Source organism: Rhodococcus spongiicola (assembly GCF_004011835.1).
Lineage (GTDB): Bacteria > Actinomycetota > Actinomycetes > Mycobacteriales > Mycobacteriaceae > Prescottella > Prescottella spongiicola.
In genome coordinates this window covers 451,498-509,168 of the sequence record NZ_RKLN01000002.1, presented here as the reverse complement: position 1 = coordinate 509,168, position 57,671 = coordinate 451,498, and the positions used below count along the sequence as shown (strand labels likewise).

General features: G+C 67.4%; 41 protein-coding genes and 1 tRNA gene (2 of these 42 only partly in view). 9 read left to right on the top strand and 33 right to left on the bottom strand.

Annotated features, from left to right (window positions below):
• A protein-coding gene (locus EF834_RS07060; protein ID WP_127946486.1) for a DUF3618 domain-containing protein crosses the window boundary here: on the bottom strand, positions 1-107 show its 5' portion. The gene continues 115 nt to the left of window position 1, outside the view; only the first 107 of its 222 coding nucleotides appear in the window; its start codon is at positions 105-107; its stop codon lies beyond the left edge, outside the window.
• A gap of 161 nt (positions 108-268) precedes the next feature.
• Here EF834_RS07060 and bcp point away from each other — a divergent pair, with 161 nt between their 5' ends.
• On the top strand, positions 269-739 hold the full coding sequence (gene bcp / locus EF834_RS07055) for a thioredoxin-dependent thiol peroxidase (RefSeq protein ID WP_127946485.1): 471 nt from the start codon (positions 269-271) through the stop codon (positions 737-739).
• Between the two features lie 10 nt (positions 740-749).
• Here the strand turns inward: bcp and EF834_RS07050 are convergent, their stop codons facing one another.
• Entirely contained in the window at positions 750-2,129 is a 1,380-nt protein-coding gene (locus tag EF834_RS07050; protein WP_268960969.1) for a dipeptidase, read from the bottom strand.
• 159 nt (positions 2,130-2,288) lie between these two features.
• Between EF834_RS07050 and EF834_RS07045 the strand changes: the two genes are divergently transcribed.
• Positions 2,289-2,942, top strand: coding sequence for a TetR/AcrR family transcriptional regulator (locus tag EF834_RS07045; protein WP_408014482.1), 654 nt, complete (start codon positions 2,289-2,291; stop codon positions 2,940-2,942).
• A gap of 94 nt (positions 2,943-3,036) precedes the next feature.
• Here the strand turns inward: EF834_RS07045 and acpS are convergent, their stop codons facing one another.
• Together acpS and EF834_RS07035 are read right to left on the bottom strand one after the other, a co-directional pair.
• Positions 3,037-3,450 carry a holo-ACP synthase AcpS gene (gene acpS, locus EF834_RS07040; protein ID WP_127946483.1) on the bottom strand — a complete coding sequence of 138 codons (414 nt, stop codon included), beginning with the start codon at positions 3,448-3,450 and terminating at the stop codon, positions 3,037-3,039.
• Positions 3,451-12,750: a type I polyketide synthase gene (locus EF834_RS07035; protein ID WP_127946482.1), complete on the bottom strand. Its 9,300-nt coding sequence runs from the start codon at positions 12,748-12,750 to the stop codon at positions 3,451-3,453.
• Between the two features lie 624 nt (positions 12,751-13,374).
• Between EF834_RS07035 and EF834_RS07030 the strand changes: the two genes are divergently transcribed.
• The gene (locus tag EF834_RS07030) at positions 13,375-13,839 is read left to right on the top strand and encodes an arsenate reductase ArsC (protein WP_127946481.1); all 465 of its coding nucleotides are present in this window, start codon (positions 13,375-13,377) and stop codon (positions 13,837-13,839) included.
• Here EF834_RS07030 and EF834_RS07025 read toward each other — a convergent pair.
• From EF834_RS07025 to phnA, 3 genes are all read right to left on the bottom strand, one after another.
• Positions 13,817-14,440, bottom strand: a complete 624-nt coding sequence (locus EF834_RS07025) for a class I SAM-dependent methyltransferase (RefSeq protein WP_127946480.1) — start codon at positions 14,438-14,440, stop codon at positions 13,817-13,819. The genes EF834_RS07030 and EF834_RS07025 overlap by 23 nt on opposite strands.
• 135 nt (positions 14,441-14,575) lie before the next feature.
• Entirely contained in the window at positions 14,576-15,991 is a 1,416-nt protein-coding gene (locus EF834_RS07020) for an MFS transporter (RefSeq protein WP_127946479.1), read from the bottom strand.
• Between the two features lie 73 nt (positions 15,992-16,064).
• A complete protein-coding gene (phnA, locus tag EF834_RS07015) occupies positions 16,065-17,414 on the bottom strand; it encodes a phosphonoacetate hydrolase (RefSeq protein ID WP_127946478.1) in 1,350 nt (449 codons plus the stop codon).
• Between the two features lie 419 nt (positions 17,415-17,833).
• Here phnA and EF834_RS07010 point away from each other — a divergent pair.
• Positions 17,834-17,918 (top strand) — tRNA-Leu (locus tag EF834_RS07010).
• A gap of 110 nt (positions 17,919-18,028) precedes the next feature.
• Here EF834_RS07010 and EF834_RS07005 read toward each other — a convergent pair.
• The 15 genes from EF834_RS07005 to EF834_RS06935 form a co-directional block, all read right to left on the bottom strand.
• Positions 18,029-19,123, bottom strand: a complete 1,095-nt coding sequence (locus tag EF834_RS07005; RefSeq protein ID WP_127946477.1) for a metal-dependent hydrolase family protein — start codon at positions 19,121-19,123, stop codon at positions 18,029-18,031.
• A 7-nt stretch (positions 19,124-19,130) separates the two neighbouring features.
• Entirely contained in the window at positions 19,131-20,705 is a 1,575-nt protein-coding gene (ffh, locus tag EF834_RS07000; protein WP_127946476.1) for a signal recognition particle protein, read from the bottom strand.
• 148 nt (positions 20,706-20,853) lie between these two features.
• Positions 20,854-23,394: a [protein-PII] uridylyltransferase gene (locus EF834_RS06995; protein WP_127946475.1), complete on the bottom strand. Its 2,541-nt coding sequence runs from the start codon at positions 23,392-23,394 to the stop codon at positions 20,854-20,856.
• On the bottom strand, positions 23,384-23,722 hold the full coding sequence (locus EF834_RS06990; protein ID WP_127946474.1) for a P-II family nitrogen regulator: 339 nt from the start codon (positions 23,720-23,722) through the stop codon (positions 23,384-23,386). The genes EF834_RS06995 and EF834_RS06990 overlap by 11 nt, the downstream gene beginning before the upstream one ends.
• 4 nt (positions 23,723-23,726) lie before the next feature.
• Positions 23,727-25,106, bottom strand: coding sequence for an ammonium transporter (locus EF834_RS06985; protein WP_206615195.1), 1,380 nt, complete (start codon positions 25,104-25,106; stop codon positions 23,727-23,729).
• Between the two features lie 258 nt (positions 25,107-25,364).
• Positions 25,365-26,918 carry a signal recognition particle-docking protein FtsY gene (ftsY, locus tag EF834_RS06980; RefSeq protein ID WP_127946472.1) on the bottom strand — a complete coding sequence of 518 codons (1,554 nt, stop codon included), beginning with the start codon at positions 26,916-26,918 and terminating at the stop codon, positions 25,365-25,367.
• A gap of 31 nt (positions 26,919-26,949) precedes the next feature.
• Positions 26,950-30,558, bottom strand: coding sequence for a chromosome segregation protein SMC (gene smc / locus EF834_RS06975; protein WP_127946471.1), 3,609 nt, complete (start codon positions 30,556-30,558; stop codon positions 26,950-26,952).
• A gap of 22 nt (positions 30,559-30,580) precedes the next feature.
• Positions 30,581-30,883, bottom strand: a complete 303-nt coding sequence (locus EF834_RS06970) for an acylphosphatase (RefSeq protein ID WP_127946470.1) — start codon at positions 30,881-30,883, stop codon at positions 30,581-30,583.
• A gap of 8 nt (positions 30,884-30,891) precedes the next feature.
• Positions 30,892-31,764, bottom strand: coding sequence for a hypothetical protein (locus tag EF834_RS06965; RefSeq protein ID WP_206615194.1), 873 nt, complete (start codon positions 31,762-31,764; stop codon positions 30,892-30,894).
• 143 nt (positions 31,765-31,907) lie between these two features.
• Positions 31,908-32,342 (bottom strand): OsmC family protein, encoded by a 435-nt coding sequence (locus EF834_RS06960; RefSeq protein WP_127946469.1) that lies wholly within the window; start codon positions 32,340-32,342, stop codon positions 31,908-31,910.
• The gene (locus tag EF834_RS06955) at positions 32,335-33,777 is read right to left on the bottom strand and encodes an alanine/glycine:cation symporter family protein (protein ID WP_127946468.1); all 1,443 of its coding nucleotides are present in this window, start codon (positions 33,775-33,777) and stop codon (positions 32,335-32,337) included. The genes EF834_RS06960 and EF834_RS06955 overlap by 8 nt, the downstream gene beginning before the upstream one ends.
• Before the next feature lie 238 nt (positions 33,778-34,015).
• On the bottom strand, positions 34,016-35,455 hold the full coding sequence (locus EF834_RS06950) for an alanine/glycine:cation symporter family protein (protein ID WP_127946467.1): 1,440 nt from the start codon (positions 35,453-35,455) through the stop codon (positions 34,016-34,018).
• A gap of 81 nt (positions 35,456-35,536) precedes the next feature.
• A complete protein-coding gene (locus EF834_RS06945) occupies positions 35,537-36,217 on the bottom strand; it encodes a response regulator (protein ID WP_127946466.1) in 681 nt (226 codons plus the stop codon).
• Entirely contained in the window at positions 36,214-38,745 is a 2,532-nt protein-coding gene (locus EF834_RS06940; RefSeq protein ID WP_235871030.1) for a sensor histidine kinase, read from the bottom strand. Before EF834_RS06940 ends, EF834_RS06945 begins: the two co-directional genes overlap by 4 nt.
• Positions 38,746-39,116: 371 nt before the next feature.
• Positions 39,117-39,854, bottom strand: a complete 738-nt coding sequence (locus EF834_RS06935; RefSeq protein ID WP_127946464.1) for a FadR/GntR family transcriptional regulator — start codon at positions 39,852-39,854, stop codon at positions 39,117-39,119.
• A 151-nt stretch (positions 39,855-40,005) separates the two neighbouring features.
• Between EF834_RS06935 and EF834_RS06930 the strand changes: the two genes are divergently transcribed.
• Together EF834_RS06930 and EF834_RS06925 are read left to right on the top strand one after the other, a co-directional pair.
• Positions 40,006-41,400 (top strand): GntP family permease, encoded by a 1,395-nt coding sequence (locus EF834_RS06930; protein WP_127946463.1) that lies wholly within the window; start codon positions 40,006-40,008, stop codon positions 41,398-41,400.
• A gap of 40 nt (positions 41,401-41,440) precedes the next feature.
• Positions 41,441-42,001 (top strand): gluconokinase, encoded by a 561-nt coding sequence (locus tag EF834_RS06925; protein ID WP_127946462.1) that lies wholly within the window; start codon positions 41,441-41,443, stop codon positions 41,999-42,001.
• On the opposite strand, the gene EF834_RS06920 is transcribed toward EF834_RS06925, so the two are convergent.
• A complete protein-coding gene (locus EF834_RS06920) occupies positions 41,943-43,298 on the bottom strand; it encodes an MFS transporter (protein ID WP_408014481.1) in 1,356 nt (451 codons plus the stop codon). The genes EF834_RS06925 and EF834_RS06920 overlap by 59 nt on opposite strands.
• Positions 43,299-43,516: 218 nt before the next feature.
• On the opposite strand from EF834_RS06920, the gene EF834_RS06915 reads away from it, so the two are divergent.
• Positions 43,517-43,897, top strand: a complete 381-nt coding sequence (locus EF834_RS06915; protein ID WP_127946460.1) for a MarR family winged helix-turn-helix transcriptional regulator — start codon at positions 43,517-43,519, stop codon at positions 43,895-43,897.
• 4 nt (positions 43,898-43,901) lie between these two features.
• Here EF834_RS06915 and mutM read toward each other — a convergent pair whose 3' ends face one another.
• The 10 genes from mutM to EF834_RS06865 form a co-directional block, all read right to left on the bottom strand.
• Positions 43,902-44,762, bottom strand: coding sequence for a bifunctional DNA-formamidopyrimidine glycosylase/DNA-(apurinic or apyrimidinic site) lyase (mutM, locus tag EF834_RS06910; protein ID WP_127946459.1), 861 nt, complete (start codon positions 44,760-44,762; stop codon positions 43,902-43,904).
• 24 nt (positions 44,763-44,786) lie between these two features.
• Entirely contained in the window at positions 44,787-45,569 is a 783-nt protein-coding gene (gene rnc / locus EF834_RS06905; protein WP_127946458.1) for a ribonuclease III, read from the bottom strand.
• Positions 45,570-45,585: 16 nt separating this feature from the next.
• The gene (gene rpmF, locus EF834_RS06900; protein ID WP_127946457.1) at positions 45,586-45,768 is read right to left on the bottom strand and encodes a 50S ribosomal protein L32; all 183 of its coding nucleotides are present in this window, start codon (positions 45,766-45,768) and stop codon (positions 45,586-45,588) included.
• A 2-nt stretch (positions 45,769-45,770) separates the two neighbouring features.
• Positions 45,771-46,337: a YceD family protein gene (locus EF834_RS06895; RefSeq protein ID WP_127946733.1), complete on the bottom strand. Its 567-nt coding sequence runs from the start codon at positions 46,335-46,337 to the stop codon at positions 45,771-45,773.
• A gap of 164 nt (positions 46,338-46,501) precedes the next feature.
• Entirely contained in the window at positions 46,502-47,257 is a 756-nt protein-coding gene (locus EF834_RS06890; protein ID WP_127946456.1) for a DivIVA domain-containing protein, read from the bottom strand.
• Positions 47,258-47,363: 106 nt separating this feature from the next.
• On the bottom strand, positions 47,364-47,858 hold the full coding sequence (gene coaD / locus EF834_RS06885; protein WP_127946455.1) for a pantetheine-phosphate adenylyltransferase: 495 nt from the start codon (positions 47,856-47,858) through the stop codon (positions 47,364-47,366).
• On the bottom strand, positions 47,855-48,421 hold the full coding sequence (gene rsmD, locus EF834_RS06880) for a 16S rRNA (guanine(966)-N(2))-methyltransferase RsmD (RefSeq protein ID WP_127946454.1): 567 nt from the start codon (positions 48,419-48,421) through the stop codon (positions 47,855-47,857). The genes coaD and rsmD overlap by 4 nt, the downstream gene beginning before the upstream one ends.
• A 57-nt stretch (positions 48,422-48,478) precedes the next feature.
• Complete coding sequence (locus EF834_RS06875; RefSeq protein ID WP_127946453.1) at positions 48,479-51,886, bottom strand: pyruvate carboxylase; 3,408 nt, start codon at positions 51,884-51,886, stop codon at positions 48,479-48,481.
• Between the two features lie 174 nt (positions 51,887-52,060).
• On the bottom strand, positions 52,061-54,316 hold the full coding sequence (gene recG / locus EF834_RS06870) for an ATP-dependent DNA helicase RecG (protein ID WP_127946452.1): 2,256 nt from the start codon (positions 54,314-54,316) through the stop codon (positions 52,061-52,063).
• 145 nt (positions 54,317-54,461) lie between these two features.
• Positions 54,462-56,165 (bottom strand): DAK2 domain-containing protein, encoded by a 1,704-nt coding sequence (locus tag EF834_RS06865; RefSeq protein WP_127946732.1) that lies wholly within the window; start codon positions 56,163-56,165, stop codon positions 54,462-54,464.
• Positions 56,166-56,556: 391 nt separating this feature from the next.
• On the opposite strand from EF834_RS06865, the gene rpmB reads away from it, so the two are divergent.
• Positions 56,557-56,748 carry a 50S ribosomal protein L28 gene (gene rpmB / locus EF834_RS06860; RefSeq protein WP_127914308.1) on the top strand — a complete coding sequence of 64 codons (192 nt, stop codon included), beginning with the start codon at positions 56,557-56,559 and terminating at the stop codon, positions 56,746-56,748.
• A 188-nt stretch (positions 56,749-56,936) separates the two neighbouring features.
• On the top strand, positions 56,937-57,671 hold the 5' portion of the coding sequence (locus EF834_RS06855) for an enoyl-CoA hydratase/isomerase family protein (protein WP_127946451.1). It continues 60 nt past the right edge of the window; the window shows 735 of its 795 coding nt (coding positions 1-735); it begins with the start codon at positions 56,937-56,939; the stop codon falls past the right edge of the window.

The window sequence follows — 57,671 nt, the reverse complement described above, 5'->3', positions numbered from 1 at the left end:
ACCAGCCGCTTGGGGTTGGTCCGGACAGCGAGCACGTCGAGTGTTTCCGCGAGCTGATTGCGGGCGTTCTCGATGTCCCGCTCGATGGCCTCGGTGTCCCTGGGCACGTGTCCTCCAACTGTCGAAATCGGTGCGCTGTGATGCTGCTGTGCCGGTCACGCTACCGGCACCGGCCGTCACAACCGTAAAACAGTGGGGCGAGCGCGGCGGATTGTGTCCATCAAGATGGTGTACGAGCCGTCGGACGTCTTGGGTAGCCTCATTCGCTGTGACCGACAACAGGCTTGCACCCGGAGACCTCGCCCCCGCCTTCACGTTGCCCGACGCCGACGGCAACGACGTGTCGCTCGCCGACTACCGGGGCCGCAAAGTGATCGTGTACTTCTACCCCGCCGCGAGCACGCCCGGGTGTACCAAGCAGGCGTGCGACTTCCGCGACAGCCTCTCCGAACTGAACGAGGCCGGTCTCGACGTCGTCGGCATCTCCCCTGACAAGCCCGCCAAGCTTGAAAAGTTCCGCGACAGCGAGGGCCTGAACTTTCCTCTGCTGTCGGATCCGGAGAAGGCAACGCTCACCGCGTGGGGCGCATTCGGCGAGAAGAAGATGTACGGCAAAGTCGTCCAGGGCGTGATCCGGTCGACCTTCCTCGTCGGCGAGGACGGCAAGATCGAGGTAGCGCAGTACAACGTGCGTGCCACCGGGCACGTCGCGAAGTTGCGCCGCGATCTGTCGGTCTGACCCTGTTCGATCACCCGACTCGATCACCGAGCTCCTGTAGAAACAGGGCCTCGGCCACGGCCAGATTCTCGATCTCCGACGGGTCGACGCTCTCGTTCGGGGCGTGGATCAGCGCCCGTGGCTCCTCGACCCCCATGAGCACGATCTCGGCGTCGGGAAACTGCTCGGCCAGCACGTTGCACAACGGGATGGTTCCGCCCTGGCCCGCAACCACGACATCGGTACCGAACGCAGCCGTCAACGCCACCGTCAGCGCGGCGTACCCGATTCCCGACGTCCGGGCCTGGAACGGCTCACCGAAGGCCTCCCGCTCGACCGTCACGTGAGCGCCCCACGGCGCCGCCTTCTCGAGGTGTGTCACCAGCGCGTCCTGCGCCCGCACCGGATCCATCCCCGGCGGGACCCGCAGGTTGAGTCGGGCCGACGCCCGCGGCTGGATCGCGGCAGCGGAACCCACGACCGGCGGCGCATCGATGCCGAGGATCGTCAATGCCGGGCGAGCCCACACCGCGTCGGCGACAGAACCCGATCCAGTGAGCCGGACACCGTCGAGCACCCCGGCATCCCTACGGAATTGCTCCTCCGGGTACTCGGCCCCGTCCCAGACCTGGGCGGTGTCGAGGCCGCCGACGACGGTATTGCCGCCGTGATCCCGTAGCGTCGAGAGCATCTGCACGAGCGCCGCGAGTGCATCCGGCGCCGAACCCCCATACATGCCCGAATGTAGCTCGCCCGCTAAGGTTTCCACGTTGACCACGACGTTCACGATGCCCCGCAAACTGGTCGTGAGCGTCGGTGCGCCCACCGCGACGTTGCCGGTGTCCGCGATCACCACCACGTCGGCCGCGAACAGTTCGGGGCGTTCGCGGACCAACTGCTCGAGTCCGCCGGTCCCCATCTCCTCGGAACCCTCCGACACGATCCGCACACCGACCGGCAACGGCTCGTCTGCCGCCGTGAGAGCACGCAATGCCAGCAGGTGCATCACGAGATTGCCCTTGCAGTCGGCGGCGCCACGCCCGTACCAGCGTCCGTCCCGCTCGGTCAACTCGAACGGCGGCGAATCCCACAATGCCTCGTCGCCCGCGGGTTGCACGTCGTAGTGGCTGTAGAGCAGCACGGTCGGCGCACCGTCGGGGCCGGGCTGATGCCCGACAACGGCCGTCGATCCGTCGGATGTCTCGACCAGATCGACATCGGCGATGCCGACGGCCCGGAACGCGTCGGCAACCCAGTTCGCGGCTCCCGTGCACTGCTCGGGTGGGGACTGTCGGGGATCGGCGATGGACCGGAAGGCGACCAGCGTCGCAAGCTCGTCCCGCGCGGTCGGCATGAGCTGCTCGATCCGGGAGCGAATCCGATCCGACTGTTCCACCACGGCCACCTCCACAATCGCCACGACTGGTCTCGTCCGAGCCTACGAGTCGGCGGCGGTGCAGATGTGAGCGATACCGCGGGACACACGAACGCGGGCCTCGTCGAATCCGGCCCACGAGACCGATAACCTGTTCTCGTGGAGCCCACAGCCAGCCGCCGTCCACGCCGCAGGGTGGACCCCGCGCTGGAGGTCGAGAGCGACCCCCAGGAGCTGATGCCCCGGCGACGTCCGACGCAGGAACGGAGCCGCCGCAAGTTCGACGCCCTTCTGACTGCATCCCGTGACCTGCTGGTCGACGTCGGCTTCGAGTCGTTCACGTGCGAAGAGGTGGCCGCACGCGCCGATGTCCCGATCGGCACCCTGTACCAGTTCTTCGCCAACAAGTACGTCATCGTCTGCGAGCTGAACCGACAGGATCTGGTCGGCGTACAGCAGGAACTCGAAGCGTTCAAGGGCGAGGTGCCCTCGATCGACTGGCTACGTTTCCTCAACAAGTTCGTCGACCACATGGCCGGCCTGTGGACGTCGGACCCGTCCCGCCGCGAGGTGTGGCTGGCGATGCAGTCGACTCCGTCGACACGCGCCACCGGCGTGATCCACGAGAAGGAGTTCGCCGAGCAGGTCGCCCGCATGCTCGCGCCCCTTACCCCGCACACGGCGCGTGAGCGCCGCACGATGATGGCCGAAGTGCTCGTCCACGTTGTGTACTCGATGCTCAACTTCTCGGTACAGGACGGCCAGAGCCACGCCGACGCGGTTGCCGAACTCAAACGACTCATGGCCGCGTATCTGCTGGTCGCGGAGAAGGAATCTCGCTCCAGCTAGCACGGAGCCCGTCGCCGTCACACGATTCGGACATGCGGCGAGGCCGGTCGAAGGATTGTGTCCATCGACCGGCCTCGCGTCCTTGGGTACCCGATCAGCCGATGGGCTCGATCGGGCCAGGTTCTTCGACGACGACCATCGCGCCCGCCACATCCCCGTCGTGGGTCAGGGACAGGTGGATCTTCGCCCCGGGGAGGAACTCGGCGGCCTCACCGTGCAGCTTGATGCTGGGCCGGCCCCAGGCATCGTTGACGACCTCGACCAGCACATAGGCGTTGTCCCCGACCGCGGGCGGGCGGGCGAATCGCGACGCAGCCCACGCCTTGATCACCGCCTCCTTCGCGGCCCACCGGACCGCATAGTGCCGGGCCGGATCGGTACTGCGGGACTCGCAGTACCGACGCTCGGCCGGACGGAAGCTCGACTTCATCGCGGTACCCGGACGCTTCAGCTGCTCACCGAACTCCGAGATCGTGACGACGTCGAACCCGATACCCAGGATCGCCATCTACCGGCACCCCGGCTTACCGGTGCTGTACACGTGATCGGCGCCCAGACGAGCCTCCTCGGAGAGGAGCACGCCGGCTTCGAGTTCGCGAGCCGCCTCGCTCGGCACGGCGTCACCGCCGAAGCGGCGGTCCGCAGGACGCTCGTACAGGCTGTCTCCGCCGCACATCGCCGCGGCGAGGCGCCGCTGCCCGTCGATCGTGCGTTGCCGCGCCCGCGCCCGGTACTCGTCGCGCTGATCCGTCGGGATCGACTCGACGAAGGCCTGCGGGTGCACCACCGCGATCAGGCCCGATACGTGACCGAAGCCGAGGCTGGTCAGCACGCCGGCCTTGAGCGGGAACCGGTCCCCGAGTCGCAGCGGGGTACGCGGCCACACGAGATGCTGGTACTCGGCCATCTTGTCGTCGACGCAGTCGAGGCTGCGGTTCGGCGGGACGACGCCCTGACCCAGGACCTGGCACAGGCCGATCAGCTGGAATGCCGCGGCGCCGCCCTTGGCGTGACCTGTGAGCGTCTTCTGGGAGATCACGAACAGCGGGGCGCCTTCGCTGCGGCCCAGGGCCGCTGCCAGCCGCTCGTGCAGTTCGGCCTCGTTCGGATCGTTCGCCGCGGTCGAAGTGTCGTGCTTGGAGATCACCGAGATGTCGTCAGCGGTGACTCCGAGCGCGCCTAGCGACGACGCGAGTTGCGAACTCTGGCCTCCGCGACCGGCGCCGAGGGCGCCGATGCCGGGGGCCGGGATCGAGGTGTGCACGCCGTCGGCGAACGAGCCCGCCCACGCGACCACACCGAGCACCGGCAGGCCCATCTCGAGAGCCAGGTCACCGCGCGCCAACAGGACCGTGCCACCACCGGCCGACTCGACGAAGCCACCACGGCGACGGTCGTTGGCCCGGGAGAAGCGCTTCGGATCGATTCCGCGGGCTGCCATCTCGTCCGAGTTGGCAGTCGCCGACATGTCACCGAAGCCGACGATGCCCTCGATGCCCAGGTCGTCGAAACCACCTGAGACGACCAGCTTGGCCTTGCCGAGCTTGATCTTGTCGACAGCCTCCTCGACCGAGACAGCGGCCGTGGCACACGCCGCGACCGGGTGCACCATCGCGCCGTAGCCTCCGACGTACGACTGGACGACGTGCGCCGCGATGACGTTCGGCAGTGCCTCCTGCAGGATGTCGTTCGCGCGGGACTCGCCGAGCAGCGTGTTGATGTACAGCGACCGCATCGAGCTCATGCCGCCCATGCCGGTGCCCTGTGTGTTCGCGACGAAGGCCGGGTGCACCCAACGCAGCAGTTCGGACGGGGTGAAACCACCGGAGAGGAACGCATCGACCGTGGTGACGATGTTCCACAGGCCAACCCGGTCCACGGATCCCGCCATGTCGGCGGGGATGCCCCACTTGGTGACGTCGAACCCGGTCGGGATCTGCCCGCCGACAGTGCGGGTGAGCTTCAGCTTGCGGGGCACGCGGATCTCGGTGCCGGCCTTACGGGTGACGGTCCAGTCGCCGCTGTCCGGGTCGGCCGCGGCGGCCGTATTCTCCGGGTCGGCGTCGACGAAGGCGCGCGCCTCGGCCTCGGAGCCGGCGACGAACGACAGGTCCTTGTCGATGAACACCGACGTCAGCAGCGGCGCAGCGTTGTCGACCATCGCACCGTCGTCGCCGTAGGTGCGGATGCCGCAGCGGTCGACGACGACATCGTGGTAGCGGTCGGCGATCTCCTCCTCCGGTACCAACTCGCCGGAGGTGACGTCGTACCAGCCGGGCTCGGGATCGTTCTCCCACGCCACCAGTCCCGTGGCCCACGCGAGCTCGAGCACCCCGGCGGCTGACAGCTCCTCGTCGACCTCCATCTCGAATCGCGTCCGCGCCGAGCCGTACGGCCCGAGTTCACCGGCGCCGACGATGACGACCAGGTCAGCCGGATCGACGTCGAGCTCGCGCCACGAGGGCGTGGCCGGCTCGTCGAGGATCCGCGGCGGAGCAGGAAGGGCGGCAATGGATTTCGCGTCCACGCCGGCACGGTCCTTCGCCTCACTGTCGTTCTCGGCCGCCTCCGCGACCTCCTTCGCCAGGGCCGCCAGGTCCAGGTCGGCGTCGGCGAGCCCACCGGTGAGATCGACTAGTCGGGGTGCGTTCGCGGCGGCACGCCTGACGTCGGACGTACACGAGCGCAGCAGCTCGGTGGCCATCTCGTCGGTCGACCACGTGCGTACGCCCTTGGCCTCGACGGTCTCGACCATCGGGTCGTTCCCGCCCATCAGTCCGGTGCCCCGCACCCAACCGATCAGCGCGTGCACCAACGTGACCCGCTCGGCCCACGTGCGCTCGGCCGACCACCGGCCGACGATCGCGTCGAGCGCGGCCTTGGACTCGCCGTACGCACCGTCACCGCCGAACAGACCCCTGTTCGGGGAACCGGGCAGCACGACGTGGAGGTGGGTGTCGACGTCCCGGTCGTGGCCGATCTGCGACAGGCCGCCGATCAGGCGCTCCACCGACCACAGCAGCACCCGCATCTCCATCTCGGCGCGTGAACCCGCGTCGGATAGATCGCCGACCACCCTCGGTGCGGCGAACGGGAGCAGCATCGTCGGGGTCATCGGCTCCTTGACGAGCTTGCTGGCGCCGCCCGCGGTCTCGGTCTGGGCACCGCCGATCCACTCGACCAGCGCGTCGACGTCGGTGTAGGACGCCATGTTCGCGGGCACCACCCACAGGGCCGCACCGGCCCGGGCGCTACGGCTGTACAGCGTGCGGTAGAAACCGAGGCGTTCGCTGTCGAGATGTGAGGTGGTCACGACCACCGTCGCGCCGCCGCCGAGCAGCTTGGCGGCGACGGACGCGGCGATCGAACCCTTGCTGGCGCCCGTGACGACGGCGATCTCAGCGCTGTACTGCCCGGTCTCCTCGACCGGAGCGATCGCGACCTGTGCGATGCGGCCGTAGACCTCACCCAGCGTCGTGCGTCCGGACTTGCGGGCACGCTGCTGCCAACACTTGGCGTGCGCAGCCACCGCGGCGCCGGCGGCGTCGAAATGCTCAACGGTCAGGTCGATCTCGCCGGTCCAGGCACGCGCCAGGTCCTCTCGGGCGGTGGCCCAGCGGTCGTCTATCAGAACCGCCTTCGCCGCGTCGAACACCGGCGCGACGAGACGTGGCCAGTCGGAGCCGAGCTCCGCCGACACCAGGTCGACGAGCGCGGTGTCTTCTGCCGCGACGGCGGCCGCGGGCTCGCTGAAACCGAGCTGCTCGAGGACCAGACGCGCGGCCGAGGCCAGCACGCCATTCCGTCCGGTGATGTGCTCGGTGAATTCTCCGAGTGCCGCCGCGTCGACGGTTCCTCCCCCGCCGCCGGAGGCAGCCGGCATGGAAACCACGACACCGCGACGATTCGCGACGGACTGGACGGCGGCGTCGACGAGCGCGTCGACGGCGGCACCGTCCGCGAGCGCGCCCTCGTGCAGACCGCCCATCTCGCCGCCTCGGACGCTGGAGCCGTCACGCGTTCCGAGCACGACCTCCGCGGTTACGTGGTGGACCCAGCCGTCACCGAGTTCCCACACCTTCTTGACCCGATCCGCGATCGCCGCGGGCCGCCGGCCCGACGGCCCGAGCACCCTGCGCAGATGGTCTCCTATCGAGTCGGTCAGAACCGGGCCGAACGGCTTGTAGGTGCGGGCCAGACGGTCGACGGTGACGGAGAGCGAGCCCATGTCGGCGTCGGCGGCACCGTCGATGGCGCCGAGTGACAGCTCGGAACCGAGGTCGACGAGCAACTGGTTGCGGCGCGAGGACACGCCGTCGCAGAGGGCCTCGATGGTGTCGGCGGGACCGATCTGGTCCGGACGCAGCTTGGTCCACAGCGCGATGAGCACCTTGGTCGCGTCAGCGGCCTTGAACGCGATGTCGTCCGGGCGCGGTCCGCCGGCCGGCGTGGCCGGGGCCGCCGCGGGAGCGGGCGTCGCAGGAGCGGCCGCGGCCGGGACTTCGGGTTCGTCGGCCGGCTCGTCCTCTGCCGGAGCCGGATCGACATCGGTGCTGTAGACGATCGACGCCTCGCGCTCGATGTTGAGCACCTCGACCTTGGCGTTCGTGTGCTCGGGCAGCTTGATCGTCTGCGATGCCAGGTTCGCCACCGTCGGGGTCGCACCCAGGCCGATCTCGACGAAACGCTCGACGCCCAAACCACCGTCGGCCAGGTCGGTGAACAGCAGGTCCTGCGTCTCGATCCAGCGGACCGGGCTCGCGAACTGCCACGCGAGGAGCTCGATGAGCAGCACGCGGGTCAGCTGGACCGGGCGCTCGGCCCAGCTATCGAAGTCGGCGAGCACCGCTCGCAGCGGCTCCGACGGCACCAGGTCGACGATCTCCTCGACGAAGTCGCGGCCCAGGTTGAACAGCTTCGGCACCAGGTTCGGGATGTAGCGGCCGATCAGCAGCGACGGCTCGATCTCGTGCGGCAGCAGTTCGGCAAGCTTGGCTCGGAAGTCGTCGACGCCGTCGCGCAGCACCGTCGAGTGGAACGGCACGTCGATGCCGGGCACCATGACGAACGCGCGCTTGCCACCGAAAGCTTCACGGCGGACCTCGATCTCGCGCTCGAGCGCTTCGAGGCCCTTGACCGTTCCGGCGATCGCGTACTGCGAACCTTTGAGGTTCAAGTTCACGATCTGCAAAAACTCGCCGGCACGAGCCCCGACCTCACTCATGAACGCCTGCAGCTGGTCGTCGGTGACACCGATCTGCGACGGGCGAATCGCGGCCATGCGGTAGTCGCTACGACCAGAGGCGTCCCGGGGTACCAGCTCGTGCATTGCCGAGCCACGCTGGAACACCACCTCGAGCAACGCCTCGAGCGGTAGCACTCCGGCGACGGCGGCGAGCGCGTTGTACTCGCCGACCGAGTGACCGGCCAGGTAGGAATCCTCGACGTAGGCGCCGGCTTCGCGGAGCTCGGCAACCTGCGCGACACCGAGGGTCGCCATCGCGACCTGGGTGAACTGCGTCAGGTGGAGCACGCCGTCCGGGTGACGATGCTCGACGCCACGCGCCTTGACCGCCGTCGGGTTGTCGCGGACGACGGTGAGGATCGAGAAGCCGAGGGCCGCACGGGTGTGCTTGTCGGCCCGCTCCCAGACCTCGCGGGCGGCCTTGCTGCGGGCGCGGGCGTCGAGGCCCATGCCCGAACGCTGAATCCCCTGGCCCGGAAAGGCGTACACGGTCTTCGGGGCGGCGACACGGCCGGTCGCGACCATCACCAGGTCGCCGTCGACACGGCAGCCGACCTCGACGATCTCGTCACCGCGATCGGTGGCGACACGATCGACGCGAACGTCGATCTCGGCGCCGGGGCGGACCATGCCGAGGAAGCGCGCGGTCCACGCGGTCAGGCGGCGGGCCGGCACCCCCGCGTCGGGGTCGGTGGCGGCGACGGCTTGCTGGGCCGCGGCCGAGAGCCACATGCCGTGGACGATCGGGCCGTCGAGGCCGGCGAGCAGTGCCGCAGCGTCGGAGGTGTGGATCGGGTTGTGGTCACCGGAGACACGCGCGAACGCGGCCATGTTGCGCGGCGCGACCATGCTGAGGTCGCGGCGCCGGCGACGCGGGGTCTCCGCGACGTCCGCGCTGAGCGATCCACCGGCGCGAGCCGGGTCGGCCAGCTCACCCTTGCCGGTGCGGCCGCGGATCGCGAAGCGCTCCACCAGCTTTGCAACGGCCGGGGCCTCGAGCCCCTCCCCGAGCATTGCGCCGACCTCGACGCGGACCTCGACGACACGGCCGATGTCCGTATCGACGACGTCACCCGCTTCGGCCCGGACCACGAGAATGCTGGTCTCCGTGGGCAGTTCGCCGACCAGCTGCACTGCATGGTCGAGGTGGACCAGATCGAGCATGCCCTCGATGACGTGCACGCCCGACTCGGTGGTCGCGGCGCCGAGCACCGCGAACACCGCCGGCCAACATGCGCCGACGACGACGTCGGGTACGGCCTCGCCGCTGGTGCTCAGGGTCTGGGGCAGGCCGACGCCGGTGACACCGGCATGGTCGGCGGTCAGGTCCGGGGTCCACGCCAGGTTGATGTGCGCGACACCGTTCTTGACCTGGGGCAGCTCCTGGCCGGCGGCCACACCGAGCAGAGCGGCCATCGACTCCTCGGCATCGGCGGCGGTGATCACGGGCGCGCCGCCGTCGAGGACGGTGGCGGGCACGGTGATCCGGATCTCGACGGTCTTGTCCAGCGCGAGCGGCACAGTCAGGTCGACGTGCTCGTCGTCGGTGACGACGAGGCGGGCTCCGGTCTTGTCGTGGCTCGCGACGCTGTCGGACTCGATGGTCCACTCGGCAACCTCACCGAGACGGCGGACCGGGTTCCGCGTCAGACGATCCGCCCACAGCACGTCGGGCGCGGTCAGGACGGCGTCGAGAAGGCCGGTGCCGAAGCCGCCGTGGCGACGCCCGGCGACCGGGGTCGGGGTGGCGCCGACGGCGACCAGTTCGTCGGCCGTGGCGTTCTCGAAGCGGTCGAGCAGTTCACCGACAGGCTCGTCGACCCGGCTGATACCGGCGACCGAGACGGTGCCGGGGATGATGCAGACCTGGTCGGCGCTGTAACGCGGATCGTGTGCCTGCCACAGCGAATCCGAACGCCACCAACGGCGTACGTCACCGTCGATGACGGGCACGAAGTTGACCGGCTTGCCGGGAGTCTTGCACAGCGAGACGAAGAACGGCACGTCGGCCGGGTGCAGGAGGGTGGTGGCGTAGTCGGGGTACGCGGCCTCGAGCGCGCACAGCGCCGCGAACGGCCGCTCGAGAGTGGCCGAGTCCGCGAACAACGTCCGGATCGGACCGCGGTCGTTGCGGTGCAGGCGCGCCTCGGCACGCTGGAGCATCTCACCGAAGCGGTCCCGCCACGAGACGTCCAGCCACACCGACCGGGTCGCGTCGGCGATCGCGTCCTGGACGTCGCCGCCGCAGTCGAACGCCTGCGGGGAATCGACGCCGACTGCAAGTTCGAGATAGCGGCGCAACCACTGCTGATAGGTCATGGACGTGACATCGCCGAAATACGGCTTGGCGGTCACGTCGAGCGCGGCGATGATCTCGTCGCGGCGGGCAGCGACGGCCTCGGCGTCACCGGCGACCTCGTCGAGCAGACGACCTGTGCGCGACGCCGTGTTGTCGATCTCGTGAATGTCGGCGCCGAGCTGGCTGCGGCTGGACGCCATGCCGCCCTGAGCAGTTCCCGCACCGACCCAGTCCGGGGTGCCGGGGGTGTCCATCAGCATCTGCTTGACCTCGGGCGAGGTGGTGGCCTCGAGTGTCGCCATCGCGGCGGTGCCGACGAGGATGCCGTCGAGCGGCATCTCGGGGAAGCCGTATGCGTTGGACCAGCGTCCGGTCAGGTAGTCGGCGGCCCGCTCCGGAGTGCCGATACCGCCGCCGACGCACAGCACGAGGTTGTCGCGACTGCGCAGCTCGGCGTAGGTGTCGAGCAGCAGGTCGTCGAGGTCTTCCCACGAGTGGTGCCCGCCGGCGCGACCGCCTTCGATGTGGACGATGATCGCGAAGTCCGGCACCTCGTTGGCGATGCGGATCACCGAGCGGATCTGCGCGACGGTGCCCGGCTTGAACGCGACGTAGCTGAAGCCTGCCTCGGTCAGCTCGTCGATGAGCGAGACCGCGTCCTCGAGTTCCGGGATACCCGCGGAGACGACGACGCCGTCGAACGGTGCACCAGCCGCGCGGGCGCGGGGAACCAGGCGCTTGCCACCGACCTGCAGCTTCCACAAGTAGGGGTCCAGGAACAGCGAATTGAACTGGACGGCACGACCCGGCTCGAGCAGACCCTTCAGCTCTTGGACGTGGGAGGCGAAGATCTGCTCGGTGACCTGGCCGCCGCCGGCGAGTTCGGCCCAGTGGCCGGCGTTGGCAGCGGCCGCGACGATGGCGGGGTCAACGGTCGTGGGGGTCATGCCGGCGAGCAGGATCGGCGAGCGGCCGGTCAGGCGGGTGAAGGCGGTTTCTACCGCAACGCGGCCGTCGGGCAGCTCGATGGCCTTGGGCGCGAACTCGGCCCAGGCACGCGACACCTCGGGAGCGGCGCCCGGGGTGAGCAGATTGCGGTGGCCGCCACGGGTGGCGGCGGCGACGATACCCACGCCCTGACCACGCAGCGTCGCGGAGGTCATTCGGGTGAGCAGGTCACCAGGGCCGAGATCCAGGATCCACGCGGCGCCGGACTCGATCGCGCCCTCCACGGCGTCGACCCAGTCGATGGGATCGACGAGGGCGCCCTGTGCGAGCGCACGTACCTGATCGGCATCCAGGCCACAGCGGGATGCCCAGCCACCGACGATGTCGACGGCCTCTCGCAGCGCCGGATGGTGGAATCCGACCTCGACCGACAGCGGCTCGAAGACCGGTGAGAACGCAGAGCCACCACGGGACTTGGCCTCCCGCGCGTGGGTCTCCTCCTCGGCGATCTGCTCACAGCCCTTCTGCACGCGAGCGAGCTGCGCGGGCGGACCGGACAGCACGACGCGACGACGCCCGTTGCGGATTGCCATGACGACGGCACGTTCCTCACCGACGCCTTCGGCCAACTCGGCGACGATCGCACCGAGACGTTCCGGGTCGACGTTGGAAACGGCGAGCATCGGTGAACGGTCGGCGGCCGCGATGACCCCACGGCGGCGACCGACGAGACTGGCGGCGGCACCGATGAGCTGAGCGGCCGCGAGCAGTGCACCGTCCGCGGCACCACCGCCGTGAACGGCCGCCGCGGCGATGAGCCCCTGCGAGTGACCGATAGTGGCCACAGGCTCGGTGGCGGCCGGCGAGAGCCCCTGCTGCTGCAGTGCACGCAGCGCGGCGAGTTGGGTGAGGAACACGCCCGGCAGCGACACCGCCGCGGAGGTGAGCGCGGCCGCGGACGGGCCTGCGAGCGCGGCATCGTCCTCGGCAAGCTCCTGCTCGAGGATCCACGCGATCGGGTCGAAGCCGACGGGACGCACGACGAGCAGATCTTGCGCAACCGGTTCGAGGATGGCGGCAGCCTCGTTGACGAGTTCGGTCAGCGCAGGCTCGAGACCGCTGTCCCGGGTGAGTTCCGCGAGCGCACTGAGCCAGGGAGCACCCTGCCCACCGAATGCGAGCGCGTACGGCTCGCCCGCGCGCAACCGGTCTACGAGCGGCCGCTGCGCGGCCGGCCGCACCGCGGAACGTTCCGCGCCGATCCGGCTGTGATCCTTCGAGGTTCGTCCGTTTCCTGCAGTGTCGTCGATCGTCACCGAAGTTGTGTCCTCTCCTGGTTTCCGAACGCTGGATGGGTCATGGTCGGTCGCCCCGGGGCTGAGTCAGACGAGAGATTCCGCGATTCCCGGAGACATCTCCGGACGACATCCGGGACATCTCGGGACGCCCGCGGCACCTCTCGAGCACGCCTCAAAGCAGCGAACCCGGGCACCCCGAGGTTGGCACAGAATCATGAGGGGTTCCTCACGTTTTTGCCGTGGCCCCCTTCCTACCAGCGAGTATCGAGTGACATTGGACACACATTCGTCCGAAAGTGACCCGTCAGTAGACCGGGTCTCCGCGGGTCAGCGTGCATGCTTGGACGTCCACAAACCTGAGGAAATCCTCATGTTGATTGTTATAACTTCGTGATCATCTTGACTACCGGACCCCGGCGTGCGTCACCACGAACGAAGACGCCGGCACGCACTCGACCGACGTCGCTCTGGGCCATCGAGCCAGCCTGATCATCGGGGCTTCGTGTCTCGGGGCTTCGTGTCGCTGCCGCGCAATGGTGGTCATCTGTCGGGCTACTCGCGAACACGGGGCGGCGGCTGGTTCCGGTGTAGCCTCCGGTCAGGCACTCACAGACGTCTTCGCTCGTGAAGGAGTCCGAACCGATGTCTACACCACCGAGCGTGATGTTCGTCTGCGTCCACAACGCCGGCCGCTCCCAGATGGCAGCCGGGTTCCTGACTCACCTGGCCGGTGATCGAATCAGGGTCCACTCGGCCGGCAGTGCACCGGTCGGCCAGGTCAACCCGGCCGCGGTCGAGGCGATGGCCGAGTTGGGCATCGACATCTCCGATCAGACCCCGAAGATCATCACCGTCGACGCTGTGCGCGCGTCGGACGTAGTCATCACGATGGGCTGTGGCGACACCTGCCCTGTTCTACCCGGAAAGTCCTACCTCGAGTGGGTACTCGAGGACCCCGCCGGCCAGGGCATCGAAGCCGTCCGGCCGATCCGCGATGAGATCAAAGCCAGGGTCGAAGCTCTCATCACCGAACTGACCTCACAGCTCTCTACACGCAATGCCTCGACACAGTCGCGCTCGTCGATCACTTCTCGACCGGTGCGGTGACCCCAAGAGATAGGGCGCCCAGGAACTTCGGGGTGCCCTCCTCGTAGAAGGTGTCGAGGTCTTGGATCTCGAAGCCCGCATTCCGCACGAGGGCGGGGATCTCGCGGGTGAGGTGGCAGCCGCCGGCTACGGCCTTCTGGATCGGCTCGAGCCGGTACTGCCAGCGCCGGACCTTCTCGTGCGGGGCGAGCCCGTGCTCGACGAAGTGGAGGGTGCCGCCGGGTTTGAGGACGCGCCGTACCTCGCGCAGCGCGGCGTCGACGTCGGGAATGGTGCACATCGTCCACGTGGACAGCGCTGTGTCGAAGGTGTTGTCCTCGAAGGGAAGTGACTCCCCGTCGAGTCCGGCTCGTTCGACGGGAACCGTGGAGGCTGCTAGGCGCTTGGCCGCCAGTTTCCAGCCGAGGTCGGCTGGTTCGACGGCACTGATCGACTCGATGGTGGATGGGTAGAACGGGACGTTCAGACCCGACCCGAAGCCGATTTCGACAACGCGGCCGCGCAGGTCGGCGCACACTCGTCTACGGAACGGTTTGGTCAGGGACATCCCACACGCCATGTTCACTAGGCGCGGGACGATCCGATCGTCGTAGAACCCCATCACAAATTCCCCCCACAGTGGTCTTGGTCTCACGTCCAGCATCCCACACTTCACAGGGGCGGCACCCCGCCGTTTCACGAGCAACCCCGGCAGTGATGCCGATTCGACGAGAGTAGGGAAATGTGGACTCGTTCCTCAGACGCCGGATTGCGGACGATGGCGGATCGTCAGCGTTACCGCCGCGCTCAGGACACAGCACCCGGCGACGATGGGGAAGATGTAAGCCGTCTGGCCGGTCACGTCCATGACGTACCCGATGATCGGTGAGACCGCGCCGGCGAAGAGATACGCGAAGAAGTTCACTACTCCGATCGCCGTACCGGCGATCTCCATGCCGGAGATGTCGACAGTGAGGGCCCAGAAGGAGGACTGAGGGCCGTACACGAAGAAACCGGTCAGGAAGAGCACCATCATCCCCGCCGTGAGACCGAGCGGAGCGGCGTACATAGTGATCGCCGCGATGGCCCCTATGCCGGTGAACACGACGATGGGCAGGTCACGACGAGAACCGAACAATCGGTCCGATATTTCGCCGTTGACCAGGGCTCCCACCGCCATGCCTGTGGGCAGCGCAACGGAGGTCCAGATCGGGTTGACCGAGCCGCCGCCTCGGCCTCCAACGGTTGTCGTGAGGAAGTACACGGGCACCCAGGTCAGCAGGCCGTAGCGGGCAGCATTCAGGAATCCGATGGCAATCCCCGTCGACCAGATCCGGGGGTTGGACAGGACGCGGATGTACCGGGACAGCGACGACTCCGACAGCGACGACTGCTCGGGGGGTTCGCCCTCGGGTCTATCGGTCTTGCCTTCCGTGGCTGTGTCTCTCGTGACCCTGCCTGTCGCGCTCCTGCTTCTCGTGACCCTGCCTCTCGTCACCGCGTCGTGCTCGACGGCCAACTCCTCGACGAAGTGCTCGGGCGGGACGATCTTCGCACTCGCTGGAGATTCCCGGGCCACCAGGAAGAAGACGATTCCGCCGACGAACATGAGCAGAACGGGAACGCGGAAGATCCACTCCCAGTCCAAATGGAGTACGTCGACGACGACTGTGGACGTGAGGTAGGCCACCACCGAGGCCACGCCGCCGGCGAACGTATAGAAACCGAAGCTTCGGCCACGCTCGCTCGGCGGCCACCAGTTCGAGATGACCCGTCCGCCTGCAGTCCACCCCATCGCCTGGGCATATCCGTTGGCGGCCCATGCCGCGCCCAGGGTGAACGGACCGACTGCGAAACTGGTCGCCCAGTTCAAGATCGTGGACAGCACCGATCCCGCGGTCATCACCCGCCGGCCACCGATCTTGTCGACGATGTTTCCGTTGATCATCTGACCGATCGCGTAAGTCCACAGCAACAGTCCGCTGATAGCCCCCAGCACTTCCTTGCTCAGTCCCAGCTCTGCCTCGATTCCGGGAATGGCGAACCCGAAGGTTTGTCGACCGGTGTAGAAGAAGGCGTAGCAGAACATGGTCGCGAGCAACATGCGCCACTGCAGGCCACGGAACTTGGTGTCGGTTACCGGGTGGGCGATACCGGAGTCGTTGACGGTCATATGCGGTCACCGGACGCTGTCAGCAGTGCGAGCAGCATGCTGTGTCGCGAGGGGAACTGTCGCGAGCGGGAATTCACACAGGGGTGGTGTGGGTGTTCTGCCGACGGCTCAGCGCGGTCGTCGCGACCCAGAACGCGTCGTAGTTGTGGATGCGAGCCGTTCCGTCACCGAGGTGGGTGTCAACCGGTTCCGGCTGCTCGAGCTTCCGGTTGATCACGAACGGGATCTTCAGTTCGCCGAGTGCTCCGTGAGAGCGCAGCGGCGCGTCGAGCTGCGTCAGATCGTGCCACTCTGCGAATCTTCCGACTGCGGTGTTCTTCTCGGCCAACACGACGAGGTCGCCGATCCGATCTGCGGGTAGCTCGTAGCGGTCGGCCGCCTCCTGTCGCTCGTGCACGGCCTCGATGCCGTCGATGCCCGCCAGTCCCCTGGAGACGGCATCGACGTCGGCCCCCGCCGGCAGGTACACACTCGCGAACGAGCCGAGCGCGCCGTGATGGACGGTGTACGGATCGGTAATCGGCAGGATGACCCGGACGCCGTCGGGTGATGCGCCGAGCCCGGCAAGAATGCGCTTGACCTCGTCTTCGACGAAGATGACCCGCGGAGTGCCATCCGTCAGCGACTTCGCGCTCATGCCGTGATCTGCGGTAACCACGACGATGGCTCCGAGCGCATCGAGTTCGCTCGCGTACCGGTCGATCATCTCGTAGAAGGCGTTCGCGACCTCGGTGCCGGGCGCGTGCTTGTGCTGGATGAAGTCGGTCAGGGTCAAGTACATCAGGTCCGGCTTGCGGGTCTCGAGGATCTTGACACCGGCGGCGAGTGCGAATTCGCTCAGATCGGCCGAGTACACCGCAGGTAGTGGCCTATCTACCCAGGCCAGGACGTCCCCGATGCCATTGGCCTCGACCGTCGCCTCATCGGCCTTCTCGGCAGAGAAGCAGATGCCGCGCCGAGACGGAACCGTCATCCCGGGAGTGCCGTCGAGGTTCGGTCCCTCTTCGACGAGTCCGGCACCGAGCAGGCGACGGAGTTTGTCCTTGGCGGTGACGACGGCGACGTCGAGACCCGCCTCGTTGGCGGCCGCGAATATGCTCGGGATTCGCAGAAACTTCTTGTCGTTCATCAACACCTCCTCGCCGGTCGCAGTGTCGAAGATGTAGTTGCCGCTGATCCCGTGGTACTTGGGCGGCCGTCCGGTAGCGATGGAGACGTTGTTGGGATTGGTAAGGGCGGGCATTGCGCAGTGGGCGGGTATGTACGTACCGCCATCCACCAGCGTCGCCTCGAGCCACGGCATCCGCCCCGCCTCGATCGCTTCCTGGTGGTACTCCGGTTCACTGCCGTCGATGCATATGACGACCACCGGCAGGTCAGATACCTCGTACTCGCGGCCGTTGACACTGAACGATCTGGACATATGGACCTCCTCGGACCAAATGCGACAGGCGGCCGGCGCGCCACTGCACCTCGAGGACGTATCCGGTCGTTTGCCACTGTGAACCCACATCCCAGCTAGCGCAAGAGGTACTTTTCCGAAACTAGTGGAATCACCTATGGCTGCCTTGCATCGTGTCCAGCCGCAATTCGCCGCTGGGCTAGCCGCTGCGACAGAGGATCCGCGAGGTGATTCCCCACGCCAAACCGGAATCCGTTGAGAACAAACGTTTCTCACCGAAGATGCTGCCATCGAGGGCGTGCGAGTCCCCGCGGTTGTCCGAAGCCGTCACACGATGTCGATCCGTAGGACTCGCCCGCCTCTCCCCTTCGCTCCACCGGCCGCTCCCGCGGTCCCGGCAATCAAGACCGGCCAGCAGTGGCGTAGGCTGTTGAGCGCTCGCGCGAGTGGCGGAATTGGCAGACGCGCTGGATTTAGGTTCCAGTGTCTAAGGACGTGGGGGTTCAAGTCCCCCCTCGCGCACCATTACAGCCTCACAGCACACAGCTTCTGCGGGCGTCACACACGTGATGTGCGTGGAACGGAGGTGTGAACCCGGCAGAAGGTGTGTGCTGTCGACGCCGGGCGGCTCGGTGTCAGGCGAACGACCCTCGCGTCGTGACTACCTCGCCGCCGACCATCACGAGCGACGGCTCCTCGAGGACTGTCGGACCGGTCCTCGGATCATGCTCGTAGACAATCAGATCCGCTGGCGAACCAGCCTCGAGGCCGCCGCCGCCGAGCCAATCCTGCGCGTTCCAGCACGCCGCTCCGAGCGCTTCCGTGGGCGTCATGCCCAACTTGCCGAGTGCGGCGACCTCGTCGGCGATCCGGCCATGACGAACATGCCCGCCCGCATCGGTGCCCGCATAGATCGGGATCCCCGCGTCGTGGGCGGCCCCGATGGTGTCGTTCAGCCGTGCGTACAGGTCCCGCATGTGCGCGGCGTAGATCGGGAATCGTATAGCGCTGTCAGCGATCTCGGGGAAGTTGTCGATGTTGATCAGCGTCGGCACAAGCGCCGTGCCGCGTTCAGCCATCATCGCGATCGTGGTGTCGGTCAGGCCAGTGCCGTGTTCGATGCAGTCGATTCCGGCGTTGATCAGGCCCGGCAGCGCATCCTCACCGAACACGTGCGCGGTGACGCGAGCACCCTCACGGCGCGCGGCCTCGACCGCTTCGATGAGGATCCCGTCGCTCCACAACGGTGCGAGATCGCCGACTTCGCGGTCGATCCAGTCCCCCACCAACTTTACCCAGCCGTCGCCGGCGCGCGCCTGACGTACCACCTCGTCCGGCAACTGCGACTCGTCCTCGAGGTCGACCGCAAGTTCGCGGGCGTACCGCTTGGGTCTGGAGATGTGCCGTCCGGCCCGGATGATCCGTGGTAGGCCCTCGATGTCGTCGAGAGAGCGGGTATCGACGGGCGATCCGGCATCGCGCACCAGGAGCACACCCCGGTCCCGCTCGGTGCGAGCCTGCGCGAGCGCGCCCTCGAGATCTTCGGCGCCACCGCCGTGACGGATCCCGATGTGGCAGTGGGCGTCGACGAGGCCGGGCAGGATCCAGCCATCGGTGCACAATGTCTGCACCCCGTGCACCGGCTCGTCGGAGAACTTCCCGTTCCGGATCCACAACTCGACCGGCTGCTCTTCGGGCAGCCCAGTACCCCGCAGGTGAAACGAGTTCACGCGCGGGTTACTTCTTGGGGAGCTTGAGCTGCGACAGGTCGAAGTCCTCGAGCCCCGGGGGCAGCTGGTCGAGACCCTTCGGCATCTTCGAGAGGTCCGGGAAACCGGCCGGCATCCCGCCGGGCATCCCCGCGGGCAGACCGCCTGGGAATCCGCCCTTGACCTTCGGCGGGGTCGGCCCCTTGCCGCCCTTCTTGCCTTTCTTGCCCTTCTTGCCGCGCATCTGCTTGCGGGCGCCGGGCATCCCCATCCGCCCGGCCATCGCGGCCATCATCTTGCGGGCCTCGAAGAAGCGGTCGACGAGCTGGTTGACGTCCGAGACCTTGACACCCGAACCGTTCGCGATGCGCAGGCGGCGCGAGCCGTTGATGATCTTCGGGTTCGCGCGCTCCTCAGGTGTCATACCGCGGATGATCGCCTGGATGCGGTCGAGATGCTTCTCGTCGACGTTCGTGAGCGCGTCCTTCATCTGACCGGCGCCCGGAAGCATGCCGAGCAAGTTGCCGATCGGACCCATGCGGCGCACAGCCATCATCTGCTCGAGGAAATCCTCGAGGGTCAACTCCCCCGAACCGATCTTCGTCGCCGTAGCTTCCGCCTGCTTGGCGTCGAACACCTGCTCGGCCTGCTCGATGAGCGTGAGCACGTCGCCCATGCCGAGGATGCGGCTGGACATACGGTCCGGGTGGAAGACGTCGAAGTCCTCGAGCTTCTCACCGGTCGACGCGAACAGGATCGGCTCGCCGGTGACCTCGCGGACGCTGAGCGCCGCGCCACCGCGGGCATCGCCGTCGAGCTTGGTGAGCACGACGCCGGTGAAACCCACGCCGGCGCGGAACGCCTCCGCGGTGCTGACGGCATCCTGACCGATCATCGCGTCGAGCACGAAGAGCGTCTCGTCGGGCTGGACGGCGTCCCGGATGCCCGCGGCCTGGGCCATCAGGTCGGCGTCGATACCGAGGCGGCCGGCGGTATCGACGACGACGACGTCGTACTGCTTGGCACGCGCCTCCTCGACGCCGGCACGCGCCACCTCGATGGGGTCGGCGGCCGAGATGCCCAGCGGGTTCTCGCCGCCACCGACCGAGGTGCCGGGGTGCGGCGCAAACACGGCCGCACCCGCGCGCTCACCGACGATCTGCAGCTGGTTGACGGCGCCGGGACGCTGGAGGTCACACGCCACGAGGAGCGGGGTGTGCCCCTGGTCCTTGAGCCACTTGGCGAGCTTGCCGGCGAGGGTGGTTTTACCGGAACCCTGCAGACCGGCCAGCATGATCACCGTCGGCGGGGTCTTCGCGAACTGCAGGCGCCGCGTCTCGCCACCGAGGATGCCGATGAGCTCCTCGTTGACGATCTTGACGACCTGCTGCGCGGGGTTGAGTGCCCCCGAGACCTCCGCGCCCTTCGCGCGTTCCTTGATCTTCGCGATGAAGGTACGAACGACGGGGAGCGCGACGTCGGCCTCGAGGAGCGCGAGACGGATCTCGCGGCAGGTGGCATCGATGTCGGCTCCGGAGAGTCGACCCTTGCCACGCAGATCCTTGAGGGCTCCGGTCAACCGGTCGGAAAGGGATTCGAACACCGAATGCGCTCCTGAGCTCTATGCGAAGGCCGTGGATATTTCTTCGACCAGGGTAACCGTTCGATTCGGTGCGGCCGCGGGGCAACCCGGGCCGGCGCGGTGGGCCGTGTTGTTCATGGCCCACCGCCTCCTTCACCTGGGCTCTGCGTCATGCAGGCTCTGCGTCGCGCTTCTTCGGCTCCGGGGCAGGCACGACGGCCAGGATCGCCCGCGAGAGTTGTTCCCGGCGGGCAGGAGTGTCGCCGTCGGCCAACCGGATGCAGAATGCGTCCACCACCGAGGAACCGAGCGTGCTCACCTTCGCCCAGCGTACGTCCGCGCCGTGCCGTTCGAAGACCCGGGACAGTCGGCTCAGCAGGCCCAGCCGGTCCTCTACGCGCAGTTCCACGATCACCTCGCCCGGTTCGGCGGCCCCGCCCTCGGTGGGGTCGAGCCAGATGACCCGCGGCGGAGCCTGCGCGTACTGGACGGGCACGCCCGCAACGGCGCTGTCATCGAGCGCCTGCTGCTCACGCGCATCCCGCTCCTTCGAGTCGAGCTGGCCGAGGACGTCGATCTCCCCGGCAATCGCCCGGATTAGTTCCTGACGCAGCAGCCCGGCCTGCGGCGGCGAACCGAACCGCGGGGACACGACGAACGAGTTGATCGCCGAGTCTTCGTAGTGACCCACCGAAGCAGACAGCACCCGCAGCGAGTTGAGGGCCAGTACCCCCGCCTCGTGCGACAGCAGTCCGGGCGTGTCGGGTGCGACGATCGTCACCACGTAGGTGTGAGCCGAGGTTCCCGGGTGAAGGGTTACGTGAATCCCACCGGCCTCCGCCACCGTCACGAGCGCCGGGTCGATCGGTTCCGGCACTGGCAGCGGCTCCCCCGCCATCTGGAGCCTGCACTTGCGCACCAGTTCCCCGATGAGCGATGACTTCCAGTCGCCCCACACCCCGGGGCCCGTGGCGAGCGAGTCCGCCTCGGAAAGAGCCTGCAGCAGTTCGAGCAGTGCGGGATCGCCGCCGAGCGCTTCGACGACCATTTCGACGGTCGCCTGATCGTCGAGGTCGCGGCGGGTCGCAGTGTGCACCAGCAACAGGTGGTGCCGCACCATGCCGGTCAGCAATTCGATGTCGGATGGCCACAAGCCCAGACGAGCCCCGATCTGCGCGGCCAGCTCGGCTCCGACGACGCTGTGATCGCCGTCGCGACCCTTGCCGATGTCGTGCAGGAGAGCACCGAGCATCAGCAGGTCCGGTCGCGCAACGCTGGTCGTGAGCGCGCCCGCCTGTGCAACGGTCTCGACGAGGTGGCGGTCGACGGTCCAGGTGTGGACGGCGTCGCGTGGCGGCAGGTCCCGTACCGCCCCCCATTCGGGCAGCAGTCGACCCCACAACCCGGTCCGGTCGAGGGCCTCGATCGTCGGAATCGCACGCTGCCCGGAGCCGAGCAACACCAGGAGGTCACCGAGCGCGCTCTTCGGCCAGGGCTCGCGAAGCTCGGGTGCGCTGTCCGCCAACCGCCCCAGCGTCGACGCGGAGATCGGCAGCCCCGTCGACGCTGACGCGGCCGCTACCCGCACCACCAACCCCGGGTCTCGTTTTGGCTGCGCATCACGCGCAAGGACGAGTTCACCCGACTGCTCGACGACCCCCTCGTCGATCGGCCGGCGGATCGGCACCCGCCGCAGTACCGACAGCCCTCGCCGCGGCAACGCATTACTCGCGGTGCGCAGACCGACGTCGACCGAGTACCCGATCGTGCGAGCGCTGTCACTCAGTGTGCGAGCCAGGTCGAACCGGTCACCGATGCGCAGCGCGGCCCCGATCTCGTCGGCATCCTGTGCCCGCAGCTGGTCGCGCGAGCGACGGGCCACCCGGTGCAATTCGGTGCGGACGTCGAGCAGGCGCCTGTGTGCCAGCGCCAGCCCGCCGCCGGGGGTGTCCGGTCCCAGGCCGGGCATCCCGTCGGTGAGCTGAGCGATGGACAGGGCGTTGAGGAGTTGGACATCGCGCAGACCGCCGCGCCCGTTCTTGAGGTCGGGTTCGGCGCGATGCGCGATCTGCCCGCTGCGCGCCCAGCGCGCCTCAGCTTGCTCGACGAGTTCGTCGAAGCGGGAAGGGATCCCGGTGCGCCACTGCCGACGAACGCCGCCGATGAGCAGGTCGCTCAGCTCGGCGTCGCCGACGATGTGCCGAGCCTCGAGCATGCCGAGGGCGGCGGTGAGGTCGGAGGCCGCGACCTGCAGGGCCTGCGGCACCGTCCGCACGCTGTGGTCGAGTTTGATGTTTGCGTCCCACAACGGGTACCACAGCTGATCGGCCACTTTCGCGACCTTCGCCGGCTCGACGTCGTCGTGCAGCAGGATCAGATCCAGATCCGAGTACGGCAGCATCTCGCTTCGGGCGAGCCCGCCGACGGCGACGATGGCGAATCCGGAATCGGGTTCGATACCGAGCTCGTTGCCTTTCCTGGTGAGCCAGAACTCGTACAGATCGACCAGCGCCTGCCGCAGCGAGGCAGCGTCGAGGCGATGGTGCCGGGTGCCTCCCGCGAGCAGCCGTTCGCGGGCCCGCGCGAGATCCCGGGCGTCGGCGGGGTGGTACGCGTCGGGGCCTTGAGAGCCGGACGGCCCCGACCCGGCCGCCATACCGGCAGCTGGATCGGGGCCGTCGAAGCCGGACCCGTGAGGGTCAGATCGCATCCGCTCCCCGCTCCCCGGTGCGAACCCGGATAACGGACTCGACCGGCGTGACCCAGACCTTTCCGTCACCGATCTTTCCGGTGCGGGAGGCCTCGATGATCACCTCGACGACCTTGTCGACCACGGAGTCGTCCACGACGACCTCGACGCGCACCTTGGGCACGAAGTCGACCGAGTACTCAGCGCCGCGGTAGACCTCGGTGTGGCCCTTTTGCCGCCCGTAACCCTGGACCTCGCTGACCGTCATCCCGAGGACACCGGCCTGTTCGAGCCCGGTCTTGACGTCCTCGAGCGTGAACGGCTTGACGATTGCGGTGATCAGCTTCATAACCTCATGCCTCCCTGGTGGCTACAGTGGCGGGCGCAGGCGTGCGGCCCTGGACCGGGCTGCCAGAGTGCGCGACGAAGTCGTAAGCGGTCTCGGCGTGCTCGGTCTCGTCCACGCCGCGATCCTCGTCCTCAGCGGGCACCCGCAATCCGATCGTGGCCTTCACGATAAGCGCGATGATGGCCGTAGCAACAAGCGAGTACACAAGTACGGCAGCCGCGCCGGCAGCCTGACGCCACAGCTGGTCGAATCCGCCGCCGTAGAACAGTCCGTTGATACCCGTCGGTGCGGCGTCGGTGGCGACCAGACCGACCAGCATGGTGCCCACGATGCCACCGACGAGGTGGACGCCGACGACGTCCAGCGAGTCGTCGTAGCCGAAGCGGTACTTGAGGCCGACAGCGAGGGCGCACAGCACACCGGAAGCGACACCGATGAAAATGGCGCCGAAGACGTCCACCGAGGCGGCGGCCGGGGTGATGGCGACCAGACCGGCGACGATGCCCGACGCGCCACCGAGGGTGGTGGCGTGACCGTCACGAATCTTCTCCACCAGCAGCCAGGCCAGCAGCGCGGCAGCGGTCGCGACGACGGTGGTGAGGAACGCGGCACCCGTGGCTCCGTTGGAGCCGACTGCCGAACCGGCGTTGAACCCGAACCAGCCGAACCACAGCAGCGCAGCACCGAGCATCACGAACGGCAGGTTGTGCGGACGGAACGGCGTCTTGGGCCAGCCGCGGCGGTTACCAATGATCAGCACGAGCACGAGACCCGCGATACCGGCGTTGATGTGCACAGCGGTGCCACCGGCGAAGTCGATCGCCTCGAGCTTGTTGGCGATCCAACCACCGGTCTCGGCCGTGGAACCGTCGAACGAGAACACCCAGTGCGCGACCGGGAAGTAGACGACCGTCGCCCACAGGCCCGCGAAGAGCAGCCAGGCGCCGTACTTCATGCGGTCAGCAACCGCGCCCGAGATCAGGGCGACGGTGATGATCGCGAACATTCCCTGGAAAGCGACGAACACGAGCGCCGGAATAGTACCGACGACCGGGACCGCCCCATCCGTCTCGCCCCAGTAGTCGCCCCCGAACAGGCCCCCCAGCCCGAAGAACTCGGTCGGATCCCCGATCAGCCCGCCGCCCAGGTCGTTACCGAAGGCGATGGAGTAGCCGAACAGCGCCCAGAGCACGCCGACGACGCCTATTGCGCCGACGCTCATCATGATCATGTTCAGCACGCTCTTCGCGCGGACCATGCCGCCGTAGAAGAACGCAAGGCCCGGCGTCATCAAGAGCACCAGCGCAGCTGCCATAAGCATCCACGCGGTATCCCCAGTGTCCGGGGCTCCGAGAGTGGGAAAGTCCACGGTGAGCCTCCTCATCAGAGTTTGAATGTCTGGGGACAAAGAGTGCTCAGGTGGTGTTTCGTCCGTGGTTTCGCCGAGTTTCGGATAGGTGAACGGATGGGCCGATCGTGTTGCGCGCAGGTTTCGCGGTTTCCCACTCGGCGTCAAACGACGATTTCTGACACGATCACACGTAGACACGGCCCCTTTTCAGTAGACTGCCGCGCCCTGGCCGTAACACGACCGCTGCCCGGCCCCGCAACGCGGAACCGGGCAGCAGCGTGCGAAGAACTCTCAGCCGAGCAACGCGTCCACGAACGCCTCCGGCTCGAAGGGTGCGAGATCGTCGGCGCCCTCACCGAGACCGACGAGCTTGACCGGCACGCCGAGTTCGTGCTGGACCTGGAAGACGATCCCGCCCTTGGCGGTGCCGTCCAGCTTTGTGAGCACCACGCCGGTGATGTCGACGACCTCCGCGAACACGCGGGCCTGCATGAGACCGTTCTGCCCAACGGTGGCGTCGAGCACCAGCAGCACGTCGTCGACGGCGGCCTTCTTCTCGACCACACGTTTGACCTTGCCGAGCTCGTCCATCAGGCCGGTCTTGGTGTGCAGACGGCCGGCGGTGTCGATGACCACCGCGTCGATGCCGTCCTCGATGCCCTTGGCGACCGAGTCGAACGCGATTGCCGCGGGGTCGCCGCCTTCCTTGCCGCGCACCACCTCGGCACCGACGCGTTCGGCCCACGTTTGCAGTTGGTCGGCCGCGGCAGCGCGGAACGTGTCGGCCGCGCCGAGCAGGACACGGCGCCCGTCCGCGACGAGGACGCGGGCGAGCTTGCCGGTGGTGGTGGTCTTGCCGGTGCCGTTGACCCCGACGATCAGCAGCACGGCAGGATGATCGGGATGCGGTAGCGCGTGGATCGAGCGATCCATGTCCGGACGCAGCTCGTCTATCAGGACCTCACGCAGCAAGGCACGCGCCTCGGCCTCGGTTCGCACGCCGCGCGCTGCCATCTCCTCGCGCAGGCGCTCGACGATCTTGGTGGTGGTTGCGGCGCCGATGTCCGCGATCAGCAGGGTGTCCTCGACCTCTTCCCACGAATCCTCGTCGAGGTCGCCGCCGCCGAGAAGACCGAGCAGGCTCTTGCCGACCGCGTTCTGCGAGCGCGACAGGCGGCCCCGCAGCCGGTCGAGGCGGCCGGCGGTGGGCGCGATCTCCTCGATTGCGGGAGCAGGCGCCTCCGGTTCAGCGGGAGCAGCGGCCTCGGGCGCGACGACCGGCTCCGCCTCTACAACTGGCTCGGCCTCTACAACTGGCTCGGCCTCTACAACTGGCTCAGGAGCGACGGGCTCGGGAGCCGCAGGTGCCTCGGGCTCCGCGACTGGCTCAGGTTCTGCAGCAGGCTTCGGCTCGGCGACCGGCTCAGTGACCGGCGCGGTCGGCTTCACTTCAGGCGCGGGCGGTGCCGTCGGCCCCGGCTCGGCCGCGGGGGGCGCCGTCGGCCCGGACTCGGGGGCGGGGGGCGCGATCGGCTCCGGCTCCGCGGTAGGAGGCTCAGCAGTAGGTGCAGCCGGCGGAACCGGCGGCGCGGCAGGGGATGTGGGGGGCGGCGTGGGCGCGGCCGGGGGAACCTCGGGCGGGGCGGTGGCTGACGGCCCCCGACTGAAGTTGAATCCTCCACCGGCTTGATAACCGCCCGAACGGTCCTTGGGCTCGGTCAGTTCGGGCTTCTCGGGAGCGGCGAGGCTGATCCGTCGGCGCCGCGCCAACGTAATCCCGACGACGAGCGCAACGACCAGGACGGCCAGCACGGCCGCTATTGCTATCCAGGCTCCGGTACTCACCCCAACATCCTGTCAGGCTCCGGGAGCCCGGTCAGCCCGACATCGTCAGGTCCTGACCGCGCAAACGTTGCGAGATGACGGTGGTGATGCCGTCGCCGCGCATGCTGACGCCGTACAGCGCGTCGGCGACCTCCATCGTCGGCTTCTGGTGCGTGATCACGATGAGCTGTGACTTCTCCCGCAGCTGCTCGAACAGGCCGATCAGTCGCCGCAGGTTGGTGTCGTCGAGGGCGGCCTCGACCTCGTCCATGACGTAGAACGGCGATGGCCGGGCCCGGAAGATCGCGACCAGCATCGCGACCGCGGTGAGCGACTTCTCGCCACCGGACAGCAGCGACAGGCGCTTGACCTTCTTGCCGGGTGGTCGGGCCTCGACGTCGATGCCGGTGGTGAGCATGTCCGACGGGTCGGTGAGGACGAGCCGACCCTCACCGCCGGGGAACAGCGTCGCGAACACCTCGACGAATTCGCGCTCGACGTCGGCGTAGGCCTCGGTGAACAGCTGCAGGATCCGCGCGTCGACGTCCGCCACCACGCCGAGCAGATCCTGTCGGGCGTTCTTTACGTCCTCGAGTTGAGTGGAAAGGAAGTTGTAGCGCTCCTCGAGCGCGGCGAATTCCTCCAGCGCGAGCGGGTTGACCTTGCCGAGCGTCGCCAGGTCCTTCTCGGCCCGCTTGGCCCGTCGCTCCTGCGTTTCGCGGTCGTACGGCTGCGGAGCGGGGGCCACCACCTGCTCACCGCGGTCTCGGGCCTGCTCGTACTCGGCGATCTCCAGCTCGGACGGCGGCAGCGGGACGTCGGGGCCGTACTCGGCGATCAGATCGTCGGGTGCCATGGCGAACTGGTCGAGGATCATCTCCTCGAGCTGTTCGATGCGCAGCGCGGCCTGGGCACGCGCCACCTCGTCACGGTGGACCGCGTCGGTGAGCACCGACATCTGAGCGGTGAGCTCGCGGACGTGCTCCTTGAGGGCCTCGGCCTGCTCGGCGTGCGCCGAACGCAGCTGGGTCAGCTCGTCGCGATGCGCCACGGCCGCCGCAACCACACCGTCGAGCCGCGCCGCTACCCGCGCACCGGCCTCGGCGACAGCGGCAGCGACGGCCGCGGCGGCCTGCCGGGCCCGCAGGGCTCGCTCCGCCCGCGCACGCGCCTCTCGTTCGGCCTGCGCCGCCCTCCGGAGCGAATCAGCCTTTCCGCGAACTGATTCGGCACGCTCTTCCGCCGTCCGCACCGCGAGCCGAGCCTCGACCTCGACGGCTCGCACCTCCGCGAGAGCCGCGGCGGCGAGTTCCCGGTCGTTGTCGGTGCCGTCGGCGCCGACTGAATCCGGCATGTCGGCGCCGGACTGTTCGTCCTCTGCCAGACGCAGCCGCTCCTCGAGCTCCGCGAGCGATTCGAGGGTCTCCGCCCGTCCGGTCTCGGCCTTCGTGCGCTGAGTGAGGAGACGCTCGGATTCTTCCCGTGCGATACGCACCACGTGACCCAATCGGCCCAGCTGCTCGTAGACCGCGGACATGTTCGCATCGGACTCGTGGAGCGCGGCGAGGGTCTGCTCGGCCACCTCCGCCCGGTCTTTCTGCTCGGCGAGTGCTCCGGCAAGGGCTGCCGACAGCTCCTCCGCATGGCGTTCTGCTGCCTCGAGCCCCGTTACCGACGTGTCGATCGCGGCCTGCACCTCGAGCGTGCTCGGCTGGCGGTCGGATCCACCGACGATCCACCCGGGGCCGATGAGGTCGCCGTCGCGCGTCACAGCACGAACCGAGGGCACCTGCCGGACCAGCGCCAGACCGTCTGCGAGCGAGTCGACCACCGCGACCCCGTCCAGCAGTGCGATCGTCCCGCCGCGTACGCCGTCGGGGCAGTCGACGAAGTCGACGAGCCACCGGGCGCCACTCGGAAGATCCGATCGCGTTGCCGGCATGGACTTTTCGATCCCGAACAGGATCGAGGCCCGTCCCTCGTCGGCGTCCTTGAGTGCCTGGACGGCCGCCGTGGCTGCCGCGGCGGACTCGGCGGCGATCGCATCGGCGGCCGGCCCCAGCACGGCCGAGACCGCCGCTTCGAAACCGGGCTGGACACGCAGCAGTTCGGCTACCGGCCCGGCAAGGCCACGACCGCCGTGATGTTCGAGCAGCCAGGCGCCGCCGTCCCTGCGTTCGAGCCCGATCGACAACGCGTCGATGCGGGCCTTCAGCGATGCGACCTGTTGGCCGGCCTCACGCTCGGCGAGCTGCAGTTCCTCGACACGCGTCGTGACGAGACTCAGTGTGGCAACGGCTCGTTCGTGTTGCCCGTCGAGCCCGACCTCGCCCGCATCGAGATCGTCGACCGTGGCCTCGACGGCCTCGAACTCCGCCTGCGCCGCGTCGCCACGCTGCCGGGCCTCCTCGATCGCGACGTCGAGGCGCGCGACCTCGGCGTCCACCGACTCGGCGCGGGTCCGCAGGGTGTCGATCTGGCCGGCGAGGCGGGCCAGTCCCTCGCGCCGGTCCGCGACCGCGCGCACCGCCGCCAGGTGTGCACGCTCGGCCTCTGCGGCGGCCTCCTCCCGATCGGCGAGCTGCTCCCGGGCGGCCTCGAGCGTCGCGCGGGCCAGTTCGACGGCCTCGACCAGCTCGGCCTCCTCCTGCGCGATCCGCTCAGCCTGGGCCTCCATCTCGTCCGGGTCCTGCCCGCGTCCGGTCTCCGGCTCGGTCTCGAGGTGCCGCGCACGTTCCTGGGCGATGCGGATGGTCGCGCTCACTCGTTCGGCGAGCGCCGACAGCTGAAACCACGTCTGGCTCGCCGCCTCGGCCTGGGGGGCGAGCCGAGTCAAGGCCTGCTCGTGCCCGCCGAGTTCGGCGGTCGCGGCGTCGAGAGCGGTCTGGACCGCCTCCTGCTGCTGGCGGGCGAGCTTCTCGTCGTGCGTCTGGTTCTCGAGTTCGGCGCGCCGGGTCACGAGGTCGTCGGCGGCCAGCCGCAGCCGCGCGTCGCGCAGGTCGGCCTGCACGGTCTGGGCGCGGCGCGCGACCTCGGCCTGTCTGCCGAGGGGCTTGAGCTGCCGGCGCAGTTCCGCGGTGAGGTCGGTGAGCCGGGCAAGGTTGGCCTGCATCGAGTCGAGCTTGCGAACCGCCTTTTCCTTGCGCCTGCGGTGCTTGAGCACCCCGGCGGCTTCCTCGATGAATGCGCGGCGCTCCTCGGGTCGCGATTCGAGAATCGCCGCCAGCTGGCCCTGCCCCACGATCACGTGCATCTCGCGGCCGATACCGGAGTCGCTGAGCAGTTCCTGCACGTCCATCAGCCGGCAGGAGTTCCCGTTGATCTCGTACTCGCCGGCGCCGTCGCGGAACATCCGCCGGGTGATGGAGACCTCCGAGTAGTCGATCGGCAGGGCGCCGTCGGAGTTGTCGATCGTGAGTGTCACCTCCGCGCGGCCCAGCGCAGCCCGACCCGCGGTGCCCGCGAAGATCACGTCCTGCATCTTGCCGCCGCGCAGCGCCTTTGCACCCTGCTCCCCCATCACCCAGGTGAGCGCGTCGACGACGTTCGACTTGCCGGAGCCGTTCGGCCCGACGACACAGGTGATCCCGGGCTCGAAGCGCAGAGTCGTTGCGGACGCAAAGGACTTGAAGCCTTTCAACGTCAGACTCTTCAGGTGCATGACGGTGGACTCTACCGGCGGTTCAGCGTTCGACGAACCCGGAGAGACCCCCGCGCGCCGCGTCGAAATGCTCGACGACGAGAGTCACACTTCCGGGGGTCCGCCCGGATCGCAGCAGAGCCAGAAGCCGTTCGAGGGCATGGCGCGGGCCCTCCGCGATCACGAGAACCCGGCCGTCGGTGTGGTTGGTCGCGTGGCCGATCAGTCCCAGTTCGAGCGCGCGCGAGCGCGTCCACCACCGGAAGCCGACGCCTTGGACGTAGCCGTGGACCCAGGCCGTGAGCCGTTCGGTTGCGCCAGAGTCGTGTATGGCTTCGTCGTGCATGGCTTCCATTATCGGACGGGCGGGGTCAGCTGACGGACGGTGCCGTCGAAGCCCGTTGCGTACAGCGACGCTTCGTCCCACCCGGGACCGGCCCCGAACTTCACTGCGGAGGTCAGCGTCAGACCGGACGCGATCTCACAGCTGGTGCCCGTCACGGTGTCCACGCGCAGTATCTTCCCGGGGAGGTTGTAGGCCACGTAGACAGCGCCGTCGGGACCGACTGTCAGGTCGTCGGCGACGTTGAGCGGCCCGATCCCTGGCAGCGGGATCGTCCGGACCGGACCGTGCAGGTCGGTCGCCGAGAGGATCTTCAACTCGCTCAGCGGATCGAACGAGGTGGTCAGAAACACACGGTCGCCGTCGGTGGCGATGCCGTTGACGGTGCCGAGATCGGCGCGCACGAGTTCCTGTGAGCCAGGGCGCTCGGCCGGTATCCGAGTGAGGCCCGGTGCTCCGAGATTGCGGGTGGTGAGCAGATCACCGTTGCCGAGCCTGGTCAGGCCGTTGGGCATCACCAGATCGGACGCGAGGGTGCGTCGGTCGCCGGTGTCGAGGTTCACCGCGTCGACGGTGCCGTTGGCGATACCGAGCAAGCCCGAGAGCGCAGAGTTTCCTGTGGTGAAGTAGGCGTGCTCATCGGTGAGGACGAGGCCGCCCGGTCCGTTCACACTCTCGGCGAGGGTGCCGCGGGCGCCGGACGCGTCGAGGGTGTGGACCGCGCCGGGGCCCACGAACCCCGACTCCGACAGCAGCATCGAGCCCTGGCCATCGAACGCGAGGTTCTCGAGCATCCCGTAGCCGTCCGCGACCGTAACCGCGCTCCACTGAGGACACGGGTTCGCGCCGACGGACAGCTCGGCGGCCGCCGGGGCGCCGGACACCAGCCCGATCGCCGCCCGAACGCGAGCGCACCCGCAGCTCCTGCACTCCGCCGCATCCGCACGGGGATCCCCCTTCCGCTACGGTCTGTGACCTCGAATTTCGTTCTTGCCCAAAGAATCTAGCAAGAAGGAGACAGGGAAGCCTAGTCCGTTTCGATCTTCAGGGTGATGTTCGTGCCGGCCTTCAGAGTGCGCCCGACGGTGCACACCTTGTCGATCGAACGCTCGACCAACGCGACCAGCCGTCCCTGTGCCTCGGCATCGAGTTCACTGAGGTCGAGTTCGAGGACCTCCTCGAGGTGGGGGTACAGCTCGTTCTCGCGGTCCGCGGCGCCAGAGACGCGAATGGTCGCGTCGTAGTCGTCACCGAGACGCCGGGACAGCGGGAAATCCGAACTCATGCCCGAGCACGCGGCCAGAGCGATCTTGAGTAGTTCGCCGGGCGTGAAGACGCCCTCGACCGATTCCGATCCGATGCGCACCTCGGCGCCGCGTGAGCTGCGACCGGTGTAGAGACGAGTGCCGGTGCGCTCGACCCACAGTTCGGTGGGCGCGGGTGCAGGAGTCTGTTCAGCCATGTTCGGACATCCTGCCATGCGCGGCGCCCGTCTCCTCCCACAGCTGCACTCCGCGGATCTCCGGCAGATCGGCGCGATGGAATACCGGATCGATGCCCTGCGCACGCTGACGCGAGTAGTGCGCGAACAACGCGAAGGCGACACCCGACAGCGGCATCAACGCCAGGAGGTTGACCGTTGCCATCACTCCCATGGTGAGGTCGGCCAGCTCCCACACGATCGGAAGCGAGCCGACGGCGCCGCCGAACACGCACGCCACGACGAGCAGCCGGTAGCCCCGCAGGGCACCCGGGGAAGCTGTGAGGAACTCGACGTTGACCTCGCCGTAGTAGTAGTTGCCGATAACCGAGGTGAAGGCCAGAAAGAAGATGGCAATCGCGAGGAAATGCACGGTCCAGCCGCCGAGTTCGACTGCCAGTGCGTTCTGGGTGAGCGAGGCACCGGCCGGGGTGCCGTACTCGGGGTCGGACAGCAAGATGATGATCGCCGTGATCGAACAGATCACCAGGGTGTCGAAGTAGACGCCCAGGCTCTGGACCAAACCCTGCTTGACCGGATGCGAAACAGCAGCAGTGGCACCAGCATTCGGCGCAGAACCCATGCCCGCCTCGTTGGAGAACAAGCCCCGGCGGACCCCGTACACCAACGCCGCACCGAATCCACCGCTGACCACCTCGCGGATACCGAACGCGTCCTCGACGATCAACTGCAACACGCCCGGCACCTCACCGATGTTGAGCACCACGACCAGCAACCCGAGCACGATGTATGCGGTCGCAACCAGAGGTACGAGGATCTCCGCGACCACCGATATTCGCCGTATTCCGCCGAAGATCACGGCGGCGACCAGCACCGCAACCACCAGCCCGATGGCGGCGGCCGGACCACTCCCGTCGAACCCGATCGACTCCGAAGCCGCGTCCACGATCGCATTGGCCTGAACCGCGTTGAAGGCGAACCCGTAGGTGAGGGTGATGACGACCGCGAAGATCGCGCCCATCCAGCGTCGCCGCAGCCCGTGCAGCATGTAGTACGCGGGACCACCCCGGAATCCGTCACGGTCACGCACCTTGTACAGCTGGGCGAGGGTGGACTCGATGAAGGCGCTCGCCGCACCGACCACCGCCATCGCCCACATCCAGAACACCGCACCCGGCCCGCCCACGCTGATCGCGATGCCGACGCCGACGATGTTGCCGGTGCCGACGCGGGCGGCAGCCGAGACGGAGAACGCTCGGAATGCGGAGATGCCCTTGGTGCCGTCGGGGAGCGTTTCGGCGCGTTCGACGATCGAGCGCAGCATGTCGGGAATCATTCGAAACTGCACGAACCGCGACCACACCGTGAAGTACACGCCCAGGCCCACGAGCAGCACTATTACGGCGTACCAGTAGATATCGTTGATTTTCGTGACAGCATCGATGGACGCGTCCATTGCTCGATCATGGACCCTTACGAACGTGATGTGCAACACATCTATATGTGCAATATATGTACTCAGACATCTCGGCAGTCGCCTGACTCGCCCCGGTCCTGGTACGCCGGCCGTGATGACGTCCTCGACCGATTCCGATCCGATGCGCACCTCGGCGCCGCGTGAGCTGCGACCGGTGTAGAGGCGGGTTCCGGTGCGCTCGACCCACAGTTCGGTGGGAGCGGGTGTGGGAGTCTGTTCAGTGTTCAATCACCCTGCCGTGCGCGGCGCCCGTCTCCTCCCACACCTGAACTCCGCGGATCTCCGGCAGCTCATCGCGATGGAACACCGGATCGATTCCCTGCGCTCGCTGACGCGAGTAGTGCGCGAACAACGCGAGCGCGACACCCGACAGTGGCATCAACGCCAGCAGGTTGACCGTTGTCATCACACCCATGGTCAGGTCGGCCAGCTCCCACACGATCGGAAGCGAGCCGATGGCGCCGCCGAACACGCACGCCACGACGAGCAGCCGGTAGCCACGCAGGACACCCGGGGAACCTGTGAGGAACTCGACGTTCGCCTCGCCGTAGTAGTAGTTGCCGATGATCGAGGTGAAGGCCAGGAAGAAGATCGCGATCGCGAGGAAGTGCACGGTCCACGCTCCGAGCTCGGCGGCCAGTGCGTTCTGGGTGAGCGAGGCGCCGGTCGGGGTGCCGTACTCGGGGTCCGACAACAAGATGATGAACGCCGTGATCGAGCAGACCAGGAGAGTGTCGAAGTACACGCCCAGGCTCTGCACCAACCCTTGCTTGACGGGATGCGAAACAGCGGCAGTGGCGCCGGCATTCGGCGCAGAACCCATGCCCGCCTCGTTGGAGAACAAGCCCCGGCGGACCCCGTACATGAATGCCGCAGCGAATCCACCGCTGACCACCTCGCGGATACCGAACGCGTCCTCGACGATCAGCTGGAACATCCGCGGCACCTCGCCGATGTTGAGTGCCACGACCAGCAACCCGAGCACGATGTATGCGGTCGCGACCAGAGGCACGAGGATCTGCGAGACCGCCGAGATCCGCCGAAAGCCGCCGAAGATCACTACGGCGACCAGCACCGCAACCACCAACCCGATGGCGGCGGCCGGGCCACTTCCGTCGAACCCGATCGACTCCGAAGCCGCATCGACGATCGCGTTGGCCTGTACCGCGTTCCAGCTGAACCCGTAGGTGAGGGTGATGACGACTGCGAAGATCACCCCCATCCAGCGTCGCCGCAATCCGTGCAGCATGTAGTACGCAGGGCCACCACGGAATCCGTCACGGTCACGCACCTTGTACAGCTGGGCGAGGGTGGACTCCACGAAAGCGGTCGCCGCACCGACCACGGCCATCGCCCACATCCAGAACACCGCACCCGGCCCACCCACGCTGATCGCGAGACCGACCCCGATGATGTTGCCGGTACCGACGCGGGCGGCAGCCGAGACGGAGAAAGCTCGGAATGCGGAGATCCCCCTGGTGCCGTCGGGGAGCGTCCCGGCACGTTCGACGATCGAGCGCAGCATGTCGGGAATCAATCGAATCTGCACGAACCGCGACCACACCGTGAAGTACACGCCCAGGCCCACGAGCAGCACGATCACGCCGTACCAGTAAATCTCGTTGATTCTCGTGACAGCATCGAGAGATGCGTCCATTCGTCGATCATGGACCTTAACGAACATGATGTGCAACACATCTGCATGTGCAAGATGTAGACGCCGACACGGAAGTTGGGTTCACTCCCGGAAGCGATAGCCCATCCCGGTCTCGGTCAGCAGGTGCTGCGGCTTAGACGGGTCCTTCTCGAGTTTGCGGCGTAGCTGCGCGAGATAGACCCGCAGGTAGTGCGTCTCCGTGGCGTAGGCGGGACCCCACACCTCACGCAGGAGTTCCCGCTGCCCCACGAGCTTGCCGTTGTGGCGCACGAGCATCTCGAGCATCCCCCACTCGGTGGGTGTCAAGTGCACCTCCGCGCCGTCGCGGGTTACCTTCTTGGCGGCCAAGTCGACGGTGAAGGAATCTGTGACCACAACCGGCTCGCTCGTCTCGGCTGCCGCCGCACCCCGTCGTACAGCGGCACGCAGCCGAGCAAGGAACTCGTCCATCCCGAACGGCTTGGTCACATAGTCATCGGCGCCGCCGTCCAGGGCCTTGACCTTGTCAGACGAGTCGGTGCGCGCCGACAGCACGATCACCGGCCCCGTGTACCAGCCTCGCAGTCCCGCCAGGACCTCGATGCCGTCCATGTCCGGCAGCCCGAGGTCGAGCACCACCACCTCGGGGTGCTTGTCGGCCGCCGCCCGCAGCGCGGCCGCGCCAGTCAAAGCCGTCGTTACCTCGTAGCCGCGAACGCTCAGGTTGATCCGCAGGGCACGCAGAATCTGCGGCTCGTCGTCGACCACCAACACATGGGTCATCTGGCTCCCTCGGCGCCTCCGATCGGGCAGGCAGCCAGTTCGACCGCCATCGTCAAACCGCCACCCGGGGTGTCCATCGCGCTGACGGTTCCCCCCATCGCCTCGACCAATCCCTTCACCACCGACAGACCCAACCCGACCCCGATCGTGTTGTCCCGGTCGCCGAGGCGCTGAAAGGCGTCGAATACCTGGTCATGGGTGCCGCGCGCGAGCCCTGGTCCGGTGTCGGCGACCGTGATCGTCATCCGGTCTCCGACCCGCGCCGCGCCGATCCGCACAGGTTCGTCGGGTGCGTAGCGCAGTGCGTTGTCGAGGAGATTGGCAATCACCCGTTCGAGCAGTCCGGCGTCGGCCATCACCACCGCGTCTCCCACCTCGACTTTCACACGGTCACGCCCCCGCCGTCCCGAGCCTGGTCTTCCGACGCCCGCACCGACGAGGGCCCGGTGGACCACCTCTTCGAGATACACCCGCCGCAGCGTCGGCTTGACCACGCCCGCCGCGAGCCGCGAAGAGTCGAGAAGGTTGCCGACCAGGGCGGTCAGTTGATCGGTCGATTCCTCGACGGTGGCCAACAGTTCAGCGGTGTCCTGGGGCGAGAACTCGATGTCGGCGCTGCGCAGGCTCGATACGGCCACCTTCACGGCGGCCAGCGGGGTGCGCAGGTCGTGGCTGACAGCCGAGAGGAGCGAGCGGCGCAACCGGTCGGCCTCCGCAAGCGCCGACGCCTTTCCGGCCTCCTCGGCGAGCTGCTTCTGTCGAATCAGTCCAACCGCCTGATTGGCTACTGCGCCCAGAACCTTGCGATCCCGCGCACCAAGTTCGGCACCCGCGAGGAGCAACGCGTACTCGCCGGCACCCGCCTCGCACACCGTTCCGGCCTCGTCTACCGAGGTGGGCGGCGACACGCCCGCCGAACTGACCACGCCCTCGCCACGCCGGACGACGCTGACCCCCGTCTGCGAATACGTCTCCCGCACCTTCTCGAGCAACGCCGGCAGATCCGCTCCTCTCAGCACAGACCCAGCGAACAGGGCCAGAAGTTCGGCCTCCTGCGATGCGTGCCGAGCCTCGCGCGCCCGTTTCGCGGCCGCGTCCACCAGCACCCCGACCGCGACCGCGACGACCAGCAGAACCATCGTGGTGACGAAGTTCTCCGGATCGGCGATGGTGAAGCTGTAGAGCGGGTCGGTGAAGAAGAAGTTGAGCAGCAGCCCCGAAACGAGCGCGGACAGGATCGCCGGACCCACACCGCCGAACAGCGCGACCGCGAGCACGACAACGAAAAACAACGCATTCTGGGCGCCGAGACCGGTCACACGGTCGACGAGCGCCATCAGCCCGGCCGCAAGAGCGGGCACGACGACGGCCGCCAGCCACGAGAGGATCCGGTGCCCGCGCCCCGGCATCGAAACACGCTGCCGAGGCGCGGCCTCTTCGTGCGTGACGATGTGAACGTCGATCGTCCCGGACTGCCGGACGATCGCCGCACCGATCCCCTCGTCGAGGATCCGCGCCCACCGCGAGCGCCGGGAGGTGCCGATCACCAATTGCGTGGCGTTGACCTCGCGGGCGAACTCGAGCAGCGTCGTCGGGACGTCATCGCCGACGACACTGTGCACACTCCCTCCGATGCCGGCGGCGAGCTTGCGCACCCTGCCCATGTCGGCGGCGTGCACGCCCTCGCGACCGTCGCCCCGCACGACGTGGACCACCATGAGGTCGGCGCTGGACTTGCTCGCTACGCGGCCGGCCCGCCGGACCAGGGTCTCCGACTCGGGGCCACCGGTCACTGCCACGACGACACGCTCACGGGCCTCCCAGGTGTCCGTAATCTTGTTCTCCGCACGGTACTTCGCAAGTGCGGCGTCCGCCTGGTCCGCCACCCACAGCAACGCGAGTTCGCGCAACGCCGTGAGGTTTCCGTGCTGAAAATAGTTCCCGAGCGCCGTGTCGACCTGATCGGCGGCGTACACGTTTCCGTGGGAGAGTCTGCGCCGCAACGCTTCCGGCGTCATATCAACCAGCTCGACCTGAGCGGCCTCGCGGACCACCTTGTCGGGCACGGTCTCTCGCTGCTCTACCCCAGTGATTTGCTCGACCACATCGCCGAGACTCTCCAGGTGCTGCACGTTGAGTGTGGACAGGACGTCGATGCCGGCGTCGAGCAACTCACAGACGTCCTGCCAACGCTTCTCGTTGTGGCTACCGGGGGTGTTGGTGTGCGCGAGATCGTCGACCAGCACTACCGCCGGTCGCCGCGCGATTACCCCTTCGACGTCGAGTTCGGGCATCGAGGTGCCCCGGTACGGGACCGTCCTCGGCTCGAGGACTTCGAGTCCTGACAATTGCTCGGCGGTGCGGGCACGGCCGTGGGTCTCCACCAATGCCGCGACCACGTCAGCGCCCCGTCCGATGCGCCGGTGCGCCTCCCCGAGCATCGCGTAGGTCTTGCCCACGCCGGGGGCCGCACCGAGGTAGATCCGTAACTCGCCGCGGCGCGGGGCGCGGGTCGGTTCGGGACTCACACACTCATCATTCACCCGGCGCCGCCGTGCCGCACCCAGGTGCGGTCAACCCCGGCGGTCCGAGAGAACGGTCACCGCACCCGCCTCGAGTGCAGGCTACGCAGCACCAACGCGCAGATTGTGAACACGCCGATGATCAACACGACGAAGGCCAAGTCAGCCATTGTGTTCTTCTTTCGGGTTCGTCGTCAGTTCAGGCGTACGGTGCCCGCACGTCAGCACCAAATATGGCGTCGGTTGTCGGACGCCCACCTGCAATACTGCACCCGTTTCGAGCGCGTGGACACCCTCCTGACAGTCTGCTGACACCCGAGTAGGTCGACATTGACGCGATCTTTACGCTTGCACCCCGGCCGCAAGAACGAGAGTACTCACAGGGCTTTTTGGGCCTCTTTCAATTCCTTCACGGCCATAGCAGATTCGACGACGATCGACCGCATGGCCTCCTCCGCATTCTCGGCATCGCCCGCCTGAATGGACGCCGCCACGACACCGTGTAGGTGGATGGCCTCGGACTCGGCGATGTGCGGCATCAGCGAGTGCCTGGTCCGACCCTCGAGCACCTCCACGACTATCTCCGACATCGCACGCAGTAGAGGGTTTCCCGAGGCGGCGAGCAACGTGCGATGGAAGTTCGCGTCATGCGCCAGGAATGCCTCGGTGTCGGCGGCGCGAGCCGTCGACGACATCCCGATCACCGACGCAGTCAGCACCCCACACTGCTCCGCAGATGCTCGGCCTGCCGCCAGCCGGGCCGCCAGCGGTTCGATTGCCGACCTCAATTCGCTCAGACACGCCAGTTGCTCGAACCGTTGTGGTCCGGCCAGCTTCCACCGAATCACGTTCGGGTCCAGTGAATTCCAGTAGTCTTCTGCGAGCACGGTGATCCCGACCCTTCGGCGGACCGCGAGCAGTCCCAGTGATTCGAGGACGCGTACCACCTCCCTCACCACTGTTCGCGAGACCCCGTACTGCGCGACGATTTCGTCGGCCAAGATACGGGTACCCGGCGGGACGACACCCGCGACGATCTCGCCACCCAGTCGGTTGAGCAGCGATGCATGTAACTGGCGGTTCACGGGGTCCTTGAGAAGCTCGGCGTTGGCCATGCGCCCGATGGTGCCATGCCGACCCCAGGCAGTCCTACAGTAATAAGACCTACGTAATACGACTGATACGTGAATTCGTAGTATTTGTGGTAGACAGTGACCTGAGCCACATGCAGTGGCCTTCCAGGGCCCACGAACCCGGAGCACCGACATGAGCACCGTCGACGTCCTCGCGGCAAGCGACACCGCAGGAGAAGATGTGCGGCTGATCACGGCCGCGGTCGTCGGCGTCGCCGTCATCGTCGTCCTGATCACGTGGCTCAAGCTGCACCCCTTCCTCGCTCTGTCCATCGGTGCGGTAGGTGTCGGCGTCGGCGCGGGCCTGGGCGCAACGGATTCTGTGGCCTCCTTCGTCGAAGGCTTCGGTTCGACGATGGGCAGTGTCGGCCTCCTCATCGGCTTCGGTGCGATGTTCGGAAAGCTGCTCGCCGACTCCGGCGGCGCCGACCGGGTCGTCGACACGCTGGTCAACCGGTCCGGGCCCCGCACCCTGCCGTGGACGATGGCGCTCGTCGGCGCGGTGATCGGCCTGCCGATGTTCTTCGAGATCGGTCTCGTGCTGCTGATGCCCGTCATCATTCTCGTCGCGCGGCGATCAGGGCAGTCACTCATCCGCATCGCCATCCCCACCCTGGCCGGACTCTCCGCCATGCACGGGCTCGTCCCCCCGCATCCCGGGCCGCTCGTCGCGGTGTCGGCGCTCGACGCCGACCTGGGGCTGACCCTCGCTCTCGGCATCGTGGTGGCGATCCCGACGGTGGTCATCGCCGGACCGCTGTTCGGCAAGCTCGCGGCGCGATGGGTCGACGTCCCCGTGCCCGACCTCTTCACGACCCCGGAGGATCTGGAAGGCGCCGAGGCCGCAGCCCAGCGTCAGCGCCCCGGGTTCACGGCCACGCTCTGTGCGATCCTGCTGCCCGTCGTCCTCATGCTCGGAAGAGCCCTCTCCGACGTCGTTGCGCCCGACTCGGAATCCCCCTACAAGGCGTTGCTCGACTTTCTCGGCACCCCCGTCGTAGCCCTCGGCCTGGCCGTGCTCGTCGGCATGGTGCTGCTCGGTCGCGGCGGCGGCATGGACCGCAAGGACATCGCCGGTTCCCTGGAGAGTTCGCTGCCGCCGATCGCGGGAATCGTGATGATCGTCGGTGCCGGCGGCGGCTTCAAGCAAGTCCTGGTCGACACCGGGATCGGCGACGTGATCGCCAACGCCATCCAGGACAGCATGCTCCCGGTGCTGTTCCTCGCCTGGCTCGTCGCGGTCCTCATCCGGGTTGCCACCGGTTCGGCCACCGTTGCCACGGTCACCGCGTCCGGCATTCTCGCACCGGTCGCGGCGGGCCTTTCGACGACGCACGTTTCGCTGATGGTCCTTGCGATCGGGGCGGGCTCCCTGTTCCTCTCCCACGTCAACGACGCCGGATTCTGGCTCGTCAAGGAATACCTGGGTGTCACCGTGGTGCAGAACCTCAAGACCTGGACCGTGATGGAATGCGTCATCTCGGTGACCGGTCTGGCCGGAGTGCTCGCGCTGAGCGCCTTCATCTGAGGAGGGGACCGATGATCGAGCCGAAGTTGGTGGGCTGCACATGAGTACGCGCGAATGCACTCCGGAGACGGCACCTCCCGTCGTGGTGCTGATGGGAGTGTCGGGATCAGGCAAGTCGACGATCGCGGGAATCATTGCCGGGACGCTGGGCTGGGAGCTCCAGGAAGGCGACGCCCTGCACCCCCCAGCGAATCTCGCGAAGATGGCGTCCGGGCAGCCGCTCACGGACGAGGACCGCTGGCCCTGGCTGGAACGGGTCGCGCAGTGGGTTCAGGAGCACACGGACAAGGGGCTGCCGGGGATCATCACCTGCTCGGCCCTCAGGCGCAGCTACCGAGACCTGCTCCGCGGCGACCACGTCGTCTTCGTTCATCTCGTCGGCACGCGTGAACAGATCGCAGAACGACTCACGACCCGACTGGACCACTTCATGCCGGCGTCGCTGCTCGATACCCAGATAGCGGCGCTCGAACCGCCCGATCCCGACGAGGACGCCATAGTCGTCGGGATCGGGGACCCGCCCAGCCAACTCGCGGCGGAAATCATCGCCCAGCTCGAGCCTCGGCTGAGATCGCACGGCGGACGAGCGGAGACAGGGTGAGCAGTAGTCCGGCCAGCGCGACCCCCGTAACGAGCACGAGCCCGGACTGGAACTGCTGGATTCCCGCACCGCCGACACTGCTCGCCGCGTGCGAGCCTCCCGTGACAAGAGCGGTGGTCAGTGCCAGCACCACAGCGGCACCGACCTGAGCGGATGTCTGCACCAGTCCGGAAGCCAGGCCTTGCTCGTGGTCCGCGACCCCGGCCGTCGCCTGGGCCATGATCGAGGTGAAGCCGAAGGCGAATCCGACTCCGAGCAGCAAGACGCTCGGCAGGATCGACACGACGTAGCTCGGTTGGTCGCTGCCCATGAGCAGGAACCACACATACCCGAGGCTCAGCGACGTCAGAGCCGTGATGATCATTCGTGCCGTCCCGAACATGTCGACCAGACGACCGATGAACGGCGAACCGAACGCGACGATGAGACCGGCGGGAAGCAGGCCGAGCGCCATCTCGAGCGGCGACCAGCCCAGAACCGACTGCAGGAAGATCGTCATCATGAACTGGAAGCTGAGATAGCTACCGAACAGCGCGATGATGCTGACGTTCGCGCGGACGATCGCACCGATCCGCAGGATGCTCAGTCGCACAAGGGGATGCGTCACACGGTTCTCAATGACGAAGAACAGCGCAAGCAATGCGGCCGCCGCAACGAACGACCCCAGCGTGAGCGGGTCCGCCCACCCGCGCTCGGGTGCCGATACCACTGCGTAGACGGTCAGCAGCATGCCGGCAACCAAGGTTGCGGCTCCGAGAACGTCGTGGCCGCCGGTGTCCGCAGGCCGATCCCGCGGAATGAGCGCGATACCCGCCACGAGGGCGAGTGCGGCGAACGGGACCGGCATCAGGAACGTCCACCGCCATCCGGCACTCGTGAGTAGTCCGCCGAGGATGAGTCCGGACGAGTACCCGCTCGCGCCGAACACCGAGAAGATCGACAGGGCTCGATTGCGGGCGGGCCCCTCGCGGAAGGTGGTGGTGAGAATCGACATCGCCGTCGGTGCTGTGAAGGCGGCGGCGAGCCCCTTCACGAACCGGGTGGCGATGAGAAGGGTTCCGTTGTCGACGAGTCCACCGACCAGAGACGCGATCGCGAAGATCGCCAGCGCGATCAAGAACACCCGGCGGCGGCCGAGGAGATCGGCGGTGCGTCCCCCGAGCAGCAACAGACCGCCGAAGCCCAGAACGTATCCGTTGATGACCCACTGCAGCGAAGTGGTGGTCAGGCCGAGTTCGATACCGATCGACGGCAGGGCCACTCCGACCATCGATACGTCGAGACCGTCGAGGAACATCACGAGACACAAGACGGCGAGGATGCCCCAAAGTCGGGGGGTCCAGGCCTGGTCGGTCGCCGGAGCCGAAGTGCCCGACGAGGTGGCGAGCTCCGGGGACGTGTTGTTGAGAGTCACGGCGGTTAACTTAGTTGCATACGCAATCACTGTGCAAGCACTTATTGCATCTGCATTTAATTCGCTTGCATCAGTTTCGTATGCTGATTACCATGCGGGGCATGAGCTCGGACGCTGACCTGCGTAGCACGTGGCGGTCGCTCGCGAGCAAGTACAACGAGATCGCCTGTCAACTGGACCGTGAGATGCAAAATGCCCACGGTCTCAGCATGAGTGACTTCGAGACCCTCGACCGGCTCATGGACGCCACCTGCGACCACCCGCGGATGAACGAACTCGCCGCGGAGATGTACCTCAGCCCGAGCGCACTGTCGCGCAGCGTCGCGCGGCTCGAGAAGGCTGGGCTCGTCGTCCGCGCCCTCTGTAAAGCAGACCGACGCGGCGTCTTCGTCGAAGTCACCGCCGCCGGACGGAAGGTCCACGCCGACGCCAAGAAGATTCAGGCCGACGTTCTCGCGGAACGACTCACGGACGCAACGTGATCCGTCAGCCGGATCGAGGCCTGGGCTGACATTTGGGGCAACTGTACGACGAACGGTTCATGAACTTCTCGCGCCGGATCGGCGCCCCGCAGCGTCGGCACGGCAGGTTCTCCTGGCCGTACACGGCCAAGGAACGGTCGAAGTAGCCGGACTGTCCGTTGACGTTGACGTACAAGGCATCGAACGATGTTCCGCCCTGTGCGAGTGCCTCCTGCATGACCTCCCCGGCGGCGTCGAGCAGTCGACGCAGCCGCTGCCCGCTCAGCTTGCCTGCGAGCCGGTTGCCGTGAATCTCGGAGCGCCACAACGCTTCGTCCGCGTAGATGTTGCCAACGCCCGATACCAGGGTTTGGTCCAGGAGGGCGCGCTTGATCTCGGTCTGTTTGCGGCGCAACGCTTTCACGAGTGCGTTGGCATCGAAGAGCGGATCGAGAGGATCACGAGCGATGTGCGCGACCGCATCGGGGACCACACTGCCGTCGACGGTGACGAGATCCGCGAGCGCCCACCCTCCGAACGTGCGCTGGTCGACGAAGCGCAGATCAATTCCCGAGTCGAGCCGGGCCCGGATGCGTAGGTGCTTCTCGTCAGCGACCGTGGGGTCCTGGACGAGCATCTGGCCGCTCATCCCTAGGTGGACGACGAGCGCGATCTCACTGGGCTCGAGGACGAGCCAGAGGTACTTGCCGCGGCGCTCGGCCGACGTGATGGTCTGGTCCTCGAGCCGCCGGACCAGGTCGACCGATCCGGGCAAGTGCCGGCGGACAGCCCTGGGATGCAGGATCTCGACCGAGTCGATCTTGCGGCCTACGACGTGCGCGCCGAGACCGCGCCGGACGACCTCGACCTCGGGAAGTTCGGGCACGGTTCGTCTCGCTCTGTCGTCGAACTACTGCTCGACAGCGCGCTCGTCGACCTCGGGTGGGGCATAAGACGATCGGGTGGCAGACTCCGACAACGCGCTCCACGCAGTGCTGGCGGCCTTCTGTTCGGCCTCCTTCTTGGAGCGGCCCACGCCCACACCCAGCGCCCCTCCACCGACGAGGACGGTCGCAGTGAACTCCTTGTCGTGGTCCGGGCCCGTTGCACTGATCTCGTATACCGGAACCCCGATGCCGCGCTCAGCGGTGAGTTCCTGGAGGCTGGTCTTCCAGTCGAGACCGGCACCGAGCTTCGGGGCACGAGCGAGCAGATCGGCGAACAACTCGAGCACCACCGCGCGCGCTGTGTCGATGCCGTGCTGCAGATGCACGGCCCCGAGCAGCGACTCCATGCCGTCGGCGAGGATGCTCGGCTTGTCGCGCCCTCCGGTCATCTCCTCGCCCCTGCCCAACAGCAGGTGTGCACCGAGCCCGCCTGGGCCCAGACCGCGGGCGACCTCGGCGAGCGCGTGCATGTTCACGATGCTGGCCCGGATCTTCGCAAGCTCGCCCTCGGACTTCTCAGGGTGCGAGAGGTACAAGCGTTCGGTGATGGTGAGGCCGAGGACCGAGTCCCCGAGGAATTCGAGCCGTTCGTTGGTCGGCAATCCACCATGCTCGTATGCGTAGGAGCGGTGCGTGAGCGCGAGCGTCAGGAGCGACTCGTCGAGAGGCGCACCGAGAGCGGCGAGGAGCGATCCATGATCCTCCTCGCCGCCGACAGGTGCCGTATTGCTTTTTTTGCTGGTCACAGCGCTACAGAGCAGACTAGACCGCAGCGGTTACCTGACGGCCCTTGTAGGTGCCGCACGACGGGCACGCGGTGTGAGGCAGCGTCTTCTCTCCGCAGCCACGGTTCGGGCAGGTGATGAGGGTGGGCGCAGTGGTCTTCCACTGGCTCCGCCGCGACCTCGTGTTCGACCGCGACATTCTGCGCTTGGGGACGGCCACGTCTACTTCTCCTCGTTGTTCTTGCTGGCATCAGCAGTTGCGTTGCTGGCATCGGACCCTGCGCCGAATTTGGCTGCGAGCCCAGCCCAGCGAGGGTCCATTGTCTCATGAGCATGCCCGGATTCGGCAATCGCCAGGCGAACGCCACATTCGGGGCACAATCCCTCGCAGTCGTCGCTGCAAAGGGGCTGGAGCGGAAGCTCCAGCCCGACCGCATCGACTATCACCGGCTCGAGGTCGATCTCGTCGTCCACGATCCGGTAGACCTCGCCCTCCTCGGTGGTCTCCTCGGTCGCACTGTCCGGGTACGCGAACAGCTCGGTGAGGTGGAGATCCACCGAATCGTCGAACGGTTCGAGGCACCGCGAGCACGAGCCCACGACGTCGGCTCGAACGGAGCCGGTCACGAGGACCCCCTCGGACACGGCCTCGAGCCGCAGATCGAATTCCACGTCCGTCCCCTTCTCGATCCCGATGAGGTCGAGACCTACACGAGAAGGCGCTGGAACCACCCGTGAAACCGTGCGCATCGAACCGGGACCGCGGCCCAGTGAGAGCGTGTCGAGCACGAAGCCCTCGTCGCGAGTCGGGCGCGAGGAGCCGTGACGATGGGAAGACACCGGAATTCTCTTTCAGAAGAACGTGGAACGGGCAACCAGTCCACGATACGCGATCACGGTGCCCAGACAAAAACTGCTGGTCCCGGGCGAAAAAGGGCGAAAACGGACAGCCATCAGCGGTGGCGGCCGCCGTAGCCGGCGTCGTAGTCGGGCACCCCGCTCCCCGTCCGCAGTTGCTGACGTCCGCGGCCCACCGACCGGATGGTGCCGCTGAGGAAGTCCTCGAACTCCGCGAGCTTGGTGTCGACGTACAGGTCGCATTCGGAGCGCAGGCGGTCCGATTCTGCGTGAGCAGCGTCGATGACACGCGCCGACTCCGCATGTGCGGCCTGGACAACCTCTGTCTGCGAGACGAGTCGCTCCTGCTCTGCGAGGCCGTCCCCCACGGCCCGCTCGTACGATGCCTTGCCCGACTCGATCATCCGGTCGGACTCGGCGCGGGCGCGGGAGGTCAGCGAGTCGAACTCCCGCTGCCCCTCGGCGACGGTCGAGTCCGCCTCCTCGCGAGCGTCGAGAACCAACTGCTCCGCATGCGAGCGCGCCTCGGCGACCATGCGGTCGGCCTGATCCTTGGCGTCGGCGAGGATCCGGTCGGCGTTCTCACGCGCATCGGTGATCGTCTCGTGCGCTTCCGCATTCGCGCTCGAAACGGTCTGCTCCGCGTTCTGCCGGGCATCCCCGACCAGCTTGTCGCGATGGTCGAGCACGTCCTGCGCGTCGTCGAGTTCGCCCGGGATCGCGTCCCGCACGTCGTCGAGAAGCTCGAGGACGTCACCCCGCGGTACGACGCACCCCGCTGTCATCGGAACCCCACGCGCCTCCTCGACGATCGCGACAAGCTCGTCGAGTGCCTCGAATACCCGGTACACGCACAACCCCAATCGTCAGTTGCCATTGCTCGTGCTGGAACTTAAGTCTGCCCCAGCCGCCGCGGCCTGGCCGCCGCGGCGGCCGGTGTGTCGGTTCGGAGGACTCTCAGGACTTCTCGGCGGCCCGCTCTGCGAGCCGAGCAGTCAGCCGGGTATGAACCTTTTCAGGCACCATGTCCGCGACGTCGCCGCCGAACGTCGCCACCTCCTTGACCAGTGAACTGGACAGGAAGCTGTACGTGGGATTGGTCGGGATGAAGAGGGTATCGACTCCCGACAGCTTCTGGTTCATCTGCGCCATCTGCAGTTCGTAGTCGAAGTCGTTGGCGCCACGGAGCCCCTTGACTATGGCCGTGATCCCTTGCGACTTCGCGTAATCCACGAGCAGCCCTTGCCACGCGGCGATACGGACGTTGCCCAGGTGGCTGGTGGCGTCCTCGAGCATCTCGATGCGCTCGTCGACGGTGAACAGACCGCTCTTGTTCTTGTTCACCATGACGGTCACGACGACCTCGTCGAACAGCGCGGCAGCGCGTCCGATCACGTCCAGATGGCCGTTGGTCACGGGGTCGAAGGATCCAGGGCAGACGGCGCCAGTCATGAATCCAGACCGTAGCAGGTAGCGATCTCGATCCTGGTCTCGCCGTAGCGCTTGACGCGCTCCGGTTGCAGCCCGTCGGGCCAGGACGTCTCGGCAGAGCGCGACGACCGCTCCACCACGACGATCGAGCCCTCCCCCACCCAGCCGTTCGCGACGAGCGCGCCCAGCGCCGCGGTCACGTCGTCTCCGGTGACCGCGTAAGGCGGATCGGCCAGCACGATGTCGAACTCGAGCTCGGCGACCGAACCCACGACGGCCGCGACCGGGGCGGTGCGCACCGCCGCGCCGGACAGACCGACCGCGGTCATGTTCTGCTTGATGACCGCGGCGGCCTTGACGTCGGACTCGACGAGCAGGACGTACTCGGCACCGCGTGAGAGCGCCTCGAGCCCGAGGGCGCCAGAACCTGCGTACAGGTCGAGCACTGTGGCGCCCTCGAGGTCGATTCGGCTGTCGAGCGAACTGAACAGGGCCTCACGGACCCGTTCGGGCGTCGGTCGGGTCCCGCTAGCGGGCACCTTCAAACGCCTGCCCCCGGCCCGACCGGCGACGATTCTCGTCACGCTGCAATCCTGTCCAGTCGCTCACTGTGATTCGTTTCCCGGCCATTCGTTGCCGGGTCATTCGTTGCCGGCGGTCTCCCTGGTCGAAACGACGGCGAGGAGATCGCCACCCTCGACTTGCGAGGCGCCAGCGATGGCGACGCGCGTGACGATACCGCTGCGCGGCGCGGTGATGGCCGCCTCCATCTTCATGGCCTCGATCGTCGCGACGGTGTCGCCCGCTGAAACCTGCTGTCCCTCGGTGACGACGAGGCTGACGACCCCGGCGAACGGCGCTGCGATGTGCCCGGGGTTGTCCTTGTCGGCCTTCTCGGCAGCAGGCACCTCGCTCGCGATGGACCGATCACGCACCGACACCGGGCGCAGTTGGCCGTTGAGGATGCACATGACGGTGCGGTAGCCGCGTTCGTCGGGTTCGGAGATCGCCTCGAGCCCGATGAGCAGCTCGACGCCCTTGTCCAGCCTTACGCGATGTTCCTCGCCGCGACGCAGGCCGTAGAAGAACTGGTTGGCCGACAGCTGTGACGTGTCGCCGAACTTCTCTCGGTGTGCTTCGAATTCCTTTGCGGGACCGGGGAACAGCAGCCGGTTCAAGGTGGCCCGGCGATCCTTCGACGAACCCGACAGACCCTTGCGATCATCGGGCGTGAGCGGGGTCTCCGGCTTGGCGGGACCGCGGCCCTCGAGCGCCTTGGCGCGGAACGGCTCGGGCCATCCGCCGGGCGGGGTGCCGAGTTCGCCGCGAAGGAATCCGACGACAGAGTCGGGGATGTCGAATTTGGCGGGGTCCGTGGCGAAGTCGTCGACCGGGACGTCGGAACCGACGAGATGAAGTGCGAGGTCGCCGACGACCTTGGACGACGGGGTGACCTTTACCAGACGGCCGAGCATGCGGTCGGCAGCGGCGTACTTCGACTCGACTTCCTCGAAGCGGTCGCCGAGACCGAGAGCGATCGCCTGCTGACGCAGGTTCGACAGCTGGCCTCCGGGGATCTCGTGGGTGTAGACCCGTCCGGTGGGTGCTGGGATGCCCGTCTCGAACGGTGCGTACACCTTTCGGAGCGCCTCCCAGTACGGTTCGAGGTCGCACACGGCGTTCAGGTCGATGCCGGTGTCGTGCTCGCTGTGCGCCGCAGCCGCGACGATCGCCGAGAGGGCGGGCTGGCTGGTCGTACCGGCCAGCGGTGCGGCGGCACCGTCGACGGCGTCGGCGCCTGCCTGCCAAGCCGCGAGGTAGGTCGCGAGTTGGCCGCCGGGGGTGTCGTGGGTGTGCACGTGCACCGGCAGGTCGAAGTTACTACGCAACGCCGACACGAGCTTGGCGGCGGCGGGGGCACGCAGCAGGCCGGCCATGTCCTTGATCGCCAGGACATGGGCGCCGGCCTCGACGATCTCCTCAGCCAGGCGCAGGTAGTAGTCGAGCGTGTAGAGATTCTCGTTCGGGTTGGCCAGGTCGCCGGTGTAGGAGAGGGCGACCTCGGCGACGGTGGTTCCGGTCTCGCGGACTGCCTCGATCGCGGGGCGCATCTGGTCGACGTTGTTGAGGGCGTCGAAGATCCTGAAGATGTCGATACCAGTCGCCGCGGCCTCCTCGACGAAGGCTCGGGTGACTTTCTCCGGGTAGGGCGTGTAGCCGACGGTGTTGCGTCCACGCAACAGCATCTGCAGGCAGATGTTCGGCACGGCCTCCCTCAGGGCGGCCAGGCGGTACCAGGGGTCCTCGTGCAGGAACCGCAGCGCGACATCGTAGGTCGCGCCACCCCATGCCTCGAGCGACAACAGCTCCGGCGTCATCCTGGCGACGTGGCCGGCGACGCCGAGCAGTCCGGACGTACGCACCCGGGTCGCGAGCAACGACTGGTGGGCGTCGCGGAACGTGGTGTCGGTGACCGCGAGTGCCTTCTGCTCGCGCAGCGCCTTCGCGAATCCCTCGGGCCCGAGGGCAAGCAGCTTCTGCCGCGTTCCGTCCGGCGGGGCCGCATCGAGGTCGATACTGGGCAACTTGTCGTGCGGGTACACCGCCGTCGGCCGCTCACCGTGCGGCTTGTTGACGGTCACGTCCGCGAGGTAGTTGAGGATCTTCGTGCCACGGTCGGCGGAGCTACGCAGCGTCAGCAACTCGGGACGCTCCTCGATGAACGAGGTCGTCACGCGTCCGGCACGGAAGTCGGGGTCGTCGAGGACTGCTTGCAGGAACGGGATGTTCGTCGAGACACCCCGGATGCGGAACTCGGTCACCGCGCGACGGGCGCGCGCAACGGCGGCGCCGAAATCCCGGCCGCGGCAGGTCAGCTTGACGAGCATCGAGTCGAAGTGGGCGCCGACTTCGGCACCGAGGTTAGCGCCGCCGTCGAGGCGCACACCGCCGCCGCCCGGGGTCCGGTACCCGGTGATCCGACCGGTGTCCGGCCGGAATCCGTTTGCCGGGTCCTCGGTTGTGATCCGGCACTGCAACGCCGCGCCGCGAATCGTGACCGATTCCTGGGACAGGCCCAGATCCGCAAGGGTCTCACCTGAGGCGATCCGCAACTGCGCGTGCACCAGGTCCACGTCGGTGACCTCCTCGGTCACCGTGTGCTCGACCTGGATCCGCGGGTTCATCTCGATGAACACGTGGTTGCCGCGGGTGTCGAGGAGGAACTCGACCGTGCCCGCGCATCGGTAGCCGATCTGCTTGGCGAAGGCGACCGCGTCCGCGCAGATCCGATCCCGCAGCTCGGGATCCAGATTCGGGGCCGGCGCCAACTCGATCACCTTCTGGTGCCGACGCTGCAACGAACAGTCCCGCTCGAACAGGTGGATCACGTTGCCGTCACCGTCGGCGAGAATCTGGACCTCGATGTGGCGCGGATCGACCACCGCCTGCTCGAGGAACACCGTCGGGTCACCGAACGCCGACTCGGCCTCCCGCGAGGCAGCCTCGATCGCTTCCCTCAACCCCGACCACTCCGCGACCCGGCGCATGCCACGACCGCCGCCGCCGGCGACCGCCTTGACGAACACGGGGAACTCCATGTCCTCGGCCGCTGCGAGCAGCGCATCCACATCGGAAGACGGCTCCGACGACGCCAACACCGGCAAACCCGCCGCCTTCGCCGCCGCGATCGCCCGCGCCTTGTTCCCGGTCAACTCGAGCACCTCGGCCGACGGACCGACGAACGTGATCCCCTTCGCCTCGCACGCTGCCGCAAGGTCCGGGTTCTCCGACAAGAATCCGTAGCCGGGATAGATCGCATCTGCGCCGGCACGCTCGGCGGCCGAGACGATCTCCTCCACCGACAGATACGCACGGACCGGATGTCCGACCTCACCGATCTGATACGACTCGTCGGCCTTCAACCGGTGCACCGAATTGCGGTCTTCGTATGGGAACACCGCCACCGTTCCAGCACCCAGTTCGTAGGCCGCACGGAAGGCACGGATCGCGATTTCGCCGCGGTTGGCGACGAGGACTTTGGTGAACATGGCAAGAAAAGTACCGCGTTCCGGGCCACTGTGCGGTACCGACCCTTGGCCGAAACAGACACTTTGCAAACTTCACAAATCGCCCAGCTGACGTGTGAAATTGTCACATTTGCAAACCAGGGAAGAACGACGGGACAGGACCTCGCACCCGGTCGGCGCAGGCCGGAGAGGACTTCAAGACCTCCCCAGGAACTCGATGCGTTCGGCATCGAGCGCAGAGGCCACCAGAGCGGCGAGCCCGGGGTGCTCGGTCAGATCCGGGTCGGCGTCGGTGACATCGCGGGCGAACTCGCGAGCCGCCTCGATGACATCTTCATGTTCGAGCAGCGACAGCAGCCGCAGCGTCGTTGCGGTGCCTGACTGCGCCGACCCCAGGACGTCGCCCTCCCGCCGCTGTCGTAGATCCAGTTGCGCCAGCTCGAAGCCGTCGTTGGTGCCGGCGACCGCCGTGAGCCGTTCGAACGCCGGCGAACCCGGATTCATGTCGGTGATGAGGATGCACAGGCCTTGATGGCTGCCACGGCCCACCCGTCCACGAAGCTGGTGGAGCTGGCTCACCCCGAACCGATCGGCATCGACGAGCACCATCACGGTGGCATTCGGTACGTCGACGCCGACCTCGACGACAGTGGTGCACACCAGTACGTCGATCGCGCCGGCCTTGAAGTCGCGCATGACCGCGTCTTTCTCGTCCGCCGGCAGCCGACCGTGCAGCAGCCCCAGTCGCAGGTCCCGCATCGGCCCATTCCGCAGCTGGTCGAACAGGTCCACCGCCGATGTCGTCTCGGGCGGCTCCTTGCCGGCGCCGCGCAGATCCGCCTCGTTCTCGCCGTCGCCGATCCGCGAACACACCACGTATGCCTGCCGACCGTCGACGACCTCCTCCCGGATCCGCTCCCAGGCTCGCGCCACCCACTGAGGCTTCTGCCGGGCCGCGACGACGTTGCTCACTATCGGCGCGCGTCCCTTCGGCAGCTGTCGCAGGGCCGACGTCTCCAGATCGCCGAGCACCGTCATCGCGATCGTGCGCGGAATCGGAGTCGCGGTCATGACGAGCACGTGCGGACTCAGGTCGTCACGTGCCCGCGAACGCAGCTCGTCGCGCTGCTCGACGCCGAACCGGTGCTGCTCGTCGACCACGACGAACCCGAGGTTGAAGAACGTCACCTCGTCTTGGATCAGCGCGTGCGTGCCGATGACGATGCCGGCGTCACCGGACACGATGTCGAGCAAAGCTGCCTTCCTGGCCGCGACCGGCATCGACCCCGTCAGCAAGGTCACCTTCGTCGCGACGTTCTCCGCGCCCAGCTCGCCTGCGATCCCGAGCGGCCCCAGCATCTCCCGCAGCGAATGGGCATGTTGCGCCGCAAGCACTTCGGTCGGTGCGAGCATTGCGCACTGATAGCCGGCATCCACGGCCTGAAGCATCGCCCGCAGCGCCACGACTGTCTTGCCCGATCCGACCTCACCCTGCAGTAGCCGGTTCATCGGGTGAGCTTCGGCCAGGTCGTTCGAAATCTCCTGCGCCACCTGCTTCTGACCGTCGGTCAGCTCGAAGGGCAGCCGACGGTCGAACTCGGCGGCCAATCCGTCGCGTTTCGGTGGGCACTGGGGAGCCGCACGAGCGGCGACGTCTCGGCGACGCCTGGCCAATACCAACTGCAGCGCGGCGGCTTCGTCGAAGCGCAGCCGCTCGTGTGCCCGAGCGACGTCGTCACGGGTGTCGGGCAGATGAACCATGCGCAATGCCTCGTCAAGGCCGACGAAGCCGTGTTCATCTCGCACCGCGCGCGGCAACGGGTCCTCGACCTTGTCGAGTTGGTCGAAGACCTGCCGAACGCAACGAAGCAGGGTCCAGCTCTCGATCTCGCGCGTCGCGGGGTAGAGCGGAATCAGTTCCCGATTGAAGATCGACATGTCCACGCCGGAACCGGACTCCTGGGTGGCACGTGCCATTCCGGCGAGTTCTCCCGCGCCCCGTACGTGCGCCAAGGAGACGACTTGATCCTCGCCCTCCGCCGGCTCCGGCAGGATCAGATAGCTCGGGTGGGTCAGGCTCCACTTGCCGCGGAAGTACTTGACGGTTCCCGAGAACATGGCCCTGGCGCCCTTGCGGACCGCGTGCTTGACCTTGTGCGGATTGAAGAACGTCGCATCGACGCTCTGCGATTCGGCCGCGAGGACCACCTTGAGCATCTGCCCACGCCGGCTCTTCATGTTCACGACGTCGGCCTTGACGACCCGGGCGATGATCGTGATGTGGGAGCCCTCTTCGGGATCCTTCTCGGTCAGCTCCCGCCCCTGTGCCGCATAGCGGTGCGGGTAGTGCCGCAGCAGGTCCTCGACCGTGTGGATATCGAAGGCATCGACCAGCGCGTCCGCCGTCTTTGCTCCCAACAAGTGGTCGAGTCGATCAGTCAGCGTCGCCATGTCGGACTCCCCTGACCGCCCACGGTTCGAACACTCGCCCGCTACGCCCTATGCCTCCAACCGGCGTGCCTGTACCCAGCGTGCCTCTAACCAGCGCTCTAACCAGCGTGCCTCTAACCACCGTCACCGCCATCCACTCCGCCTTCTACTCGACCCCGAACTGCAACAGGTCGCGACTCTGACCGCCCCGGTAGACCACCACCTCGACGCCGGGGTTGCGGGAGCTGATGTACGCAGCCACCCGTTCTCCGAGTTCGTCCGTCGCCTTCGCGCCCAGCAGGATCGTCACGAGTTCGCCGCCAGCTCCAAGGACGAGTTCCACGAGACGGCAGCCCGCCGCCACCACATCCGGGTCGATCACCACAACCTCATGGCCGACGAGCCCGAGGCCGTCCCCGGGTTCGCAGGTACCGACGTAGGTCAGCGCGCGCTCGTCAGCGATCCGCAGCGATCCCCACCGGGTCGCCGCCGCGGCCTCGGACATCGCGAACGCGTCGTCGACGCCGATCCGGTCCGGGTCATGCACGGCGAGTGCCGCGAGGGCCTGAACCGTCGACGAACTCGGCAGGAACACGACTTCCCGGTCGTCGCCCCGTGCCTGCGCACCAACCGCGACGAGGTCCTGTGCGGGCAAGGCGCCGTTGGGTAGCACCATCACCTCACGCCGCCCGGTGCCGCGGATAGCGGCGAGAAGCTGCGCCGGGGTGATCGCGCCGTAGGAGCGCAGCACCTGCGCGCCCTCCTGGGAGAACAGTTCGGCCGACCCCTCCCCCTCCACCACCGACAGGATGGCACGCGGGCCGCGCCCGGCCGCCGCCGCCGACCGCGACGCGTCCAGCACGAAGCATGTGATCCGCACGTCGGACAACCGCCCGGCGGCGAGCCCGGCCTCGATGGCGGCCCCCGCGTCCGCACAGTGCACATGCACCGACCACATGGCGCCGGCGCTGGCGCCGCCGTCGTCGCTGTCACCGGCATCATCGCCGCCGTCACTGACAATGACGACCGAGTCGCCGAGTTCACCGAGTCGTGCACGGAGCGTCGAGATGCTTCCGTCGTCGGCGGCGACGAGGTACATCACCTCGTAGTCCTGACCAGGAACCTCATGAGCAAGGTGAGGCGCCGAGTAAACATGACCGGTGTCCGATCCGCGTTCCCCCTGGCACGTCGGCAGTGATGTGCCCTGACGCGTTGCCAGTGACGAGCGTTCGGGTGTATGACCGGTGACGGTCTCAACCAGGGCGTCGAGGATCACCACCAGCCCAAGTCCACCGGCATCGACCACTCCGGCCGCACCGAGGACATCCAGCTGTTTGGGTGTCCGCGACAGCGCCTCGGCGGCGGTGTCGGCCGCCACCCGCACCAGTTGGGTGAGCGACGCGTTCGGTTCAGCCGCCTCGACCGCGTCCGCGGCGGACTCGAGGACCGTCACGATCGTCCCGGCCATCGGCACACTCACCGCGGCGAGCGCCAGGTCTGTCGCGTAGCGCAACGCCGACCGCAGACCCGTACCGCCGAGGATCTCGGGCGTCGCCGATTCCTCGAGTCCACGAGCAAACCCGCGCAGCACCTGGGACAGGATCGCTCCGGAGTTCCCCCGGGCACCCGAGACCGCGCCCCGCGCGAGCGCCTTGGCGACGGCCGCAGCACCATCGTCTTCACCGACGGATTCCCCCGCACACACCGCGGACCGCATGGTCGCCAGAAGGTTGGTCCCGGTGTCGGCGTCGGGGACGGGAAACACATTGAGGTCGTTGATCTCGTCGCAATGATCCTCGAGACCGGTGATGCACGTGTGGGCCCACCGGCGCAGCGCAAGACCATCCACCGTCTCCGCGACCTCGAGCACCCGCCCGTCCTCCTCCTCACCGACCTCGCGCGACCACCGATCTAGCACGATTGCCGACCCTGCGTGACCATCGAACCGACGCCCTGCGGGGACGTCGATCTCAATCAGCAAGCCTAGCGGGGACCACGGACACCCCAATGGTCCCGCGACACGTCGGGGAGGGCACGGTCGATAGGGTCGGCCGATCGAGTCAGTCGATCGAGTCAGTCGATCGAGTCTGGGACGAGGTTCGAGGTGTCCCCTTGGGTGACACGAACGGTGATCTGGCCTGATTTGGCCAATCGAGGCGGCAGCGGTTAATCTTGTCGGGTTGCCTCGCACGAGCAGCTGCGTTGCGCGTGTTCGAAGGCCGCCCAAAACAATGTTTGACTATCACGAGGAGTTCGCGACTATGGCTGCCGTCTGCGACGTTTGCGCCAAGGGCCCCGGCTTCGGTAAGTCGGTCTCGCACTCGCACCGGCGTACCAATCGTCGCTGGAACCCGAACATCCAGACCGTTCGCGCTCAGGTTGCCCCCGGCAACACCAAGAAGCTGAACGTCTGCACCTCTTGCCTGAAGGCCGGCAAGGTCGTCCGCGGCTGATTCAGCCTACGCGGACCGTTCTCCACTGAACCCCGACACTGTTGGTGTCGGGGTTCAGTTGTCTTCGGAGTTCTCGTGCGTTCCGGGCTCTCGTGCGCCGTCCCGAGTCCGGGCCCTGTCGGTGGGTGGGAGCGGAACCAGCCAGGTGGGAACAGGCTCCACCGGGGTGGACGGATAATGTGCTCCACGTGACTGCAACAGACGCACCCAGCAATGTCCGGATCGAGGACGGCGTACTGCGCGTGGCCGTGGCCACCGCCGCCAACGCAACCGCCCTCGACGTCGACGAAATCACCCAGGCTACTTCTGCACTACGCGAAGGGGGTTCCGCCATCGGAGCGGTACTCCTCGTCGGTGAGGGAGCGAACTTCTGCGCCGGCGGCAACGTTCGGGCGTTCGCGGCAGCCGAGCGCCGCGGCGAATACGTCGGTGAGGTCGCCGGCGCATTCCATGAGTTCGTTCGCGCACTCGACGACACGACAGTTCCCGTGGTCGCAGCCGTGAACGGATGGGCCGCCGGTGCCGGCATGAGCATTGTGTGCCTGGCCGACATCGCGATCGGCGGTGCGTCCACCAAGCTGCGCCCCGCCTACCCAACCATCGGGTTCACCCCGGACGGCGGCATGTCCTGGACACTGCCTCGCATAGTCGGAGCCTCCCGAGCCCGCGAGATCCTCCTGACCGACGCCGTACTGAACGGCGAGGAAGCGGTGCGACTGGGCCTGCTCAGCCGCCTGGTCGAGGATGACCAGATCCGGGACGAGGCCGTACGCATCGCGCGCACTCTCGCCGTCGGCCCGACCGCGTCCTACGCGGGCATCAAGAAGCTGTCCAAGAGCAGCCGCACCAACTCGCTGTCGGAGCAACTCGACGCCGAGACTGCGTCCATCTCCGCCGCCGCGGACAGCCCCACCGGTCGTGAG

Excerpts from the sequence above, each read along its gene's own strand:
- acpS (WP_127946483.1), bottom strand. The coding sequence starts at position 3,450 with ATGGCGATCCTGGGTATCGGGTTCGACGTCGTCACGATCTCGGAGTTC.
- EF834_RS07030 (WP_127946481.1), top strand. The coding sequence starts at position 13,375 with ATGTCTACACCACCGAGCGTGATGTTCGTCTGCGTCCACAACGCCGGC.
- EF834_RS07025 (WP_127946480.1), bottom strand. The coding sequence starts at position 14,440 with ATGGGGTTCTACGACGATCGGATCGTCCCGCGCCTAGTGAACATGGCG.
- EF834_RS07020 (WP_127946479.1), bottom strand. The coding sequence starts at position 15,991 with ATGACCGTCAACGACTCCGGTATCGCCCACCCGGTAACCGACACCAAG.
- phnA (WP_127946478.1), bottom strand. The coding sequence starts at position 17,414 with ATGTCCAGATCGTTCAGTGTCAACGGCCGCGAGTACGAGGTATCTGAC.
- EF834_RS06995 (WP_127946475.1), bottom strand. The coding sequence starts at position 23,394 with ATGCGATCTGACCCTCACGGGTCCGGCTTCGACGGCCCCGATCCAGCT.
- EF834_RS06990 (WP_127946474.1), bottom strand. The coding sequence starts at position 23,722 with ATGAAGCTGATCACCGCAATCGTCAAGCCGTTCACGCTCGAGGACGTC.
- EF834_RS06985 (WP_206615195.1), bottom strand. The coding sequence starts at position 25,106 with ATGAGGAGGCTCACCGTGGACTTTCCCACTCTCGGAGCCCCGGACACT.
- smc (WP_127946471.1), bottom strand. The coding sequence starts at position 30,558 with ATGCACCTGAAGAGTCTGACGTTGAAAGGCTTCAAGTCCTTTGCGTCC.
- EF834_RS06970 (WP_127946470.1), bottom strand. The coding sequence starts at position 30,883 with ATGCACGACGAAGCCATACACGACTCTGGCGCAACCGAACGGCTCACG.
- EF834_RS06960 (WP_127946469.1), bottom strand. The coding sequence starts at position 32,342 with ATGGCTGAACAGACTCCTGCACCCGCGCCCACCGAACTGTGGGTCGAG.
- EF834_RS06955 (WP_127946468.1), bottom strand. The coding sequence starts at position 33,777 with ATGGACGCGTCCATCGATGCTGTCACGAAAATCAACGATATCTACTGG.
- EF834_RS06950 (WP_127946467.1), bottom strand. The coding sequence starts at position 35,455 with ATGGACGCATCTCTCGATGCTGTCACGAGAATCAACGAGATTTACTGG.
- EF834_RS06945 (WP_127946466.1), bottom strand. The coding sequence starts at position 36,217 with ATGACCCATGTGTTGGTGGTCGACGACGAGCCGCAGATTCTGCGTGCC.
- EF834_RS06935 (WP_127946464.1), bottom strand. The coding sequence starts at position 39,854 with ATGGCCAACGCCGAGCTTCTCAAGGACCCCGTGAACCGCCAGTTACAT.
- EF834_RS06930 (WP_127946463.1), top strand. The coding sequence starts at position 40,006 with ATGAGCACCGTCGACGTCCTCGCGGCAAGCGACACCGCAGGAGAAGAT.
- EF834_RS06925 (WP_127946462.1), top strand. The coding sequence starts at position 41,441 with ATGAGTACGCGCGAATGCACTCCGGAGACGGCACCTCCCGTCGTGGTG.
- EF834_RS06920 (WP_408014481.1), bottom strand. The coding sequence starts at position 43,298 with ATGTTCCTCGACGGTCTCGACGTATCGATGGTCGGAGTGGCCCTGCCG.
- EF834_RS06915 (WP_127946460.1), top strand. The coding sequence starts at position 43,517 with ATGAGCTCGGACGCTGACCTGCGTAGCACGTGGCGGTCGCTCGCGAGC.
- coaD (WP_127946455.1), bottom strand. The coding sequence starts at position 47,858 with ATGACTGGCGCCGTCTGCCCTGGATCCTTCGACCCCGTGACCAACGGC.
- EF834_RS06875 (WP_127946453.1), bottom strand. The coding sequence starts at position 51,886 with ATGTTCACCAAAGTCCTCGTCGCCAACCGCGGCGAAATCGCGATCCGT.
- recG (WP_127946452.1), bottom strand. The coding sequence starts at position 54,316 with ATGGCGACGCTGACTGATCGACTCGACCACTTGTTGGGAGCAAAGACG.
- rpmB (WP_127914308.1), top strand. The coding sequence starts at position 56,557 with ATGGCTGCCGTCTGCGACGTTTGCGCCAAGGGCCCCGGCTTCGGTAAG.